Below are 54,590 nucleotides of genomic sequence, written 5' to 3'. Positions count from 1 at the left end.
TTCGGGTTTCTTGCTCATTGCCGCGCCTCCTTATGTGTGGCGGGTTTATCCTGATGCCGGAACGGGATGTTGGCCGTGTCGCCGTAGGTCTTGCTCGATCCTGGGCGGAACACCCAGATGATCACACCGACAAAGAAGGCAAACAGGGCCAACAGCATCCAGCTGTCCGCGAACTGCCGCAGAAGGGTATACTCTTCCATATTCCCCTCCTCAGCGGCTCGCGTCCGGCGTGAAGGTCGAGAAATCGACCAACGTACCCAGCATTTGCAGATAAGCGATCAGGGCATCGGCCTCGGAAACACCCGGCTGACCGTCGAAGTTGCGCACATTGACCTTGTCGCCATAACGCTCCAGCAGCCCGTCATAGTCGCTGTCGGGATCGGCCTGGGCGGCAAAATCGGCTTGTGCGGCCTCGATCATCTCATCGGTATACGGCACACCGACAATCGCGTTGGTGGCCATGATGTCACCGATGTACTTGCCATCGATCATGGTGCGTTCCAGATAGCCATACTTGGGCATCACCGATTCCGGCACCACCGATTGCGGGTCCCGCATGTGATCCACATGCCAGTCATCCGAATAGCGGCCGCCCACGCGGGCCAGGTCCGGCCCGGTCCGCTTGGAGCCCCACTGGAACGGATGATCGTACATCGACTCCGCCGCCAGCGAGTAGTGGCCATAGCGTTCGACCTCGTCCCGCATCGGGCGGATCATCTGGCTGTGGCAGACATAGCAGCCTTCGCGGATGTAGATTTCACGCCCCGCCATTTCGAGAGGGGTGTAGGGACGCATGCCCTCCACCTTCTCGATGGTGTTTTCCAACCAGAAAAGCGGTGCGATCTGCACGATGCCGCCGATGGTCACGACCAGGAAGCTGAAGATCAGCAGGAGGGTCGCGTTGGTCTCGAGGATCTTATGTTTGTCGAGAATTGCCATTGCTCCAGCCCTCCTTATTCAGCCGGGACCGCGACGGACAGGCTGGCCTCTTTGGCCGGCGCCTTCCGAACGGTCATCCACAGGTTGTAGCACATGATCACGGCACCAGCGAGGAACATGACCCCGCCCAGACCGCGCACCACGTACATCGGGAACTTGGCGGCAACGGTGTCGGCGAACGAGTTCACCAGGAAGCCGTTGGCATCCACTTCACGCCACATCAGGCCTTCCATGATCCCGGTCACCCACATCGAGGCCGCGTAAAGCACGATACCGATGGTGGCGAGCCAGAAGTGCACGTTGACCAGTTTCAGCGAGTAGAGGCGATCCCGCTTCCACAACACCGGCACCAGGAAGTAAAGCGCGCCGAAGGTGATCATGCCGTTCCAGCCCAACGCACCCGAGTGTACGTGGCCGATGGTCCAGTCGGTGTAGTGCGACAGCGAGTTCACCGCGCGGATCGACATCATCGGGCCTTCGAAGGTCGACATGCCGTAGAAGCCGACCGAGATCACCATCATGCGGATGATCGGGTCGGTGCGCAGCTTGTCCCAGGCGCCCGAGAGCGTCATCAGACCGTTGATCATGCCACCCCAGGACGGCATCCACAGCACGACCGAGAACACCATGCCCAGCGTCGAGGCCCAGTCAGGCAATGCGGTATAGTGCAGGTGGTGCGGACCGGCCCAGATATAGATGAAGATCAGCGCCCAGAAGTGGATGATCGACAGCTTGTAGCTGAACACCGGACGTTCGGCCTGTTTCGGGATGAAATAGTACATCATGCCCAGGAAGCCCGCGGTCAGGAAGAAGCCCACGGCGTTGTGACCGTACCACCACTGCACCATGGCGTCCTGCACACCCGGCCAGACGATGACCGATTTCGAGCCCCAGATGCTGACCGGGATGGTCATGTTGTTGACCACATGCAGCATGGCGACAGTAACGATGAAGCTCAGATAGAACCAGTTGGCCACATAGATATGGGGTTCCTTGCGCTTGATGATCGTGCCCAGGAACACGGCCAGATAGGCCACCCAGACCACAGTCAGCCACAGGTCAACATACCATTCCGGCTCGGCGTATTCCTTCGACTGGGTACCGCCCAACAGATAGCCAGTAGCCGCCAGAACGATGAACAGCTGATAGCCCCAGAACACGAACCACGCCAGGTTACCGCCCCAGAGCCGCGCAGCGCTGGTGCGCTGGACCACGTAGAACGAGGTGGCCAGCAGCGCGTTGCCACCAAAGGCGAAAATCACCGCCGAGGTGTGCAGCGGACGCAGGCGACCGAAATTGGCATAACCCTGGGCCCATTCAAAATTCAGGCCCGGAAAGGCGAGCTGAAAGGCAATAAACGTCCCGGCCAGAAAGCCGACGACGCCCCAGAATGCGGTTGCGATGACACCGTAACGAACCACGCCATCCATGTACTCGCCCGAGCGGTCGGTCAGGATGTCGGGCTCGCCGGTGTTACGAAGAGTCCAGATGAAAAGCCCACCGGAGACAAGCAGCACGATCACTGCATGCACCATGTAAGCCACGTCGCGCGCATAATTGATCCCCATCGCGGCGAACAGCGCGATGAGACCAAGCACGATGAGCTTGATATAATTCGACATTTTGCGTCCCTTTGCCTTGCCCCGCGCGATTCTTATGTCACGCCAGACGGATTAGACTGGGCGCTTAATTGAAGAATTGCGCCCATATCTGCTTTGATCTGCATCAAGACATACTCCCGAAATGTGTGAGAGGCATTAGTCAATTGTAACGCCCCGATGATCGGGGCTTGATGTTCACACGAGGGTGAGATGACCTATAAATCCTTGCTGACGGTCCTGACGGATCCCAAACAGTCGACAACGACCCTGGATCAGCTGGTTGCTCTGGCGGACGCCCAGGATGCCCATGCCGAGGCACTCTGCCTTGGCGTCGACCGTAGCCAGACCGGTTATTACTACGCTGGGGCAAACGCCTTGATCCTGCAAGAAACCCTGAACCGGGCGAACGCGGAGGCCGAGGAAGTGCTGGCTTTGGCCAAGGATCACCTGTCCAAATCGGGCGTGCGCTGGTCGGCGGAAAGCGGTGTGGCCCAGATTGCCGATCTGGGTCGGCATGTCGCGCATCGCGCCCGGTTCTCGGATCTTGTCGTGCTACCGCGACCCTATGGTGAAAACCGCGGCGCAGAGGCAGAGCCGATCATCGAAGCCGCCATGTTCGAAGGTCATGCCCCGGTTCTGGTGGTTCCCGACAACCGGACTGCGATCAAGCAACCGCGCACGGTCCTGATCGGCTGGAACGAAAGCGTCGAAGCCATGCGGGCGATCCGTCTTGCGATGCCGTTCCTGAAGGCGGCCGAACTGGTCCGCATCGTGGTGATCGACCCGCCGCAACACGGCCCGGACCGGTCGGATCCCGGCGGATTGCTCAGCCAGATGCTGTCCCGTCATGGTGTAAAGGTCGAAATCGACGTTCTGAGCAAAACGATGACCCGTGTGTCGGACATCCTCAACCGGCATGCCGCGGATACCGATGCCGACATGATCGTGATGGGGGCCTACGGTCACTCCCGTTTCCGCGAAGCGATCCTTGGCGGCGCGACGCGCAACATGCTGGAGATGGCAAGCGTTCCCATCTTCATGGCGCATTGAACAGGCAAGGGGCTACTCCGGTAGCCCCACCGCCGTAAGCCAGCGTGTGTTCTGCGCGGTATGCAGTGCCGCGCGGAAATATTTGTGGTGGTCCTGAAACCGGGACACCGAGAATTCCGGGGACAGGTCCAGAAGCCTGCTCGCCATTGTCCGCGCCTCGTTCATCCTGTCCAGTTCGCAGAGCGCGCAGATCGAATGGACATAGAGCACAACGACATTGGGATTGAGCCGCAACCCCTCTTGTGCAGCCTGTAGCGCCTCGTCGAACCGCCCCGCGTCGCGGTGAACGGCGGCAATGGCGACCAGCGCACGGAACCACAAGGGATCTTTGGGGTTCAGTTGCCGCGCCCGACCCGCAAGGTCCAGCACCTTGTCGCTGTCACCCTGCAATGCTTCCAGCATCGCCAGCGACGTCCAGGCCCAGGCAAAACTTGGACAGCCTTCGCAAGCCTGCCGGACCAGCCCCATGCCCCGTTCTATCTCCAGGCCCAAAAAGGCCAGCGTGTAGCCGGCATAGGCTGCCACCTCCAGATCTCCCGGAGCAAGATCAAGCGCTGCATTGGCCAACTCTCCGCCTCTGGTTCGGTCGGTCTCTTGGGCATAACCGACACGCCACGCCACGTTCAGTGTGTGGCACCACGCCCTGATCGCCATCGCCTTTGCGTACCCCGGAGACGCATCGATGGCGGCGTCGAGCAAATCGGCAGCCTTGGCCACCTGCGCCCGGTTCAGCGCTGCCAGCCCTTGCAGATAGTAATCATAGGCGCTGGCATTGCCTGGCGCGCTCTGGGCGGCGCGCTGCATCTCGGCCACCTGCACGGTGGGGGCCACGGCGGCAACCACGGCGGCGGTCACCTTGTCCTGCAAATCGAATATGTCCTCGTCGGTTCCATCGAACCGCTCTGACCACACCTGTGCACCGGATGCCGTGTCGGCAAGTTGGCCGCTGACCCGGATCCGGTTGCCCTGGATGCGCATGCTGCCCTCCAGAACATATCTGACACCCAGATCCCTGCCGATCTGCCGCACGTCCATCGGGGTGCCTTTGTAGGCAAAGGAAGAGTTCCGGGCGATCACGAAAAGCCACGGAACCCGCGCAAGGGCGGAAATGATATCCTCGGTCAATCCATCGGCGATGTACTCGGTCTGTGGATTTGCCGACCAGTTCGTCAGGGGAAGAACCGCCAGCGAGGGTTTGTCGGCAATCGTTTTTGGTCGCGCCATGGGCGCATCCGCCTGTCGCAACGGCATCCAATCGAACAGGCGGATGCTGCGCGTTATGTTTTTCAAGGCAGGCGAACCAGCATCCCGAAATGCTATGTCCAAACGGCCTTCCACTTCATCACGGACCCGTTCTGACACGGCAACACCGCCTGTCGGCGCATGGGCCTCGATCCTGGCTGCGATATTCACATCATCGCCAAAGATATCGCCATTTTCCGAAAGGATCTCGCCCGAGTGAACGCCGACCCGCAATAGCATGTGCTCGGAGGCATCCAGGGGCGCATTGCGTTCCATCATCCGATGCTGGATCGCAGCCGCACAGCTCACCGCATCCCGTGACGAGGCAAACTCAGCCAGCAACCCGTCCCCCATCGTCTTGACCACGCGCCCCCGATGCAGGCCGATCACCAGTTCGATGGCGTCCAGATGCCCACGCGCCGCGCGGACCGCGAGTTCTTCGTTGCGGCCGACATGGGAACTGTAGCCTGCAAAATCCGCGACCAGCACCGCCGCCAACCGTCTCTCCATTCGGACTCTTCCCTGATTCAAGGCAGACGCATCATGCCTTGCGGACCAATCCGATCAGGAACAACAGAATCACCGCGCCGACGGTGGCATGGATAACCGACGCAATAAATCCACCGCCGACCGCAAAGCCCAAGGCCGGAAAGATCATACCGGCCAGGAAGGCCCCAACAATCCCGACGATAACATTGCCGATCAAGCCAAACCCGCGCCCGGCCATGATCCGGCCGGACAGCCAACCGGCCAACGCACCCACAATAAGCATAACCAACAGGCTTTCGAACTGCATGATACGCGTCTCCCAATATCTGGTATCTTTGGGAAAGTAGATCACGGATCACCGAACCGGTCACGACCTGATGTAATGCATCCCCTGAAACTGAGCCCGCATCTCGCGTGTACGCCGCGCCACCGCCACGGGGTCGTTGCCGGTGAGACCTTGCGTGATCAGCCAGGCCAGTTCGGCGGCATGATCAGGTGTCACCCCGCGCCGCACCAATTCGGGCGTGCCGATCCTGAGCCCGTTCATGTCTCCCGCAACCGGCGCAATCGGCAGGCCGATGCCGCAGGCCAGGAACCCCGCTCTGCGCAGCAGCTTCGATGCCACCTGACCGCCGCCGAACCGCGCCGCCTCGACCGCGAACTGGTGCGAGGCGGTGGCCCCGCCCGCACCATGAAACACCGGCAGGCCCAGCGCCTCCAACTCGGCGGCCAGCGCCTGTGCCAGTTCGACCATGGCCTGACCATAGGCCGCGCCGTGATCGACCCAGTCCAGCAACGAGATCGCCAGCGCTGCCGATTTCGCCGCGTCGAAATTGGCGGTCATGCCGGGAAATGCGATGGCATCCAGCCGCTCGGCGATCTCGGCATCATTGGTCACGATCAGCCCACCCGCAGGGCCGCCCAGGCTCTTGTAGGTGCTCATCGTCATCAGATGCGCGCCCTCGTCCAGCGGGTTGGCCCAGACACCGCCGGCGATGATCCCGCATTGATGCGCCGCGTCGAACAGAACCTTGGCCCCGACCCGGTCGGCGATCTCGCGCACCGCGGCGACGGGATGCGGAAACAGGTTCAACGAACCGCCTATCGTGATCAGCTTGGGCTGGTGCCGCTCGGCCAGTTCCGCCAGCGTTGTCAGGTCCAGACTGTAACCATCCGCATCCACCGGCGCCTCGATGGTTTTCAGGCCATAAAGCCCCGCACAACCTGCCTTGTGATGGGTCACATGGCCACCGATGCTGGCCGGTGGCGCGATGATCGTGTCACCGGGCCGGGTCAGCGCCATGAAGCCATAGAGATTGGCCAGCGCGCCCGAGCCCACCCGGATCTCGGCATAGCGCGCGTTGAACACCCGTGCTGCCAGCTCAGCGGCGATGACCTCGATCTCTTCGATCGCCTCCAGCCCCATCTCGTATTTGTCGCCCGGATAGCCCAGCGAGGGGCGGCTGCCCAATCCCCGCGCCAGCGCCGCCTCGGCACGCGGGTTCATCACATTGGTCGCGGGATTCAGGTTGAAACACTCCGCGTCATGGATCGCGCGGTTCTGCTCGATCAACACCTCCAGACGAGCGTCGATGGCATTGCTGTCGGCCCGGGCCGTAGCCTCGGCGATCTGCTGAACGCGGGCTTCGCAATGGGCGGGCACCCAGGGGCGGGTGGCGAGCTGTGGCATGGGAACCTCCATATCTTTGCCCTCAGGATCATCAAACCAGCTCTTGCGCGCAAATCAGTTTCCCGGAAAACTAGGGTCAGAAAATCTGAGTCTGCCCCATGCCCGTCGCCCCGCCCCGCCCGCGCCCCTTGCCACTGAACGCCCTGCGCGCGTTCGAGGCTGCCGCGCGACTGAGCGGTTTCGCCGTCGCCGCCGAGGAACTGGGCGTCAGCCCCGGCGCCGTCTCCGCTCAGATCAAGCAGCTTGAGGACATGCTCGGCGCGCCGCTGTTCGAGCGCGGTGCCCGGGGCGTCACCCTCACCGCGCTTGCGGTCGATGTACTGCCCGATCTCACCGTCGCCTTCGACCGGCTGGCCACCGTCAGCCATAGCCTGCGCACCGGCGCCAAACCACAGGTGGTGCATGTGGCGGCCCTGCCCTCAGTCGCCCAGCTCTGGCTGTCGCCCCGCCTGCCCGGTCTGCGCGCGGCGGCACCCGAGATCGAGATTTCGGTCACCGCGATGGAACAACCGCCTGATCTGAAACGCGCGCCTTTCGACCTGTGCCTGTTCTTCGGCGACGGGCCGGGCGAGGTACTGGCCGCCGACATCATCACCCCCGTCTGCGCGCCCGCCCTGGCGCGGCGGTTAAAGCGGCCCGAGGATCTGCGCCACCTGCCCTGTCTGATCGACACCACCTGGCATGCCGACTGGTCGCTCTGGATGGCGACCGCGCTGCCCGGCCAGACCTTTGTGCCGCGCGGCCCCGAATTCTCGCTCTATGCACTGGCGGTCGAGGAAACGGTGAATGGCGCCGGGGTGCTGATGGGACACGAGGCGCTGATCGCGCCCTATCTCGCACGCGGCCAACTGGTGGCACCCTTTGCCACCCGGGTTACCCTGTCGCACGCCTTGCGGCTCTGGGCCCCGCGACCGCTGCTGCCCGGCTCCGCCGCTCAGCGCGTGGCCGATTGGCTGCGGGGTCAGAGTTGAACCCCGGCCCGCCCTCTTCATTTCGCCATAAATACTCCGGAGCGCGAGGCAGAGCCTCGCAAATACCCGGTCTCAGACCAGGAACCCGCCATCGGTATCGTCGCCCGCTTCCTCCATCAACCGGCCCATATCCGGGATGGTGACGTGGCGCTTGCCTTCCAGATGAATCACCCCGTCCTTTTTCAGGGCCGAGATCTGGCGGCTCACCGTTTCCAGCGTCAGGCCCAGGTAATCGGCCATCGCCTCGCGGGTCAGCGGCAGGTCAAACACCATCGGCCCGCTCATGCCGCGCTTGGTCAGCGAGGCATCGCGTCGGGCAATGATCGACAAAAGGCTGGCGATCTTTTCGCGCGCGGTCTTGCGGCCCAGCACCAGCATCCATTCGCGCGCGGCATCCAGCTCGTCCAGTGTCATTTCCAGCAGACGGTGCGCGATATGCGGGGTGCGCGCCATCAACTCTTCGAACGGTTTCTTGCGGAAACAGCACATGACCAGATCCGTGGTCGCCACGACGTCATAGGGCGCGCCCTCACGCCCCGGGCGCCCGACGAAATCCGACGGCAGCAATAGACCCACCATCTGGGTCCGCCCATCCTCCATCGTCTGGGTCAGCGAGGCGATACCGGACACGACCGAGCCCACAAAACTCATCTGGTCGCCCGACCAGATCACGGTCTGCCCCGCCTCGAAGCTGCGGTAATACTTGATCTCTTCCAGCTCCTCCAACTCACGCGAGTCGCAGTGAGCGCAGACTGCGCGGTGCCTGATCGGACAATCGTCGCAATCGGAATGGCAAAGCTGGGGGTGGCTGCTCATGTGTTCCCGGTCCTACTTGATCTGAGTCAAGGTCCATATCGAAAGGCTCACATAAGCGTACTTGCATGAAAGCGAAACCTCAATTGGCCCGACTCGGACTTTTTGACGCGAAAGTACCGAGATATACGAGCTACCCGACCGCGCCCCACTTCAGCAATGACGTGGGCGCCAGTGATTTTGGCAACTGGATCGGGGCAATTCCGCCGTACAGCGAGATTTCCCTCTATGTGCATGTACCGTTTTGCCGCAGATTGTGCTGGTTCTGTGCTTGCCGGACCCAGGGCACCCAGACCGACAATCCGGTCATCGCCTATGTGGAAACGCTCAAGGCCGAGCTTGCCCTGTTGGCCAGTCGTCTGCCCGAAGGCGTTCGTCTTTCCCGGCTGCATTGGGGTGGTGGCACGCCGACCCTGCTGAATCCCGACCTGATGCGCGATCTGGCAAAGTCGATTTTCGACATCGTGCCCCTTGGCCCCAATGCCGAGTTCTCGGTGGAAATCGACCCCAACGAAATCGACGATGCCCGTCTGGATGCCCTTGCCGAGGCCGGCATGAACCGCGCCTCCATCGGCATTCAGGATTTCGACAGCGAGATCCAGAAGACAATCGGGCGTATTCAGGGGTATGACATCACCCGCAAGGCGGTAGACATGATCCGCGCCCGCGGAATCTACAGCCTGAACGCCGATATCCTTTACGGCCTGCCGCACCAGACCCGCGCCCGCATGACCGAAAGCGTGCAAAAGCTGTTGTCGCTCAACCCGGACCGGGTCGCGCTTTACGGTTATGCGCATGTTCCATGGATGGCCAAGCGCCAGCAACTGATCCCCTCGGATGCGCTGCCGACACCCGAGGAACGGCTCGACCTGTTCGACACCGCCCGGCGGCTGTTCCTGTGGGACAACTATGCCGAAATCGGAATCGACCATTTCGCCACGCGCGAAGACGGACTGACGCGGGCGCTGGATGCCGGCAAGCTGAAACGAAACTTCCAGGGTTACACCGACGATCAGGCCGACGTTCTGATCGGGGTCGGCGCCAGCGCGATTTCAAAGTTCCCGCAAGGTTTTGCCCAGAACGCCCCGGCGACATCGGCCCACACGGGCGCCATCCGCGCCGGAAAATTCTCGACCTCGCGGGGCCATTTGTTCAAGGGTCAGGACGTTCTTCGTGCGCGGCTTATCGAGGCGCTGATGTGTGATTTTCGCATCAATACGGCCGAGATTCTGCGCGATCACGACATCTCGGCCACCGAGTTGCAGCGCATGTACCATCAGGCCAACGAGAGCTTCGAAGGTCTGCTGCGCGTCACCGACGACGGTCTGTTTATTCCGCCGGAAGCCAGGCCGCTCACCCGGATGGTGGCCCGGTGTTTCGACGACTACGATCTCAGCAAGGCCGGACACAGTTCGGCCATCTGACCTCGGAGGAGGAGCCGAGGCAGCGGAAGGCGGGGTCCTGCACGATCCCGCCTTCATTTTCACCAAGGGACTTGACGTACAAAGCCCTGATTTCCCACACTCGAACCAAGGCGGGAAACCCTGGCGATGCGGGCCGCATCTGCACATAGGGATCCCGCCGTGAGGCAGGCGACACCCGAAACAGGCAAGCGGACGCATCGCCGTTCGTCACAACCTTTATTGCGCAGCACAGTATTGCAGCAAGAAAAGGGACAGCCCCAATGCGCGTTTTCACCGTTCTCGGACCCACCCAATCGGGCAAGTCCACGCTGGTCGAGGCCATCAGTCGCCTCGACAGCCGCCCCACGACATTCGATGTCTCCGGAACCGTGCACTTGCACGGTTTTTCTTACCTGGATGAGCCGTGGTGCGCGATTGAAGTGGACGGGGGCGGCGATGCGCTGGCCTTTGTCGGCCCGGCCATGGCAATTTCCGATGCGGCGGTGATCGTGGTGCCGCCCGATCCGGATGCCGCCGTGCTCTGCGCCCCCTATCTGCGGCTGGTGGAAGAGGCCGGTATCCCCGCGATCCTGTTCATCAACCGGATGGACAATCCCAATGGGCGGATCCGCGATATCGTGGCGGCGTTGCAGGGATATTGCAGCCATCATATCACCCTGCGACAGGTGCCCATCCGCGAGGGCGACCAGATCGTGGGCGCGGTGGACCTGATCTCGGAACGCGCGTGGCAATACCGCGAGGGCCAGCCCTCTGCCCTGATCGAAATGCCTGGCTCGACCGTCGAACGGGAACAGGAGGCGCGCGCCGAACTGCTCGAGGCGCTGTCGGATTACGATGATCACCTGCTCGAACAACTGATCGAGGACAAGCAGCCGCCCAGTGCCGAGATCTACGATCTGGCCGCCAAGGTCCTGCAAAATCACCAGCTAATCCCGGCCTACCTGGGCGCGGCCAGCCATGGCAATGGCCTGACCCGGGTGATGAAGGCGCTGCGTCACGAAGCACCGCAATTCGACATCGCCGCCGGTCGTGACGAGGCGGGCGAAAAGGCGCGCGCCATCGCGGGCTTTGCCGATGTCAAGAAACATATCGGCAAGATCGTGGTGCTGCGCGGCCTCGGAGACGGCGTCAAGGCACATGATGCGCTGGGGGGCGAAACCGTCGGCAGCCTGATGGAACTCGACGCGCGTACCCAGATCGGCGCGCTGGAGGCCGGGCAGATCGGCCTTGCCGTGAAATCCGATCACCTGTCGCCGGGCAACATCTATGACAGCGCCGCTGCGACCGAGTTGCCGCACTGGGCACGCAGTCACCCGCCCAGCCACCGGCAACTCATCACCCCCGCGCACGAGCGCGACGATGCCCGGCTGTCGTCGGCCCTGGCCCGGATGGACGAGATCGACCCGGGCCTGCACCTCAGCACCGACGAGGCGACCGGGCATTCCATTCTGGGCTGCCAGGGGCCACAGCACCTGCGCCGGGTTTCGGCCAAGCTGGCCGAGGATTTCGGGGTCGAGGTCATCGCCGAACCGGTCGAGACCGCCTATCGTGAAACCATCCAGAAACCGGTCGATCACCATCACCGGCACCGCAAGCAATCGGGCGGGGCGGGTCAGTTCGCCGATGTCCATATCTCGATCGAACCGCTGCCGCGCGGCAGCGGGTTCCAGTTCGACGAGGTGGTCAAGGGCGGCGCGGTGCCCAAGAACTATATCCCCTCCGTTGCGCAAGGGGCCGAAGACGCGCTGGCCCAAGGTCCCGAAGGGTTCAAGGTTGTCGACGTGAAGGTGACGCTGAAGGACGGCAAGCACCACGCGGTGGACAGTTCCGACTATGCCTTCCGTACGGCGGGCAAGGCGGCGGTCCGCGAGGCGCTGCCAATGGCGAAACCCGTGGTTCTGCAACCGATAATGCGCGCTGAAATCCACCTGCCGTCCACCTTTGTCGGTGACCTAGTGCCAACGATCAGTTCGCTTCAGGGCCAGGTCCTGGGCTTTGAAGCGCATCCCAGCGCCACCGGATGGGAGGTCTTCAACGCGCTGCTGCCAGCAGTGGCCGAGGACGAGCTGCATCGCTCGCTGGCCAGTTCAACCCGTGGCACCGGTTGGGTAAAACTGGGCTTCGACCACTACGAAGAGCTGCGCGGCCCAGTCCCGAAATCGGCAAAGGAACGCGCCGCCGCTGGATGACATGAAACGGCTCGAAGGCCCGGAAACCCTCCGGGCCTTTCGCTGTCAGCCCGCCGCCGCGATCAGGGTGCGGGTGTACTCGGTCTGGGCGTTCTCGAACAACGCCTCGGTCTCGCCGGTTTCGATCACGTCGCCCTGTCGCATGACGACAACCTTGTGAGACATCGCGCGCACGACTTTCAGGTCATGGCTGATGAACAGATAGGCCAGCCCGTACTTGCGCTGCAACGCGCGCAGCAGTTCGACGATCTGCACCTGCACCGTCATGTCCAGCGCGCTGGTCGGTTCGTCCAGCACCAAAAGCTTGGGCCGCAGCACCATGGCACGCGCGATGGCAATCCGCTGGCGCTGGCCGCCGGAAAACTCGTGCGGATAGCGGTCCATCGTCGCCGGGTCCAGCCCTACCTCCTGCATCACCTCGGTCACCAGGTCACGCGGCGCGCGCTGCGGGTCCACCTTGTGGATCGCCAACCCCTCGGAAATGATCTGGGCACAGGTCATGCGCGGGCTCAGGCTGCCGAACGGGTCCTGGAACACGATCTGCATATCCTTGCGCAGACGGCGCAGTTCGCGCGTGGACCAGCCGCGCACATCCTCACCGCGAAAGGTGATGCCGCCCTCGGACCCGATTAGCCGCATGATGGCCAGCGCCAGCGTGGTCTTGCCCGAGCCGCTTTCACCCACGATCCCCAGCGTCTCACCGGCCCGGACCGAGATCGAGGCATCGTTCACCGCCTTTACATGACCCACTGTCCGTTTCAGGAACCCGCGCTGGATCGGGAACCAGACACGCAGGTTTCGGGTCTGCACGATCTCTTCGGCGCGGTCCGAAACAGGGTCCGGCCTGCCCGACGGTTCGGCGGCCAAGAGCTTGCGGGTATAGGGGTGCCGGGGGTTCGCGAATATCTCGGCGGTCGGACCGGTTTCCACGATCTCGCCGGCTTTCATCACACAGACCCGGTCGGCAATCCGCCGCACGATACCCAGGTCATGGGTGATAAACAGCATCCCCATGTTCTCGGATTTCTGCAACTCCGCCAGCAGTTCCAAGATCTGCGCCTGAATGGTGACATCCAGCGCCGTGGTCGGCTCGTCCGCGATCAGGATGTCAGGCTTGTTGGCCAGCGCCATCGCGATCATCACCCGCTGCCGCTGCCCGCCGCTCAATTGATGCGGATAGGCATCCAGTCGGGTTTCGGGATCGCGGATCCCGACCTTGACCAGCAGCTCCAGAATACGCGCCCGCGCAGCCTCACCCGCCAGCCCCTGATGCAGCGCCAGCGATTCCGCCATCTGCTTCTGGATCGTGTGCAGCGGGTTGAGCGAGGTCATCGGCTCCTGGAAGATAAAGCTGATGTCGTTGCCGCGCACATCCATCAACCGCTGTTCGCTGGCGCCGATCATCTCCTTCCCGTCATACTTGACCGAGCCTTCGACAATCGCGCTGTCGCCCAACAGAGACACGGTCGAGAGCGCCGACACCGACTTGCCCGAGCCGCTTTCGCCCACCAGCGCTACTGTCTCGCCCCGGTTGACCGAGAAGGACACGCCGCGCACCGCCTGGCTGATCCGGCCATCCTGCCGGAACGAGACCTTCAGCCCTTTGACCTCCAGAAGCGCGCTCATGAGAAAGTCTTTCTGGGGTCGAAGGCATCGCGCACGCCTTCGAAGATGAAGACCAGAAGCGACAGCATGATGGCAAAGGTGAAAAACGCGGTAAACGCCAGCCAGGGCGCTTGCAGGTTCTGTTTCGCCTGCAAGGTCAACTCGCCCAGAGACGGGGCCGAGGACGGCAGGCCAAAGCCCAGAAAGTCGAGCGAGGCCAGCCCGCCGATGGACCCGGTAACCAGGAACGGCAGGATGGTGACCGTCGCCACCATCGCGTTGGGCAGCATGTGGCGGAACATTATGGTCCAGTCACTGACACCCAGGGCCCGCGCCGCGCGCACGTATTCCAGGTTTCGGGCGCGCAGGAATTCGGCCCGTACAACCCCCACCAGCGCGGTCCAGCCGAAAATGATCGAGATGATCACCAGCATCCAGAAACTGCGCTGGAATATCGAGAACATGATGATGATCACATATAGACCCGGCGTCGCCCCCCAGATCTCGATCACCCGCTGCATCACCAGGTCCAGCCTGCCGCCAAAGAACCCCTGCACTGCCCCCGCGATCACCCCGATGACGCTGGAGGCGGCGGTGACGATTAGCGCGAACAGAATCGACAGCCGGAACCCGTAGATCACCCGCGCCACCACGTCCCGCTTGGTGTCATCGGTGCCCAGCCAGTTCTGCCCATTGGGCGGCAACGGCGCGGCGCCGGGCCGATCCACCGTGGTACGATAGGAATAGGGAATCGGCGGCCAGATGGCCCAGCCTTCCTGGAAATCCTCGGCCTGATAGGTACCCGCCCCGATCGCTTCGATGATGCCTTCGGGATCGTCGAAACAGTCCTCCATCCCGCCGCTGGCAATCAGGCACTGCACCTCTGGATCGCGATAGATCGCCTCGGTCTGGAAATCGCCGCCAAAGGCGGTTTCGGGATAGAAGGAAAAGATCGGCATCCGCAACTCGCCGCGATAGCTGACAAGGATCGGCTTGTCATTCGCCAGGAACTCGGCAAAGAGCGAAATCCCGAACAGCACCGAAAACAGGATCAGCGACCAGAAGGCGCGGCGGTTCCGGCAAAAGTTGTTCCAGCGGCGCTGGTTCAGGGGCGACAGGCGCATGGCTCAACCCTCCCGCCGCTCAAAGTCGATCCGGGGATCGACCAGCACATAGGTCAGGTCCGACAGGATCCCGACCAAGAGGCCAATCAGGCCGAAGACAAAAAGCGTGCCGAACATCACCGGATAATCGCGCGCCACCGTTGCCTCGAACCCCAGCCGCCCCAGACCGTCGAGCGAAAAGATCGTCTCGATGATCAGCGACCCGCCCAGGAATACCGAAAGGAACACCGCCGGAAAGCCCGAGATCACGATCAGCATCGCGTTGCGGAACACGTGGCCATAAAGAACCCGGCTTTCGCTCAGGCCCTTGGCGCGGGCGGTGATCACGTATTGCTTCTTGATCTCGTCCAGAAAGCTGTTCTTGGTCAGCAGCGTCAACGTGGTAAAGGCGCCGATCGTATAGGCGGTCAGCGGCAATGCGATGTGCCAGAGATAGTCCAGAACCTTGCCGATCAGCGACAGATCGGCAAAATCGTCCGATGTGAGGCCGCGCAGCGGGAATATCTGCCAGTAACTGCCCCCGGCGAACAGCACCAGAAGCAGAATGGCAAACAGGAACCCCGGAATCGCATAGGCCGCGATGATCAGCCCGCTGGTCCAGGTGTCGAACCGCGACCCGTCGCGCACCGCCTTGCGGATGCCCAGCGGGATCGAGATGGCATAGGCGATGAGGGTAGACCACAGGCCCAGCGTGATCGAAACCGGCATCTTCTCCAGCACCAGATCGACAACGTCGATCTTGCGGAAATAGCTCTCGCCGAAATCGAGGTTCAGATAGTTCCAAAGCATCAGCAGGAACCGTTCATGCGCGGGCTTGTCGAGGCCGTATAGTTCCTCCAGCTCCTTGATGAACTCGGGCGGCAGGCCCCGCGCGCCGATATAACGATCGTTGACCGCGTTGGTCTGGGTGTTCAGCTGCGCATCGTTGCCCTGCCCGGCAAAGCTTTCGAACACATCACCGCCACCCTGCAGTTGCGCGATGGCCTGATCCACCGGACCGCCAGGCACGAACTGCACCAGCACGAAGTTCACCAGCATGATCCCGAGCAAGGTCGGGATCACCAAAAGCAGTCGTCTTAGGATATAGGCGCCCATAAAGCCCGCTTACCTCAACGCACCCGAGGATTTCAGCGCCGCCGCGCGATCACCTTCGACCCACCACAGGTCCTCGATGCCCAACGCATACGGCGGCAGGTTCTGAGGGTAGGAGTACATGTCCCAATAGGCCACCCAGTATTTGCCCAGGTACCAGGTCGGCACCATGATCCGCTTGGCCCGCAGCACACGGTCCAGCGCGCGCACATTGGCCTGCAACTCTTCGGTGGTCTTGGCCGCGACAATCCCGTCGATCAGCGGCTCGATGTCCGGCCCATGCACGCCAGAGGGGTTGAACAGGGAATAGGCCGCAGCCTCGCTGCCGAACTGCTGGTAGAGCCCGGTCGAGGGTTGCAGCGACATCGGGTAGCCACCCATGATCATGTCGAAATCGCGGTCGCGCCGCCGCAGCGTGAATTGCGCGTCATCGACGCGGTTGTAACGGGCGTCGATGCCCATGACCTTGAGGTTATCGACAAACGGCTGAATGATCCGGTCCAGCGTCGGCTCGTCGGACAGGAACTCGATCTTCAGCGTCTCACCCGCCGCATTGCGCCGGATGCCATCGCCGCCGACGGCCCACCCCGCCTCATCCAGCAGCTTCATCGCGCGGCGCAGGTTCTTGCGGTCGTTCTGTCGGTCAGGGCTTGAACTATGGGCGCTTACAGGCTCTTCGCTCAGCACGGCCGAATCCAGCGCATCGCCCAGCGCCTCAAGCACCTCGCGCTCGCGGCCCTCGGGCAGGCCGGTCGCTTCCAGCGGCGTGCCCTGCCAAAAGGAATGTCGCTGCTGGAACAGGCCATATTGCAGGCTGTCATTGGTCCATTCGAAGTTGAACGCCAACTGCACCGCCGCGCGCACGCGGATGTCCTGAAACTGAGGCCGGTCCATGTTCATCACAAAGCCGCTGGCACTGGGCACGTCGCCGTCAAACAGTTCTGCCTTGACCACATGGCCCTTTTCGATGGCCGGAAAGTCATAGGCGGTGGCCCAGCTTTTCGAGTTGTTCTCCTGCCGCAGCGTATAGTTCCCGGCCTTGAACCCTTCCATCGCGGCGATGGTGTCAGTGTAATACTCGACCCGGATGCGATCGTAATTGTTCCGCCCGACATTCACGTTCAGATGTGCACCCCAATAATCGGGATTGCGGCGATAGGTGATGCGCCGGTTGATGTCGAAGCTCTCCAGCACATAGGGCGCCGAGCCGATACCCTGCTCGAGCCGCGGCTCGTCCAGGCGGCGTTTCTCGGGATCGGCCATGAACCAGGCCTTGGAAAAGATCGGCGTGCCGCCGACCTGGGTGATTAACGCCCGACGCGGGATGTCGGGGGCGAAATAGAACTTCACCCGATGCTTGTCCAAAGCTTCGGCCTTGGGAATCCGTTTCTTGACCGCCTCGGCATAAGATTTCAGACCCTGCTCCAGCAGGATCTCGTGACTGAACACCACATCCTCAGCGGTGATCGGTGTGCCGTCGGAGAACTTCGCCTCGGGCCGGATGTTGAAGATCACCCAATCCTGGCTTTCGGGGTATTCCAGGCTTTCAGCCACCAGCCCATAATACGACGCCGGTTCGTCATAAGACGGGAACAGCAGCGATTCATACTGATCCGCCGACCGCGCCGCCGCGCGCCCCTTGCGGGTGAACGGGTTCAGGTTGTCGAATGTCCCGATCGCGGCATAGCTCAGCTCGCCACCCTTGGGCGCATCGGGATTGACATAGTCGAAATGCGCAAATCCCTCGGGGTATTTCAGATCGCCGAACTCCGAGAACCCATGGCTCTTGATGATTTTCTCTTCGGCCCGGGCCAGACCGGCCAGCGCCAACAGGACCACCCCTGCAACCAGCATCATCACGCCTGGCCGGATGTCCAATGCACGGGCACGGGTTGCGGCGCGGGGGGATTTCATCGGGCTCTTCCTCCGGGTTGGGCTGGCATGGCGGCCAATCTTGTTTCCGATAGCTAATGGTCCCGCAAGGGGACTTGCAAGTTTAGATTAGGTGAACCGTTCGTGAAGTCAGCCCCGCCAAACGAAAAAGGCCGCTGCACGGCGGCAGCGGCCCTTGTTCTGTCAGGGTAAAGCGCCCGGCTCAGCCGCCGGTGCTTTGCAGATAGGCGATCAGGTTGACCCGGTCGCTGACCTTGCCCAGGCCCGAGAAGCTCATCGAGGTGCCGGGAACGGCCGCCGACGGCTTGGTCAGGAATGCGTCCAGCGCCTCGGGGGTCCAGTCGCCGCCATGGCTCTGCATGGCGCCCGAGTAGCCGAAACCGGCAACCGAGGCGACCGCACGGCCAACCACACCGTTCAGGTGCGGACCGGTGGCATCCTCGCCGTTGACCTTGTGGCAAGCGGCGCATTTCTTGAAGACCTTTTCGCCTTTTTCGGCATCTGCCGAGGCCATCAGCTCTTCGAAGCTCACGGTTTCCGCTTCACCGGCCGACTCTTCGGCTTCGGCGGCTTCGATTGCATAGGCGGGCTCGTCCCCGTGGCCACCAACATGATAGACCGTTTCGGCGGCCCACTTGGCGAGAAGAAGCGCCAGGAAAGCGCCGAACAGGCCGGCAGCGGCCTTGGTAACTGTCATCGTGTCGAACATTGATCGCGAGTCCATTTCAGCTGTCTGGGCGGCTGTCTAAGGCTTCCCCTCGCAAGAGGCAAGGTATAGACACCGCGACCAAACGCCCAAAATGTAACTTGTTGCACGGAAACGACCCTATGACCCATCGCATCGCCTTCCAGGGAGAGCCCGGCGCCTACAGTCACGAGGCCTGCCGCAACGCCCGCCCCGAGATGGAGGCCCTGCCCTGCCGCACTTTCGAAGACGTGATCCAGGCGGTCCGTTCGGGCGAGGCCGAGCTTGCGATGCTGCCGGTCGAGAACACGACATACGGCCGAGTCGCCGATATCCACCGCCTGCTGCCGCACAGCGGCCTGCATATCATCGACGAGGCTTTTGTGCGGGTTCACATCAACCTCTTGGGGGTGCCGGGCGCGAAACTCCAAGATATCCGCGAGGCGCATTCGCATCTGGTGCTGCTGCCACAATGCGCGGGCTTTCTGAAAAAACACGCAATCACCGGCCGGGTCAGCCCCGATAATGCCCGCGCCGCCCGCGAAGTGGCCGAGCGCGGCGACAAGAGCCATGCCGCGCTGGCCAGCGAACTGGCCGGAGAAATCTATGGGCTGAACGTGCTCGCCCGCCATGTCGAGGATACCGACAACAATACCACCCGGTTCCTGGTTATGTCGCGCGAGGCCGACGAATCGCGGCGCGGCGATTTCGGCATGATCACCAGTTTCGTCTTCGAAGTGCGCAGCATCCCGGCCGCGCTCTACAAGGCACTCGGCGGATTCGCGACAAATGGCGTCAACATGACCAAACTGGAAAGCTACATGCTGGACGGTTCGTTCTCGGCCACCCAGTTCTATGCCGACATCGTGGGCCATCCCGAGGATCCCAACGTGGCACTGGCGATGGACGAGCTCAACCACTTCACGACGAATGTGGAAATCCTGGGCGTCTATCCGGCGGCACGCCCCCGGTCGTGACCGGCCCCGCGCCCGTCAGCGGGCGCAGCGGTCTTCGACATCCTTGGCGAATTCCGCAATCCGCAGCTTGAACCGGCGCGTCAGATTCTTTCGGGCCAGTTTCAGCGATTGCAGGAACAAGCGCGCCGACAGTGTCTTGGCGCTGAGCTGGATGTCAAAGCTCAACCGCGTCCGGCGCGGCGAAAGCGCCAGCAATTCGATATTCACAATCGAGGTGATCCCCTTGCTGTGGCCTTCGAACCGCATCAGTTGCGGCGGCTCGAACTGCTTCAGCACAACATGCATTTCACGCGGCCTGCCCCGCAGATTGAACCGCGCGTCCCAAGCCATGCCGACGCCGATAGCCGCAGTCTGGTCGACCCGTTGAACTTCGATTCCCCGGCGAATGGCAGAACGCTCGTAACTCTCGAATTCCGACAGGATGGCGAACACATTCGCGACCGGCGCCTCGATATCTTCTTTGCTGACGAACTGCATGACAACCCTGACTTGTTCTGCTCTTGCCCAAATGTCCCCTTAATCCAGCGTATCCGCAAGCCAGTTCTGCAACAGGAAATGCGCGATGGCGCCCTTGCGGGCCGGCAGGATGGTGGGATGATCGCCCGCAAAGACCTGCATCATCTCGCTCCGCCCGACCCAGATCGCATCCTCAAGCTCGACCGGATCCACCTTGATTTCGCGCGCCAGCGCCTCGCCCTCGCACCCGAACATCAGGGAGGCGGGAAACGGCCAGGGCTGACTGGCGAGATAACCGACCCGCCCGACCGGTATGCCTGCCTCTTCCAGAACCTCGCGGCGGACCGCCGCCTCCAGCGTCTCGCCGGGTTCGACGAAACCGGCCAGCAGCGAGTACATCCCTTCGGGCCAACCCGGCGACCGCCCCATCAGGACGTCGTTGCCATGGGTGATCAGCATGATAACGACCGGGTCGGTGCGCGGGAAATGCTGTCCGCCGCAGGCCGGGCAACTGCGTTGCCAGCCGCTCTGAGCCATACCGCTGGCGGCGCCGCAGCGTGCACAGAACCTGTGTGTCGAATGCCAGCCGATAACCGCCTTGGCGGTGGCGGCCAGTTCGGCGTCCCGCGGACTCAGCCGCGTCATCACGCGGCGCAGCTCGGCAAACACCTGACCATCTGGCAAGTCTGGATGCTGCTGCTCGGACTTGTCGACAAAGGCACCGACGGTGCTGGTATCCAACCCCTCGGCGGTCCAGCCCGAAATGTCATGGGCGAACAGCGCCGCGCCCGCGTCGTCCAGCCCCAGAAAGATGGGAATGTCAGACTCCCCGCCCGGCCCGTCGATGACCAGCGGATGGTCTATGGGCACCCAGGCAAGACGGTCCAGTCCATCTGCGTGCAACAAAAGTTTGCCGCGCCAGACCAGCAGACACCGGGCCGAGGAATGGGCCGTCGCCTGCGCCATAGCCTCGGCGTCGCCACGCAGATGGGCGGCCCTGTTCAGCCCGCTGCCACCAAAAGTCACCTGTTCCGCCCGCTTCACACCGCGCTCCCCCTTTGCCCGCTCTGCTGACTGCTGCCATGGGTGGTGGTTCATTTCAATCGCGAACTCGCAATTTGACGCGATTGCGATACAAGCCTGACACAAAACCGCCCCAATCAAACCCTTGTATTATCGCAACTTTTCTGTGTCCAAAGAAAGCAATTCAACCTATGGGGGAAAGTCGTGTCGCGCGCCGCTGATGAAAATCCAATGACACGCAGCGCCCGGGACACGACGACAGGACCAGAAGGCCGCGACCAAGTGTTGCAGAAACTCCGGATACTGGCCACCTCGGACCTGCACATGCAACTGACCGGGTTCGACTATTACGCCGACCGCCCTGAGCCCGTCGGCGGGCTGACCCGGCTTGCCACCCTGATTCACGCGGCCCGTGCCGAACCCGGCCTGGTTCTGACCCTTCTGGTCGACAATGGCGACAGCCTTCAGGGCACACCCATGGCGGATCTCTGCGCCGGGCAACCCGCGCAACCGCATCCCCTCATGCAAGCGTTCGGCGATCTCGGCTATGACGCGATCGGGCTTGGAAACCACGATTTCAACTATGGGCTAGACGTCCTCGATCATGCCCTGCGACAGGCGCCTTGCCCGGTGATATGCAGCAATGCCCAACGGCTGGACGGCCCCGCGCTTTGGGTCAGGGACGTGGTGCTCAGGCGCCATCTGACGGTGTCCGGCACAGACATGCCGCTGGAGATCGGGATTATCTCGGTCTTGCCGCCACAATCGCTGCAATGGGACGCCCATCACCTACTTGGCCGGATCAAGATCGCGGATATCGTGGAAACCGCCCGCACCCGCGCCCGGCAACTCAGGGCAAAGGGATGCCACATTGTCCTGGCGCTGGCCCACTCCGGGCTGGGCGAAACCCATCCGGCACCGGAACAAGAGAACGCCGTTATCCCGCTGGCCGAAATCGACGCCATCGATGCCATCGTCGCAGGGCACACCCATCTTCACCTGCCCAGCCCGGCCCCGGACCCAAGGCCACAGGTGGATGCCGTGCGCGGCATGATCCACGGCAAACCCGTGGTCATGCCCGGGCAATACGGCACCCATCTGGGCCTGCTGGACCTCGATCTTGGCCTGGATGCGCGCGGGCGATGGCGCGTACTTCGGTCACGAGCCTCTCTCAGGGCGGCAGATGCCGCTGTCCCTGTCTCCAAGGCTCTTGCGAAACGGCTTTCGCATGTGCACGCCGCAACGCGCGCTGCGGCGAACATGCCGGCGGGTTCGTCTGATCAGCCGCTGCACAGCTACTTCTGCTTCATCGCGCCCGACCTGGGCCTGGCAAAGGTCGCAGCAGCCCAGGCCGCCACCCTGCGCCCTTTCCTGCATGGCAGTCCCCAGAGCACCCTGCCCCTGCTTTCGGCGGTCTCGCCGCTGAAGGCGGGCGGGCGGGCGGGCCCACAGCATTACACCGACGTGCCGGCGGGTCCCTTGCTGATGCGACACATCGCCGACCTGCACATGTTCCCAAACGAACTGCGGGCCATTGTCGCCACCGGCGCCATCCTGCGCGACTGGCTTGAAATGGCGGTGAGCCTCTTCCACCAGATCTCCGCCAAAGAACCGCCCAGGCCCTTGCTGAACCCCGTCATACCCGGCCACAACTTCGATGTTCTATACGGGCTCAGCTACGTCATCGATCTGTCCGCGCCACCCCGCTTTGATGCCCACGGCACGGTAATCAATCCCGGCGCCCTCAGGATCCGCAACCTCACCTGCAACGGAATACGGGTCACGGAGGATCAGCAGTTCATCGTGGCGCTGAACAACTACAGGGCCAATGGCGGTGGGCGGTTTCACATGCTGGACATGGCGCCCCAGATCAAACTACCGACTCTTCCCATTCAAACCATCCTACGGGACTACCTGTCGGGTAAACTGCCCGGCGATCCGATCGAGGAGGCGCCAGTACCATGGCGGTTCGCCCCCTTGCCCGGCGGACAGGCCATTTTGCGCACCGGCCCGAGGGCACGCGCGCACCTGGCCGAATTGCAGGCCAGTCGCATCACTGATCTGGGAGTCGACGATGCCGGATATCTGCGCCTGCTGCTGGATTTCTAGCATCTTGCCATTTTGAACCCCTGCGCCTATATCGACCTCCGAGAGGTTGGCGCGGGCGAGCGCCTCGCCAACCTGGTCAGGTCCGGAAGGAAGCAGCCACAACGAGTCCCGCTTGGGTCGATGTCCAGCCTCTCACCTTATCCCTTCTCACCCCATTGAAATCGCACGAAACCCATATTTTCATGGGCATATGTTACAAGCTCTGCTACAAAACAGCGCTTCGAGGCAGGCATGAAATACGTCCGGCACATTCGCGGGAAGTGGCGTGTCAGGATCAAGGTGCCCGACGAGCTGGTCCCGATTATTGGCAAGACCGCGCTATCGGAAAGTGATTTGCAACCCGATCCCCGATCACGGGAACCGCGCCCCCCCCGCATCTCTGTGCCGCGCCCGAGATGACGCCCCCGGCCGGTGCCCCGGCACCCGAGTTGATCCCGGTCTCCTCGTCCGCCTCGATCGCGCTTTGCGACCGGGTCTGGACCAAGCTTCTGAACTGAACAGGATCGCGGCGCCCCTTGCGCCGCGCCCCCGTCCCAATGATAGAAACGGGTGCAACAGCTGCACCTTCGGAGACAAATATGCGCGAAGTCACCCTTGCCGCGACCCAGATGGCCTGTTCCTGGGATGCGGATGAAAACATCGACAAGGCCGAAAAGCTGGTCATCGCCGCCGCCGAGAAGGGCGCGCAGATCATCCTGTTGCAGGAACTGTTCGAAACCCCGTATTTCTGCCTCGAAATCTCGGCCCGGTTCTTCGACCTTGCGCGCCCGATCACCGAAAACCGCGCGGTCGCGCATTTCCGGGCCTTGGCGAAAAAGCTCGGCGTGGTGCTGCCGATTTCCTATTTCGAGCGCGCGGGACTGGCGCATTACAACGCGCTCGCGCTGATCGACGCCGATGGCGGGATACTCGCGAACTACCGCAAGACCCATATTCCGCAGGCCGCGGGCTATGAGGAGAAATACTATTTCACCCCGGGCGATACCGGGTTCAAGGTGGTAGACACCAAATTCGCGCGGCTTGGCTGTGGCGTCTGCTGGGACCAATGGTTTCCCGAAACCGCGCGGTCGCTGGCTCTGATGGGGGCAGAGGTGCTGATGTTCCCGACCGCCATTGGGTCGGAACCGCATTACCCCGACCTCGACAGCGCCGCGCATTGGCAGCGCACCATGCAGGGCCACGCGGCGGCCAATATCATGCCGCTCGTCGCCTCGAACCGGGTCGGTTCCGAGAAGGACGGGGACACCGAGATGACCTTTTACGGCTCGTCCTTCATCGCCGATCATACCGGTGCAAAAGTGGCCGAGGCGAACCGCACCGACGAAACCGTCCTGACGGCAAGTTTCGATCTGGACGAGATTGCGAGCTATCGCCGCGCCTGGGGGGTGTTCCGCGACCGCAGGCCCGACATGTACGGGGCGCTCGCGACGATGGACGGGGTGAACCGGGTGGTGGGCTGAGGCGTTCAGCCCTGCGGGCAGGCGGCAACCGGCCCGCAACCGGCCCTCAGACCCAGAACGATCTGGTAAACATCTTCGGACAGAGACGACCAATCGTCATTGGTGCATAGACAGGGCATGTGATCGGAAAGATAGCTTTCCATCGGCCCCTGCCATGTCTGGTCGGTGCCGATCATCTGTTCGGTCGTATAGAGCAGGTATTCGACATAGGCGGTATAGGCGACTGTCTGCGAGCCATCGGGCAGGGCGCAATAATCCGCCGCCGCCAGTTCCGGTTTTTGCGCGGTCAGGTTCAGAAATTCGCGGTAGATTTCCCGCGCGGTCTGGTCGCGGCCGATGCGGTCGGCCGCGGATATCTGCCAGGGGATGACGACGATGGCGACTAGGGCCGCCGCCGCCGTGACCAGGGAGCCCACCGTCTCCATGGGCTCAGCATTGCGCCTTAGCCAGTTCCACATGGATCAGACCTTTGGTTGTTCGTGCGTTGCGCAGTGGATGCCGCCGCCGGCCTCGCCAACAGGGTCGGTATCCAGCATCACGATTTCGCGGCCCGGGTAACGATCCGAAAGAATCGCCTGCGCTTCTTCATCCGCCGCATCGTCGCCGAAATGCGAGGCAATGACCGCGCCGTTGCAGACGTAGTAGTTGACGTAGGAGGCGACAAAATCATTGCCGGAACCACGGATATCAATCGGTTCGGGCAGACGTACCAGTTCCAGCTTCCGGCCCGAGGCATCGGTCGCGGCCGCCAGGATATCGTAGGTCTCAAAGGCCGCGCGGCTCCAGGGGTCGGCGGGGTCGATTTCATCGCCCATCTGGATCAGCGCGACACCCGGTTCAGTGAACCGCGCCAGCGCATCAATGTGGAAATCGGTGATGTCGGCGCCCTTGATGCCCGGCGCCCAGATCAACTTTTTGGCGCCATAGGTGTCCAGCAGCATCCGCGTAATCTCGTCCTTGCCGCCCTTGTTGCGGTTCTTGTTCACCCAGCTGCTTTCATGGGCAATCAGCGTCGCGTGGCCGTCAAACTCGGCTCCGCCCGCCTCGCCGACAAGACCCGCGTCGTAAAGCGTCAGACCCATGATCTCGGCCACACGCCGGGCGACCTGGCTGTCGTTGCGATGCGGCTGCTTGCCGCCCCAACCGTTGAAGTTGAATTGGGTCATCGCCAGCCCGCCCTTGCCGTCAACGACAAAGGAAGGGCCGGAATCGCGCGCCCAGAGGTCTTCGGTCGGCACGTCCCAGATCTCGATCCCCTTGCCAAGCAGCTTGCGGGCGGTGGCCTCGTGCTCGGATGCCATCAGCATCACGACGGGCTCAAACTCGGCCACGGTATTGGCGATATCGGCGATCGTTTCCTGCACCCTGTCCAGGTAGCTGCCGCCACCATAAACAGCACGGCTGACCGGCCATTGCATGAAGGTGCGTTCATGCGGCGCGGTTTCCTCGGCATAGCGGAAACCGGCGGCGCGGGCGGTCTGCGCGACCGCCGCGCCGGGAAGCACGGATGCGGCAGCAAGCGCACTTGCCCTGCGGATCAGGCTGCGGCGAGTCACCATGGGTCTCTCCTTCGTCATTCAGTAGACGGAACGGAAGCCGTCCGGGGCAAATTCGGCCAGCGGGGCCACGCTGTCGGTGCTGCCATCGCGATAAAGATCATGCAGCGGGTCCAGCAGACAGGACTAGACCAGATAGAGGGCGAGCGGGGCGCTGTCGCTGTCGTGCAGGTCATCGAACAGCACCACCGGCGAGTGATCGGGAAAGAAGGCGCAGATAAAGGCCGATTCAAACCCCGACGTGCCGACATGGCCGACCGCCTCGGCCAACCGCTCCATCACGGCAAGCGGCTGCGGCGCGGTCAGCGGCGCCATGTCGGCCAGGGCGATGACCGTCGCGGCTGTGGTCATGCGGGCTCCTGCTGGGTGATGCAGTGGACGCCACCGCCGCCCACCGCGATGTCGGCAATATCGATCAGGCTGATCCGGCGATCAGGGAAGAGATCTTCGAAGATCTCGCGCACCCACCCGTCGCTTGCGGTGCCATAACGCGGCATCACCACGCCGCCGTTGCATACGTAGGAATTGACATAGGACCGGCAGAAGCGGTCGCCGATGGTGCAGCTTTCCTCGGCCTCGGGGATCATGACCATGCGGATCGGACGGCCTTTCGCATCGGTCTGGCCCGCCAGCGCGTCGATATTGGCCTGCTTGATCGCCCGCCATGGATCGTTCGGGTCGTCAGCGCCTTCGATCAGCACGACGCCGGGGGCCACGAAAACCGCGATACCGTCGACATGGCCGTCGGTCTCGGTCTCGTCCGCGTTGCCCGGCAGCCAGATCACCTTGTCGCCGCCCAGCATCGCCTTCAACTCTTCGGTGATCGCATCGCGGCTCCAGCCCGGGTTGCGGTTGGCATTGGGAAAGCAGGTTTCGGTGGTCAGGATCGTGCCGTCGCCATCGACGCTGACGCCGCCCCCCTCGGCGATCAGACCGCTGGCAAAGGCGCGCGCACCACAGAGTTCCGCGACGCGGGCGCCAAAGGCGGCGTCCTGGTCGAAAGGGTGATACTTGCCGCCCCAGGCGTTGAACCGGAACAGCGCGGCGGCTTTGTTACCCTTGGCATCAACCACGAAATTCGGGCCCGCATCCCGTGCCCAGGAATCGTCAAACGGGATGTCGATCAGGTCGATATCGCGGCCCAACAGCGCCTCGGCTCCGGCGCGATCCTGGGGCCGTACCGCCATGCTCAGCGGTTCGAACTCGCGGATTGCATGGGCCACGGCGGCATAGGCGCGCCGCGTCGCCTCCAGATCAGGCCAGACTTCAGCGCGACAGGGCCACATCATCCAGGTGCGGGCATGAGGTGCGAATTCGGCGGGCATGCGATAGCCTCGATCCCGAGGCGTGGCGACGGCGCTCTGCATGATCTCTCCAACAAAAATGTGTTGTCAGGCAGAATGACATGAAGAATATTTTGTGCAAAATGCGCAATTCTTATTATTATGGCAAATTTTCCTCATGAATAATCCGTATCGTGCGCTCCCGCCACTCTCGGCCCTTATCGGTTTCGAAGCCGCAGCCAGATGCCTGAGTTTTTCGCGCGCGGCAGAAGAGCTGAACGTGACCCAGTCCGCCGTCAGCCACCAGATCCGGATGCTCGAGGCGCATCTGGGCCAGCCGCTGTTCCTCCGCATCGGACGTCGGATCGAACTGACCGATGCCGGGCAGGATCTGCTGGCGACCGCGCAAGAGGCGCTGGAGACAGTACGCCACGGAGTCCGCCGCCTGCACGCCTATACCAAGCCGGGATCGGTCATCCTCATGATGACCCCGGCTCTGGCACAGGGTTGGTTCCTGCCGCGTCTGGCACGGCTGCGGGCCGAACTGCCGCATGTGGAACCCTGGCTGCACACCACGACCGAGGCCTGGGTGCCGGAAGAGGCCGAGATAGATATTGTGCTCTCGGATACGCCCTGGGCTGACGAACGCACCCTATCCCGGCCTCTGCTGCCGGATCGCCTCTGGCCCCTGGCCGCCCCCGGGGTTGCCGCCACCCTGCCGCAGACCGCCGACAGCCATCGCCTCGACCATGCGGCACTCTTGCATGACGAGGGCGAGGACGACTGGCAGAAGTGGTTCACGCAGGCAAAATCCGCGCGCCGGGAATTCGCCGCCGGACTGAATTTCTCAGACCCGGCGATGATGCTCCAGGCGGCCGCGGCGGGACTGGGCATCTGCCTTGGGTCAGAGATTACCGCCGGTTCATTTCTTGCAAACGGCACGCTTGTCCGCGCGGCCGCCACGCCGCTTGAAACCGAGCGGCGCTATTATCTCTCGGTCTGGACGCGCAACCTGTCGCGTCGCGCGGTGCAGGATCTCTGGATCTGGCTGCTTGCCCGGCCCGATCCGTGACATGCCGCTGCACTCTGGCGGCGGCCTCTTTGCAACGCTGCGCACCACAGAAAAAGCCCCGCGACGAGCGCGGGGCAGTTTGTCTTGCCAAGGGAAGCAAGCGGGAGATCTTACCAGTTCATCGGGCCTTTGGTGTCAAAGGCATGAACCAGGAAATCGATAAAGGCGCGGACCTTGGGCTGGGTGAACCGGCCCGGCGGATAGACGGCATAGATGCCCTGCACCTCGTCGGGCAGCGACGGCATCGCATCCTCGACCAGCCCCTTCTCCATCGCCTCGGTGAACAGGTAGCAGGGCAGATAGGCGATCCCCAGGCCCGAGATCGCGGCGTTCAGCAGCGACTGACCGTCGTTCACGCTCAGCCATCCGGCGGTGCGCACCTGCCGCTTTTCCCCCGAGGGCGCGGTCAGTTTCCACACGTTGCCCGAGGACTGGCTCGAATAATGCAACAGCTTGTGCTCGTTCAGATCGTCGATCTTCTGCGGGCGGCCATATTTCTCGAAATATTTCGGGCTGGCGATCATCCGCTTGGTGGTCTCGGTCAACTTGCGGGCGCGCAGCGTGCTGTCCTCCAGCTCGCCGATCCGTACCGCCATGTCGAACCCTTCAGAAATCAGTTCCACATACCGGTTGTTCAGCACCATGTTCACGGTGATGTCCGGGAATTCAGCCAGGAAATCCGACAAGACCGGTGACAGGTGATTGACCCCGAAATCGGTGGCCACCGAGATCCTCAGCAACCCCGAAGGCGCCGATTGCATCGACGTGACCAGCGCGTCAGCCTCGCCGGCATCATTCAGCACCCGGCGGGCGCGGTCGTAATAGGCCAGCCCGATCTCGGTCGGCGACACCCGCCGCGTCGTACGGTTCAGCAACCGGGCACCCAAGCGGGCCTCCAGGCTGGACACATGCTTGGACACGGCCGATTTCGAAATTCCCATCTTCTTGGCCGCATCGGTAAAACCGCCCTGGTCCACGACGTTGGCAAAAGCTTCCATTTCTGTCAGTCGGTCCATTCCTGGTTCCTCGGCTGATTGCTGTTTTTCAGGAACCGGTTATCGGCGGCAATCTGGGCGAGAACGGGGCAGAGCTGGGATAATATCAGGGTTTTGTCGCGGATCGTTTGCGACAGGGAAACACGGAAACAATCCGAGAATCCGTTTCAGCTTTCAGAAACTGATCCCTATCAGATAGATCCACAGGGGCAGTGTCACGGCGCTCAGCAGGGTGGATTGGGCGATCAGCGTGGCCACCAGCCTGCGGTCCGCGCCAAAGCCCGAGGCCAGCACATGCGCCGCCGATGCCGTCGGCAACGCCGCGAACAGGATCACCACCGCGGCCAGACCGGGCTCGACCTCCAACAAGCGGCACAACACCCATATCAGCGCCGGGGTCAGCAGCAGCCGTACCGCGCAGAGATAGCCGTTGAACAGATCCAGCCGGGTGAGGGCGCGCCAATCCATGGTCGCGCCGATCGACAGCAGGGCGATCGGAATGGCGGCTTGCGCCAGCATCTGCGCCGGGGCCAGGATCGGGTCCGGGATCTTGTAACCCGACAGACCCACCGCCACGCCTGCAACCGAGGCCAGCAGAAACGGGTTGAGCGCAATCTTCCGCACCGTCGCCCAGAGAGTCAGGTTGCCGCCCCGCGACAACGCCGAGACCGCCAGCAGATTGGCCACCGGAACCGCCATGCCGATGGCCACCGCCATCTGTCCGACATCGGCCAGGTGCAACGTTGGCACCGCGACAAAGGCCATCGCGGTATTGAACCTCCAGGCGGTTTGCCACGCCCCGGCAAAATCGAGAAACCGCTCCGGCCCGAACCGGCGCGCCGGATATCCCAGCATCAGCGCCAACCCCATAACCGCCCAGACGGCGGGGCCGATACGGATCACATCCTGCACGGCAATCGGCCGGTTGCTGGCGGCAAAGAACAGCAAGGCCGGAAACAGGACCTCGAAATTCAGCTTGTCCAGCCCCTGCCAGGCCGCCGGGGCCAGGCGGGCCCGGACCATGCCGCCCAGACCGACCATCAGAAAGCTGGGCACCAGCCCCATCAGGATTGTCGCGATCATGCCTGCCCCATGCCCCGGTTGATGCGCCGAACCTTGCGTCTGCGCGGGCAAATACACAAGTCCGTGTACTCGCAATGCATGTTCGATTTTCCGCCCTGTGTCGCATAGAGTGCAACCAGTGTTTCAGCAACGAGGAACAGGTTATGAAAAGCTTTCTGTCAGCACTTGGCATCGGCCTCTTGGCAAGCGCCGCCCTGGCGGGCGGCGATACGCCCGGAAACCCCGAGGCACGCGTTTATTTCGCCAATCTCGCCGATGGCGATACCGTCGCCTCTCCGGTCACGGTGATCTTCGGCCTCAGCGGCATGGGCGTCGCCCCGGCGGGGACAGAGGCCGAGAATACCGGCCATCACCACCTTCTGGTCGACCGCCCCCCGATGGGTCAGGGCGAAGACGGGGCCGAAGAACTGACCTACGCGCTTCCCGCCGATGAGCACCACCGCCACTTCGGCAAGGGGCAGACTGAGGTCACGCTCGACCTCGCGCCCGGCAAGCACACGCTGCAACTGGTGATGGGCGACTATACCCATGTGCCCCACAGCACCCCGATCATGTCCGAGGTAATCACGATCGAGGTGAAATAAGACCCAAGACTTCGGTAGCGGGCGAACCCTCGCCCGCGATCCTTGCCCTAAGACGGGGGTCCAGACGAAAGGACCCCCATGCTGACCTGCATCATCCGCTACCATATCGACCCGACCAAACGGGCCCAGTTCGAACGCTACGCCCGTACCTGGGGCCAGGCGATCCCGCGCTGCGGCGCCGACCTGATCGGCTACTACGCCCCGCACGAGGGCTCATCGACCCTTGCCTACGGCATCTACAACATTCCCAGCCTGGCCGAATACGAGGCATATCGCGCCCGCCTTGCCGCCGATCCGCTGGGGCGGCAGAACTACGACTTTGCCCAGTCCGAGAAGTTCATTTTGCGCGAGGACCGCACATGGCTCAAACTGGTCTCCACCGCGCATGGAGAACCGACATGATCGCCATCATCTTCGAAGTCGAACCCGCCCCAGGGCAACAGGGCGCCTATCTCGATCTCGCGGGCCGGATGCGCGCCCTGCTTGACGATATGCCGGGCTTCATCTCGGTCGAACGGTTCCAGAGCCTCACCAATCCCGGCAAGCTCTTGTCGCTGTCCTTCTGGGAGGATGAAGAGGCCGTCACCCGCTGGCGCCAGCTTGCCGCCCATCGCGGCTCCCAGACTCGCGGGCGCGAGGCGCTCTTCGCCGACTACCGCCTGCGCGTGGCGGGTGTGATCCGCGACTATGGCATGACCGACCGCGATCAGGCGCCCGACGACAGCCGCGCAAGCCACGGCTAGAACAAGCGGCGCAACAGACGTTTCAACCAACAGAGGGCGCGGTCCGATCCGTGTGGCGGTCAATCGCCCCCGGCACCGGCCCGCAGCTTGCCCAGGACAACGGGCGAATACTGCGCCGCGCCGCCAGGCCCGAACACATGTTTCTGGATGCGCTCGAACGATTCGAGATATTTGGTGTACGAGGTCAGGTCTACTCCGCTTGGCGCAGGCAGCATGTCGCCCAGCGCGCCGGTATAGCCCCGCACGCTGATCTCCATCTCGGCCCGCGACAGGCCCAGCTGCGCCTCGGCCGCGATATTGGCCACCGAAACCTGAGCCTCCGATTTGAAACTGGTGGCCTCGATCTTCAACAGAACCGCAACGCCGATCTCGACCTGCTGGCCATCGACCGTCCCCACCATGAAGGATTTCGCCTCCTGCAACACGCCCACCGACTTGCCGCTGGCCTGCGCACTGAACAGGCTGTTGAACCAGCTAACCTTGCCGCTGGCCTCGCGGGTAAAGGCCACCGCGCGTACATAATGCTGATCGAGCGCAACCGGATCGCCCGGTTGCAGCCCGTTCTCGCCGCCCAGGCCAAGCCCTAACCCTTCGGTCTGCGGACCGCTGGGATCGCTGGTACGGAACCGATAGCCCGAAAACAGCGGGTCACCGGCAGAGAGGGGTTCATAAAGCGCTTTTTCCGACATGAGCGTTCAATCCTTGCAACCAATAGCTGAACACTATCACAAGACCCACCCAAGGCCCAAGCGCTTTGCCCCTTCATTTCGCTGCAAATACTCCCGCCGGAGGCAGAGATTTTTCGACGAAAAATCTCTCCCCCCCGCCCGGATCAGAAGGACAGCGCCAGCCGGGTGCCCTGGTTGATCGCGCGCTTGGCGTCCAGTTCGGCGGCCACATCGGCGCCGCCGATCACATGGCAGGGCACACCCTTGGCCTCCAGCGCATCCGCCAGCGACCGGTCCGAGACCTGACCGGCACACAGAACCACGGTGTCGCAGGCGATGAGCGTCGGGTTCTCCCGCGCTTCACCAAAGCTCACATGCAAACCCTCGTCGTCGATCTTCTCGTAGTTCACGCCGCCCACGAAATTGACACCCTTCATCTTCAGCGTCGCGCGGTGGATCCAGCCCGTCGTCTTGCCCAGATCCTTGCCATGCGCCTTGGCCTTGCGCTGCAACAGCGTTACCTCACGCTCGGGCTTGGCGGGCTGCGGCCCCTCGGGCGCCAGGCCCGAGCGGTGCTCGCCCGGATCGGTCACGCCCCATTCCTTCATCCACAGCGGCAGGTCGGTGGCAGGGCTGTGGCCCTCTTCCAGCAGGAACTCGGAAACGTCGAACCCGATGCCCCCGGCACCGATCACCGCCACCCGCTTGCCCACCGGCTTCTTGTGGCGCAGCACGTCGATATAGCTCAGCACATTGGCGCGGTCCTGCCCCGGAATCGCCGGGTCACGCGGGCTAACACCGGTGGCGATCACCACCTCGTCAAATCCGCTCAGATCATCGGCGCCTACCGACTGGCCCAGTTTCAGGGTCACACCCAGATCGGCCAGCATCACCCGGTACCAGTCCACCAGACCCCAGAATTCTTCCTTGCCCGGCACCTGCTTGGCCATGTTGAGCTGCCCGCCGATCTCGTCCGACTTGTCGAACACCGTCACCGCATGGCCGCGCTGCGCGGCGGTGATGGCGGTCGACAGGCCCGCAGGACCGGCCCCCACGATGGCCACCTTCTTGGGCGCCGCCGCCTTCTCCACCACCAGTTCGGTTTCATGACAGGCGCGCGGGTTCACCAGGCACGAGGTCAGCTTGCCACCAAACGTATGGTCCAGACAGGCCTGGTTGCAGGCAATGCAGGGGGCAATGCGGTCGCCCTGTCCCGCCGCCGCCTTGTTGACGAAATCCGCATCCGCCAGCATCGGGCGGGCCATCGACACCATGTCGGCGCAACCACTGGCAAGCACCTCTTCGGCCACTTCGGGCGTGTTGATCCGGTTCGAGGTGATGACCGGGATCGACACTTGCCCCATCAGCTTTTTTGTGACCCAGGCAAAGGCCGCGCGCGGCACGCTGGTGGCAATCGTCGGAATCCGCGCCTCGTGCCAGCCGATACCGGTATTGATGATGGTGGCCCCGGCCTTTTCGATCTCTTTCGCCAGTTGCACCACCTCGTCGAAGGTCGAGCCATTGGGGACAAGGTCGATCATCGACAGGCGATAGATGATGATGAAATCACGGCCCACCGCCTCGCGGGTCCGGCGCACCACCTCGATCGGCAGGCGCATCCGGTTCTCATAAGATCCGCCCCAGCGGTCGGTGCGCTTGTTGGTATGGGTGACCAGGAACTGGTTCAGGAAATACCCCTCGGACCCCATGATCTCGACCCCGTCATAGCCCGCCTGCTGCGCCAGCACCGCGGCATTGACGATATCGGTGATCTGCTTCTCGATACCCTCCTCGTCCAGCTCGGTCGGCGGGAACGGAGAGATCGGCGATTTCACCGGCGAAGGCGCCACGCATTTCGGCCCATAGGCATAGCGCCCCGCATGCAGGATCTGCATCGCAATCTTGCCGCCCGCCTCGTGCACGCGGGCGGTAACGATGGAATGGTTTGCGACATCCTTGTCGCTGGTCATCATCGCCGCACCCGGCAGGACCGAGCCTTCCATGTTCGGCCCGATACCGCCCGTTACCATCAGCGCCACGCCCCCCCGCGCGCGGTCGGCATAGAACTCGGCCACCCGGTTCCAGTCGCGGGTCTCTTCCAGCCCGGTATGCATCGAGCCCATCAGCACGCGGTTCTTCAACGTGGTAAAGCCCAGATCAAGCGGGGCAAGCATATGTGGGTACGCAGTCATCGGAATTACTCTCCCTTGGATTTGACGGGCAAGATCACCCTAGCCCGCGCACCTGTCACGCGAAACCCGACGTCACCCCCTTTGCCGCCGTAACGTCGCTTGCTAGACAGGGCCAACCCAAAGGAAAGACATCTATGACACCCGAAGAGATTGCCGCGCTCCCCTATCGCCCCTGCGTGGGTGTGGTCCTGATGAATGGCGATGGGTTCGTCTTTGTCGGCCAGCGCATGGACCAGAACACCGACGCCTGGCAGATGCCCCAAGGCGGGGTGGACGAGGACGAGGACCCCTTCGAGGCCGCCCTGCGCGAGCTATGGGAAGAAACCGGCGTGACCGCCGATCTGGTCGAGAGGGTGGCAGAAACCGAGGGCTGGCTGCCCTACGACCTGCCGCATGACCTTGTGCCGCGCATCTGGAAGGGGCGCTATCGCGGGCAGGAGCAGAAATGGTACCTGTTCCGCTTCACCGGCCGCGACGACCAGATCGACATCAAGACCGACCACCCCGAATTCAGCCGCTGGAAATGGCAGGATCCCGACCGGCTGGTGGCCGAGATCGTGCCGTTCAAGCGTGACGTCTACGAGCGCGTCGTTGCGGCCTTTGCCCCGCATCTGGGCTGAGCAAAGCGCAGCCGCCGGGGCGCGCCCGCCGGGCGCTGCCCGATCCACACCGCGCCCAGCACGATGATCGCGCCCAGACCCTGCACCGGGCTCAGGGATTCGCCCAGCGCCAGCCAACCCAGGATCACCGCCGTCAACGGGCTGAGGATGCCGAGCAGCGATACCGCCGCCGGTTCGATCCGGGCCAGACCGCGAAACCACAGGATATAGGTCAGCGCACCACCGATCAGGCTGAGCCAGGCAAGTGCCGCCAGATTGATCAGGCTCAGCGCCGGCCAATCTGGCGCGGCCAGCCAGGCCACCGGCATCATCAACAGACCACCGGCGGTCAACTGCCAGGCGGTGAATGTGACCAGCGGCACATCGGGCCGCCATTTGCGGGTCAGCACCACGCCCACCGCCATCGACAGCGCGCCGCCCAGCCCGGCCAGCACGCCAACCCAATCCAGCCGCGCCTCGGGCCCCAGCAGCAGCGCCACGCCGACAATTCCGCCCAACGCCGACAGCACCGCGCCCAGCCGGATCTGCGTCCCCAGCGCCACCGCTGACAGGAACACGACGATCAGCGGCTGTACCGCGCCCACCGTCGCGGCCACCCCGCCCGGCAGGCGATAGGCGGCAACAAAGAGCAGCGACCAGAACACCGCGAAGTTGAGCGCCCCCAGGATCAGCAGCCGCCCGATCCAGCCGCGCGGCGGCAATTGGCGCACCAGCAGCATCAAAAGCAACCCGGCTGGCAGCGCCCTCAGAAGCGCCACGGCAAAAGGCGAATGCGCGGGCAGGAACTGGGTGGTGACAATATAGGAACTGCCCCAGATGGCCGGGGCGATTGCAGTCAGGGCGATATCCGTTGTGCGTGACATGGGAGCCTCATCAATTTATCTCGACGTCGAGATAACATCATTTATCTTGACGTCAAGATAAATCGGCGAAATAACCCGGTTCATGGATCATGTAGACCTTATCACCCGGCAATGGGCGGCCGAGCGCCCCGATCTCGACACGCGGGCCATGGCTGTGATCGGTCGGGTGGCGCGGCTGTCCATGGCCTTTACCCAGGGGATGCAGAGAACTTTTGCCCGATACGGGCTCAACCCGGCCAAGTTCGACGTTCTCGCCACGCTCCTGCGCTCGGGCCCGCCCTATGCGCTGTCCCCCGGCGCGCTGCTCGACACGACCATGGTCGCCTCGGGCACCATGACCAACCGGATCGACCGGCTGGAACAGGACGGGCTGGTCGAACGCCGCAAGAACCCCGAAGACAGCCGCAGCGTGATCATCGCGCTTACACCCAGGGGGCTGACCCTTATCAACGATATGATGGCCGCCCATGTGGCGACGCAGGCGCAGCTCTTGGAGGGGTTGACGACGGAGGAACAAGTGGCACTGACCGCCCTGCTGGCCAAGGCCCTGCACAGCGCCGAGACCGCAAACGCCCGCGCCGAAGCTTAGGCCAGATCGGCCAACTCGCTTCCGGCAAACCCGGCCGGAAGAAACCGGACCATCGCGTCGGTACCCTTGGCATCCAGGTCGTACAGATCGGGCCGCGCCGAAAGATATCCGCGCCAGTTGCGTTCCGGACGCTGGCTGATGCGCGTGCCAAACTGCTGATGCATCAGCGGTGCCAACCGGGTCAGCGCCATGCCCTGCCCGTTCTTGCTGTGCTTTGCGATCACCGACCTGATCTGCCGATCCAGCTTCGAGCACCGCTCAGGCTGCACACTGACCGCCGCCGCCGCAGATTTCGCCTCCAGTTCGACAAACAGGCTACAGGCTGACCGGAATCCATCCGGCGCCTTGGCTTCACCAATACCGATGGCCCTTTTGCCGATCTCGCGCAACCGCCGCGCCAGATGGGCGAAATCCCCATCCGAACTGGCAATGACGAAACAGTCAAAACTCCCGGTCAAGGCAAGCTCCATCGCATCGAGGGTCAGCAACAAATCCGCCGCGTTCTTGCCCCGCCCAGCGTGAACCAAACGCCAATCCGCCTGATCGGCCCAGGCGCTCGGGCGCTGCACATCCAGATAGACGCGGGCATAGTCGACACTGCCCTGCTGCCGGGCCGTGCCCAGCACCTCCTGCGCCCGCGCGGCCCCGATATTGTCGCCATCCGCGAACACCGCCACCCTTGCCTTCATACCGCCTACCCGACTCGTTACGCATCACTTCGGAATAGCCCCGCAATCCGGCAAGAATTTGACCGCTACCCGCCCACCCGGGAAACAGGCGCATCAAAAAAGGGGCGGCGTCCGTCCCCTGCTTCTTTCTGGTCAAAAGTACTCCGGGGTGAATTGCCCGCAGGGCAAGAGGGGCAGCGCCCCTCTCCAGCCCGAACTCAGAGCAGCCCGTTTTCCTTCAGCAACTCGACCATGTTCGTCTCGGGGCGCGGGCCGATATGGCTGATCACCTCGCGCGCGCAGACATTGCCGATCCGGGCACAGGTCTCGTAGTCGCGGCCCGTCGCCATGCCAAACAGAAAGCCTGCGGCGAACTGATCGCCCGCACCGGTGGCATCCACCGGCACCACCTTTTCAACAGGCACGTCGATGCGGACCGTGCCGTCCATCACCGTCACCCCGTCGCCCGAACGGGTGCAGACCACCAGCGGACAGATGCCCGAGGTCAGCATCAGCGCATCGTCCAGATGGTCGGTCTCGAACAGCGACTGGATCTCGGCCTCGTTGCCGATCACGAAATCCAGGTCGTGCTGGATCAGCGACAGGAAATCTGCCCGGTGCCGGTCGACGCAGAACGGATCGGAAATCGCAATCCCCGCCTTGCCGCCCGCCGCGCGGGTCGCCCGCGCCGCTTCGCGGAACGCGGATTTGCCGGCGTCATGGTCGAACAGGTAGCCTTCGAGGAACATCAGTTTCGCATTTCCGGTCACATCCTGCGGCACGTCCGCCGAACTCAGCGTGGTCGAGATGCCCAGATAGGTGTTCATCGACCGCTCGCCATCGGGCGAGACAAAGATCATCGAGCGCGAGGTCGCCAGATCGCCCGCCACCGGCGGGTTGACGAAGTCGATACCGCCCTCATTCATCGCATCGGCATAGAAATGGCCCAGTGCGTCGTCGCGCACCCGCCCGATAAACGCCGTATCCAACCCCAGCGCGCCCGCGCCCGCGATCGTGTTGGCCACCGAACCGCCCGGCGTCTGCACCCGCGCCTTCATCGAGGCATAGAGCACCTCGCCGCGCTCCTGCTCGATCAGTTGCATGATGCCCTTCTCGATCCCCATCAGGTCGAGAAAGCTGTCATCGGCTTGCGAGATCACATCGACAACGGCATTGCCGATGCCAACGACATCGTAGGTCTTCATAGGGTCTTGTCCTCGAATTGGCACAGATCGCGGATGAGGCAGGTGCCGCACATCGGCTTTCTGGCTTTGCAATGGTAACGGCCGTGCAGGATCAGCCAGTGATGCGCATGCTGCTGGAAGTCGGCCGGGATATTGTCTTCGATGGCGCGCTCGACCGCGTCCACATCCTTGCCCGGGCAGATGCCGGTGCGATTGCCGACACGAAAGATATGGGTGTCCACCGCCTGCGCCGGGATGCGCCACCACATGTTCAGCACCACATTGGCGGTCTTGCGACCGACACCGGGCAGCGATTGCAGCGCGGCGCGCGAATTGGGCACCTCGCCGCCATATTGCTCGACAAGGATGTGGCTCAGCTTGATCACGTTCTTGGCCTTCTGCCGGAACAGGCCAATGGTCTTGATATGCTCGGTCACACCCTCTTCGCCCAGCGCCAGCATCTTTTCCGGGGTGTCGGCGATCTTGAACAGCTCGCGCGTCGCCTTGTTCACCCCCGCATCCGTGGCCTGCGCGCTCAGCGCGACCGCCACCACCAAGGTATAGGCGTTCACATGCTCCAGCTCGCCCTTGGGTTCGGGATCGGCGGCCTGAAACCGGGTAAAGATCTCGCGGATCGTGTGATAATCGAGTTGCTTTGCCATCCGGGCCTTAATGCCCTGACAGACAATCCCCCGCAATTGAAAAGGCAGCGCCTATGCCGCTGTCGCGCTCATTTCCGCCCCGGCTGCCGTCAGGTTCTGCTGTACCTTCGACCATCCGGCCTCATCGGCCGCCAACACCGTCGCCGGGTCGATCCGCACCGCATAGCCCCGATTCAGCGCGCCAAACGCGGTATTCTTTACACAGTGACAGCCATCCAAGCCCATGAGGATCAGCGTGCCGATCCGGTTTTCCTCTAGGTATCGCTCCAACGCGGGTTCGGAAAACGCATCTCCCATGGATTTCTCGAACTCGATATCAGGCACCCGGCTCAGGCGCGGGTCCAGCCCGATACCCGGCGACCCCGCGTTGCCGCGCCCCTGATTGAACCAGCCGTTCAACAGCCGGGCCAACCCGGCCTTGTACACCTGCCGAACCGCGATCACCGGCATTCCGGCCCGTCGTGCCACGTCCGCCGACGTTCTAATGTTCTCTATCGCGGTTTCCAGTTGTGCGGCCTCCCACACCGGCAGGGAGGTGAAATCGCTCTGCATGTCGATCACCACCAGCGCGATTCCGGTGCGCGCGGCCCGGTCGATCTGCGGACCTTTGGTTGGAGTACCGATCTTGCGGATCTCCAGCAGGACATAGAGAACCACAACCAACAGCCCAGCCGCGATAATCCAGAGAACGGACATGTCAGACCTCCTTGGCCAAATTCGCAAAGAACCCGTTCAGGGCAAGCTGCACCTTGTGATAGGCGGCAAGCTCGGCGGGTGAGAAAGCCTCGGAGAACAGCGCCAGCTTCTCCATCTCATCCGCCCGGATCGCAGTTATGATGGCCTCCCCCTTCGGGGTCAGCCAATAGCGGTGCGACCGAGCGTGTTCGGGATTGGCCCGCCGTTCGATCAGCCCGGCGCGTTGCACCTCTTGCAGGATGCGAGAGACATATTGCCGCTTCATCTGCAACGCGGCGCCCAGTTGTGGCGCCGTCGCGCCGGGAGTCAGCGACAGACCTTCAAGGATGGCCCGCTGTCCCACGGTGACTCCGGCGCGTAGACTGCCCCGCTCCACCGCCGCCGTGATGTGGCGCAAGAGCGGCCGCGTGGCCTGTACCGCCTGATAAAGCTGATCGGGTTCATGTGTCATGCCCGCAGTACTGGACCGGACGGCACGATTCGTCAACTCAGTTGACAAACATTTGCACAGGTTCCGGGTCGCGACAACGGCGCCCGCGCGCTACTCTCCAATTCAGACAAAGAGGTGCGACATGAACGTTCAGACCACGGAAGAGGGCTATCACTATGGCGTCATCCGCCGCGCAATCGAACTGATCGACGCGGGCGGCGAGAGCATGTCGCTGGATGATCTGGCGACGCAGATGAACATGAGCCCCGCGCATTTCCAGCGCATCTTTTCGCGCTGGGTCGGGGTCTCGCCCAAGAAGTACCAGCAATACCTGACGCTGGGTCATGCAAAGGCGCTGCTGGAGGACCGGTTCACTCTGCTTGAGGCCGCCCAGAATGTGGGCCTGTCTGGTACCGGTCGCCTGCATGATCTCTTCGTCCGGTGGGAGGCGATGAGCCCCGGCGATTATGCCCGCAAGGGCGCGGATCTGACCATCTACTGGGGCTGGTTCGAAAGCCCCTTTGGCCCCGCACTGGTGATGGGGACCGAGCGCGGCATCTGCGGCATCGGCTTTGCCGCGGAGGCCGGCGCCGAGGCCACGATGCAGGATCTACTGTCGCGCTGGCCACAGGCCACCTTCGTCGAGGACCCGATGCGCCTGCGCCCCTGGGTGCTCAGCGCCTTTGGCGCCGCCAGCGACCGTCTGGAACCGGTGCCGCTCTACCTGATCGGCGCGCCCTTGCAGATCAAGGTCTGGGAGGCATTGCTGCGCATCCCCTCGGGCCAGGTCACCACCTATGGCGAACTGGCCCAATCCATCGGCCAGCCGCGCGCGGTGCGCGCGGTGGGCACGGCGGTGGGGCGCAACCCGGTCAGCTGGCTGATCCCCTGCCACCGCGCCCTGCGCAAATCGGGTGGCCTGGGCGGCTATCACTGGGGCCTGCCGGTGAAACGCGCCATGTTGGCCTGGGAAGCGGCCCGCAGCGAGGCCTAGCGCCAGCGCGCCGCCATCCAGCGCAACAGATGCAACCGCCTTGGCGGCGCTTCGCGGCGGGCGGCAAGCTCTCTCTCGATCTCCCAGTTGCGCAGGGTGTGAGGTTCACTCCAAAGCTCCAGTTTGCGGGCCATCAGCACTTGGTGGTCGCGGCTTGGCATGATCAGTCTCCTATGGCTGCCGATATGCACGCCATCAGACCGCAACCCTGCTGACACCCCGTTGTCAGGGGGCTGTGCTAAGGTGTCAGCAGTGTTTCAGAGGATCCCATGCGCCGCTCCACCCGACTGTTCGAAATCATCCAGATCGTGCGCGCCGCCACCGCGCCCATCACCGCCGAGGATCTGGCCGCGCGGCTCGAAGTCTCGGCCCGCACCGTCTATCGCGACATCGCCGCACTTCAGGCCATGCGCACCCCGATCGAGGGTGCGGCGGGCCTGGGTTACGTCATGCGCGGCGGCTATGACCTGCCACCGCTCAACTTCGATCAGGAAGAGGTCGAGGCGCTGCGCGTCGGCCTCTCGATGCTGGCGCGCACCGGCGACAGCGCCCTGCAACAGGCCGCCCAACGGGTCTGCGCCAAGATCGACGCGCTGCACGATCCGGCCGACTGGCTGCGGGTGGCGCCCTGGGGCGCGCCCGCCGACGACCCCAGGCAAGGTTGCACCCCCATCGCACTGTTGCGCAGCGCGGTGCGCGAGGCGCGCAAGCTCAGGATCGAGTATCGCAGCGGCGACGGCAGCCGCACGCTGCGCGTGCTGCGCCCGGTCGGGCTGATCTATCACCTCGACTGCACCATGCTGGCGGGTTGGTGCGAATTGCGGCAAGGCTTTCGCCATTTCCGCACCGACCGGATCTGGGCCTGCGACCTGCTGCCCGACAGCTTTGCCCCGCAAGCGGCAGCCCTGCACCAGCTCTGGCAGGATCAAAGCCGCTGGGACGAGGCCGCCACACAGAATTGACCGCCGGATGGGCGGGGAATCGCCGATTTCACCGCTTTGTCGCTTGTTCGGACCAACACTGGCGGTGATATACTGGAACAAAGCAACAAGTGCCGCGTTAAGTGAGCGCAGGAGCAGAAGGTGAATCCATGACTTCGAACAAACATTTCCTTGCGGCCGGGCTGGTGGCCGTTCTGACACTGGGCGCCTGTACCGACCCGGCTTCGCTCAGCACCAATGCCGACCCGAACAAGAACACCAAGACCGGTGCCATCGCGGGCGCCATCCTAGGCGCCGGTGTCGGCGCCATCGCCAACGATTCCAACCCCGCTCTGGGCGCGCTCGCAGGTGCCGCCATCGGCGCCGCCGGCGGCGGGCTGATCGGCAAACAACTCGACCAACAGGCGGCCGAACTGCGCCAGGAACTGGCCAATGACGGTATCTCGATCATCAACACCGGCGATCGGCTGATCGTGACCGTCCCGAACGACATCACCTTCGACACAGACAGCTATACCGTACGCCCGGCGCTGCAATCCGACCTGCGCAAGGTCGCGGCCCATCTCGTGCGCTATCCCAAGTCGAACGTGCAGGTGATCGGCCATACCGACAGCGACGGCGATGCCGCCTACAACCAGGGCCTGTCCGAACGCCGCGCCAACGCGGTGGCCGACATCCTGCAATCGGGCGGGGTGACCTATGACCGGATCTCGACCATCGGCATGGGTGAAAACAATCCGATCGCCTCAAACCTGACGGCCGAAGGCAAGGCCCGGAACCGCCGGGTCGAGATCGTCATCGTGCCCAAGAACCGCTGAACCAGCGGCACTCTCACCGTCGCAGCGCGACACCAAATCCTCGCAGAGGATTTGTCTACAGACTTTTTTCAAAAGTCTGAGTCGCGCTGCGTGGCATCGACACGCCCCCTCCCATTGTCGCGCATTTTCACACAGGGATTGCGCGACGGCAGGGGTTTGGCGCCCGGGCATCGCGGGCTAGGTTGAACCCAACACGTTGAGGAGACCGACATGACCGATCTTACCTTGTTGGGTATCAGCGGCTCGCTGCGTCGCGAGGCCACCAACCGCAAACTGATGCACGAGGCCGCGCGGCTTTTCGCGCCCGCCCGATTCATCGTGGCCGACCTCAATCTGCCGCTTTATGACGGCGACAACGAACAGGCAGAGGGCATCCCCGCATCGGTCCAGGCGCTCGCCGACCAGATCGCCGCCGCAGATGCCGTGGTGATCTCGACGCCGGAATACAACAAGGGGCCGTCCGGCGTGCTCAAGAACGCGCTCGACTGGATCAGCCGCACCAAGGGCAGCCCCTGGGCCGACAAGCCGGTGGCGGTGATGTCGGCGGCGGGTGGCCGGGCCGGTGGCGAGCGCGCGCAGGCCACGCTGCGCGGCTTCCTCGTGCCGTTCCAGCCCCGACTACTGTCCGGCCCGGGGGTGCATCTGGCCGACAGTTCCAACCAGTTCGACGACCAGGGTCACCTGATCAGCGATCAATATACCGCCACCCTGCAACGGCTGATGGACAAGCTGCGCATCGAAGCGCAACGCTAAACCGCAAATGTGTCGCAAACCGGCAAGCGCGGCGGGCAAAGCCGCGCCAGCCTGACCCTGTCAGGTAACAGGAGACCGGAATGCACACCAGCGCGCTTCATCCGAAATTCGGTCGCATCGTTCATGATGTCGACCTGCGTGAGGTAACCTCCGACCATCTCTACCTCGAAATCCGGGCGCTGTTCGAAACCCATTCGGCGCTGCTGTTTCCCGCGCAGACGATCACGGATGCCGACCACACCCGGCTTGGGGAATTGTTCGGCCCGTTGGAAAACCGCGATGCGATGGCCGCCGGGCGCGATGTGGAATTCCAGGTTTCGGAGCTCAGCAACCAGACCAGGAACGGGCTGCGGGCACAGGACGACCTGCATATGCTGAACCTGCAATCCAACATGCTCTGGCATACCGACAGCACCTTCCTGCCCACCCCGGCGCTGATCAACATCCTGACCGCGCTGGTGGTGCCGCCCTCGGGCGGCGAGACCGAGATCGCCTCGACCCGCGTCGCCTGGGCCGAGATGCCGCCGCATCTGCGCGACCGGCTCCAACATGCGGTGATCTGGCACCGGCTGTCGCACAGCCGCGCGAAGCTTTCGGCCGAACTCGCCCGCCTGCCGACAATGACCCGCTGGCCCGACCGGCCCTGGCGCGCGATCTGGCCCAACCCGGTCACCGGCGAGGAGGCGCTCTTCATCGCCTCGCATGCCTTTGCCATCGAGGGGCTCGGCCATGCCGAAAGTCAGGAGATCCTGGAAGAGGCGATCGCCTTCTGCACCCGGCCCGAATACGTCTATACCCACCGCTGGCAGGTGGGTGACGTGCTGATCTGGGACGAACGCGCCACCCTGCACCGGGGCCGCCCCTGGGATTACGACCACGAGCGCACCCTGCGCTCGATCTGCTGTTCGGTGACCGAGGCCGATGGGCTGTCAGCCGTCCGGGTGCTGCACGCCTGAAGCGGCGGGGGCCTGCGCCTTGATCCACCGATCGAACCGCCACATGCCCCAGGCGATCGGGATCAGAGCCAGACCGCCGATGACATAGGCCAGCGGTTCGTCGCCAAAGCTTTCGAACATCTGGGTATAGGCGTGGATCACCCCGAACACGAGCGAGGCGTTGAACAGCCCCCGGTTGCCCCGATGCGCCGACCAGAACAGCAGCGCCACCAGCGCCGCTGCCCACAGCACCGAATAGACGCCCTCGGAAATGAACGGGGCCGTTTCGCGATAGGCGTCGCGCGCCTTGGAATAGGCGTCCCAGGCGCCTTCGCTCCAGACCTCGGGTTCTGCCGGACCCCAGATCGTCTCGCCCACCACATCGCCCCAGAGCGAGCCAACCAGCGCACAAAGATTGGCCACGACAAAGCCCAGCATCGCCAGGATGCGCGCGTGCCGCGCGCTGCGCTCGCCATATCGCCCCGCCACCCAGAGACAGGCCGCCAGCAGCACCGCCATTTGCAGGATCGAAAGCGTCGATTCCGGCGAGTAGAACACATAGGCCGCATGGAAGTAAAAGGTGCCGGTATCCAGCATCTGGGCAAAGGGCACGATGGCCAACGCAGTGATCAGCCGCACGTCCAGCAGCCACCCCCCCGCCGCCAGCAAACCCGCCGTATAGAGATAAAACAGGCTCACGGGCAGGCCCGACACCCCGTTGTAGGCAATCAGGTATCCCAGCCCGCCGACATGCATCGCCAGCCCCATCAGGGCCACCGCCCCGGTGACAAACGGCGCTCGCGCCAGATCACGGACAAAGGCGAACATCGCCCCGGCCATGATCACCCCACCAAGAACACTCAGCATCTGGCCCGCGATCCGCGGATGGTTCGACACCAGCTCGACCGTGCCGCCGCCGCACAGCATACCGGCCCCGATCAGCGCCGCCGCATTGCCGAACATCCGCAAGTCCCCGCCGCCACGCGCCAGAATGCCAAACCCGCCCGCCAGCAACAAAAGCCCCACCACCGCCACCGCCAGCGGATCCTGCAACCACAGGACCAGCCCGCCCGTCGCCGACAGGATACCCAGGCACAGGACCGTGTTGATGCCCAGTGTCACCATCGCCTGCCGCGACCGCGCCTCGATCTCGCGCGCGGCCTCGGGCGCGATCACCCCGTCGTCAACCAGCTTGTCCGTATCTGCAACCGCGAACATGGCCATCCTCCTCCGCGATCCGGTTGCACGTCAGCCTATCATCGAACGCGGCCAAAGACAGCCGATTGCGCATCCGCGCCCGGATAGGCTTGTGCCGCAGGACCGCCGCCCGTATCTAGGCTCAAACCTCAATTGCGGGAGACACCCAATGTTCAAAGGACTCGGCGGTCTTGGCGACATGGCCAAGATGATGAAATCGGCGCAGGAATTGCAGACCAAGATGGCTCAGATGCAGGAAGATCTGAACACTGTCCTGGTGACCGGCGAATCCGGCGCCGGCCTGGTCAAGGCCACCGCCACCGCCAAGGGCGAGCTCAAGGGGCTGAACATCGACCCCTCGATCTTCAACGGCGACGACAAGGAAGTGGTCGAGGATCTGATCCTCGCCGCCATCAAGGACGCCCAGGCCAAAGCGGCCGAAAAGGCGCAAGAGGAAATGGCCCGCCTGACCGAAAGCATGGGCCTGCCCAAGGACATCAAGCTGCCGTTCTGACGACGGCAGCCGTTTCCTTTGCCGTGAAGCCGGTGCATCATCGTGGCAAAGCAGGCAGCGAGCAGGACCCAGAACCATGGCCGGATCGACCAAGGATATCGACGCGCTGATCGAGTTGATGGCGCGTCTGCCGGGGCTGGGGCCACGCTCGGCCCGGCGCGCGGTGCTGCACCTGATCCGCAAGCGCGCGCTGCTCCTGACCCCGCTGGCCGAGCTGATGACACGGGTCGCCGCCACCGCGCGCGAATGCCTCAATTGCGGCAATATCGGCACCTCGGATGTCTGCGACATCTGCACCGACGAGCGCCGCGCCACCGGCGAGCTCTGCGTGGTCGAGGATGTGGCCGATCTCTGGGCGATGGAACGCTCGGGCGTGTTCAAGGGCCGCTATCACGTGCTGGGCGGCACCCTGTCGGCGTTGGACGGCGTCGGTCCCGAGGAACTGCGCATTCCCCGCCTGGCCGACCGCATCACCACCGAGGCGATCACCGAGGTGATCCTGGCCCTCAACGCCACCATCGACGGCCAGACCACCGCCCATTACATCGCCGATCAGTTGGGCGGCCGCGTCCGGCTGACCTCGCTGGCACAGGGTGTGCCCATTGGCGGCGAGCTCGACTATCTCGACGACGGCACCATCTCGGCCGCGATGCGCGCCCGCAAGGATCTCTAGCCCGGCTTCCCAAAGGCCGGTACTCTGCCCCAAAGGGCGGGTCACCACGAGGGCCGGGACATGACAACAGCGGATTTGCACATTTTCGTGCCGACGGCGATCCGGGGCATCATGGCGCGCCTTGGCCCCCGTCTCGACGCGGCAGCGGGCCGACCGGTGACACAGATCATCGACCTCAACCCCCGGATACCCCAACGCATCGCCGCTGGCGAAGCCTTCGACATCGGGCTGACCAATCCCGAATACGTCCCCGCCCTGATCGCCAGCCGCCATGTCGACGCTACCACGCACCGGCCCTTTGGCCGGGTGCCGCTTGCGGTCGGCTGCCGGTCGGGCGCCAAGGCAGAGCCTCTCCGGGACGCGCTCGAGATCGCCGATCTTTTCCGGCGGGCGGACAGCATCGCCTATACCGGCGCGGGCACCAGCGGCCGCATCTTCTTGGATGCGGTCGCGCGGCTGGGGCTGTCGGACACCCTACGCCCGAAAAGCCGCCCGATGGGCGGCGGCGAACCGGTCGCTTCGGTCGCGGCAGGGGACACCGAACTGGCCGTGGCACCACTGTCGACGATTCTGTCGACCCCCGGCATCGCCCCCGCTGCGGTCTTTCCCCGCGACTTCGGCACCGACATCGACATGTCGATCTTCCTCAGCGCCTCACCCGGCCGCGGTGCCACCGCCGTTCTCGACCTGCTCACCTCCAGCGCACTGGATGACGAACTCGCAGCGGCGGGCGCCATGCGCTTCGGCTTTGCCTGACCGCGCCAGTCGACCCTTGGCCTGCCGGGTTACTCCCCGGCGCCGAACCGATGGTCATATCATGAGATACGCGCCCAATCCTGCCCTAGGAAATCGGTAACGCCCGGCGGGGTTTTCCTTTTGTCCCACCCGCTTTGCGGCTAGGTAAGGATAAAGCCTCATTCACCGCCCGGAGATGTCCCGATGATGCGCATTCTTGCCCTTGCCCTCGCCGCCACAACCGCCACCGCCGCTTGGTCGCAAGAGCTGATCGACAAGGGGTTCGTGCATGGCTGGAACCTGATGGTGGACCCCGCCCTTGGCAACGGCTGCCTGATCCAGACCGTCTATCAGGATCTCTCGATTGTCCGCCTCGGCTATGACGCCTCGGGCAATCGCGGCTATTTCACCGTCTACAACAAGGCCTAGGGCGAGATCGAAGACGGCAAAAGCTACCCCGTCACCTTCGACCTGGACGGGGAGAAGTTCGAAGCCACCGCGATTGGCGCGAAACAGGGCAAGGTGCGCGGCGCGACCGTGTTCTTCACCGACCGCGAATTCGTGCACGCCATCGCCCAGCGCAAGGTGATGACCGTCTATGGTGTAAGCGGTCAGCAGGTCATGGCAATCGACCTCAAGGGAACCGCCAAGGCGCTGGAATACGCCCGCACCTGCCAAAAGGAACAGGGCTGACCCGCTCTCAGCGAATCGCGTACAGCAGCGCGTCTTCAGTGCGGCAGTCGCGCACCACGTCGCGGCCGCACGGAACCGGTTTCAGGCTGTTTGACAGGCAGATGCGCACCTCGGCGATGTAGCGTCCGCTGCAGGTCACCGTCAGCATGTCGCGTTCCAGGTTCGGATTGGCCTTCAGGAACGCCTCTTCCACCACCCGCGCGGGCAGTTGCACCGTGCGGTCCAGCCGCCGGAACACCTCGGGCCGGACCACGCTGTCATAGGCCTCACGCGACAGGTCGAAATAGTTCTGCGCGCTCAGCCCCGTACAGGTGCCGTGTTTCTTCCACTGATGCCAGGCAAGGCCCGAACTGCCCTGAATATCGGCCATTTCCGCCGTCATCTGGCGCGAGGGCGGCGCCTCGGCCGTGCGGCAATAAGAAGGCCAGCCATACTGATACTGCGGCCAAAGGCCATGCAGGATCCAGCCATGGTCATGACGCGGGCTGCACTGGTCCTCGCCGCGCGCATCGCCCGTGGTCTCGCACCAGTTCGGCGACCAGCTGAGCGACAGCACGTAATAGTCGAACTGGCCCGCTTTCTCGCCATCGGCGAATGCCGAAACCGCGCTTAGAACCCAGAGAATCAGCCAGCGCATTCGCTCTTTCCTTATCTGCCCAGCCCGACTATATACAGCCGGAGTTCCCCGACAACGGAAACCGCCCCAAGACCCCGGGGCAGCCGAATTCCGGCGACGGGAGAGATGTATTCGCAAGGAGACAAGCCATGGCAAAACCTTTGATGGCCAAGGCGACCGCCGTCTGGCTGGTTGACAACACGACGATCAGTTTCAAGCAGATCGCCGACTTCGTCGGCATGCACGAACTGGAGATCCAGGGCATCGCCGATGGCGATGTGGCCGCAGGCGTCAAGGGCTTCGACCCGATCGCCAACAACCAGCTGACCCAGGAAGAGATCGACAAGGCGCAGAACAACCCGCTGCACAAGCTCAAGCTCAAGTTCAACCCCGCTGCCTCGGGCGAGGAAAAGCGTCGCGGCCCGCGCTACACCCCGCTGTCGAAACGCCAGGACCGCCCGAACGCGATCCTGTGGCTGGTCAAGTTCCACCCGGAACTGTCGGACGGCCAGATCGCCAAACTTGTGGGCACCACCAAGCCGACGATCCAGTCGATCCGCGAGCGCACCCACTGGAACATCTCCAACATGCAGCCCATCGACCCGGTGGCGCTGGGCCTCTGCCGCCAGTCCGAACTGGACTCGGTGGTGCAAAAGGCCGCCGCCAAGAAAGCCGCCGAAGGCGGCGTGATGAGCGACGACGAACGCCGCAAGCTGGTTTCGACCGAACAGTCGCTGGGCATGGACACCGGCCCCCGCATCCCGACCGCCATCGAAGGGCTGGAGAATTTCTCGCTCTCCGAGCCGATCGACACCAGCGATGACGACGATGACGATCACGGCCCCATCGTGGATGCCGACAGCTTCTTCAACCTGCCCAAGGGCGGCGATCACGACGACGAAGACGAAGACGATCCGCGCCGCTGACCCGACACGCCCCGGCCAACTGGCCGGGGTTCTTACTTGCAAGATCCCATGCTAGACATCCTGTCCAAACTGATCGGACCGCACCGCGCGGTCTCGGTCTATGCCTTCTTCCAGACCCGTGGCGCCTTCCTGGCGGCGGCGGCTCTCATCGTGGCAATCCTGCTCACGCTGTTCTTCTTCGGCCGCGGCGAGGAAGACCACGAGCACGAGGCCTTCCTGACCCTCGACGTGCTCTCGGCGGTGGCTGTCAACGGTGACCTCAACAAGGGCGCCGTGGTCTCGGTCCGGCTGCCCAATGGGCATGCCATCTCGATCTCCACCACCGACGGGCCGATTGCCAACGCGATCACCACCACAGCCTGTGTCGAAAAACGGGTCTACGTGACCAGCCGCGAGGCGCGGTACCGGCTGAAACTGCCCCAGCATTGCGCGGGGCAGTAACCGGGCTCAGATCATCTGGAACAGAACACCGGCGATCACCGCGCCGGTGATCCCCAGCCCCAGATACAGCGCAAAGACCCTTGGCTTGACCAGCGACCAGACCGCCGCCATCGCCGGTACCGAACTGACCGCGCCCGCCACCATGAACGCCATCGCAGCACCCGCCGTCATCCCCTGCTCGGTCAGCCCCGCCAACAGCGGCGGCGCCACGTAAGAGTTCAGATAGGCCGGCATGCCCACCAGCGCCGCAATGACGATCGGCAACAGCCCCTCGCCACCGACCAGCCCGGCGATCACCTCTGCCGGGACGTATTCGACCAACAGCGCCTCGATCACATAAGCCAGCGCCAGCCATTTCAGCAGGAACAGCGCGTTGCTCAGAAACTCCTCGCGAAACACCGCGATACGGTCCGCCTCGGTCCAGAACCGCCACACCGGCGCAACCGGTTTCGGCGCCCCGCAGCCGCAGCAGCCCGCGCGCTTGTAAAACCGCAGCGGATCGGCCAGCGCACCGCCCCGCGACAGCGCCCGCACCACGAACCCGCCAAACAAGCCCAGCCCCACCGCCGCCACCGCCTTGCCGATGGCAAAGGGCCAGCCCAGCGCCCCCGCCGTGATCAACAGCGTCGGCGGATCAATCAGCGGCGAGCTCAGCCAGAAGGCCATGACCGCCGACAAGGGCGCGCCCAGCGCCAGCAGCCCGGCGATGAACGGGATCACCTCGCAGGAACAGAACGGCGCCAGCCCGCCAAACAGCGCCGCCAGCACGATCATCCGCGTCTCGCGCCCCTCAAAGGCGCGCGCCACCAGCACCTCGGCCCCTGTCGCCTTGAGATAGGCCAGGAGCAGTACCGCAAACAGGATGTATTGCGCGGTATGCCCCAGCGCCCGCACCGCAAACACCGACACGGTACTCAGGTTCTGCGGATCCAGCACCGCAACCGCCACCAGCAACGCCGCGCTCAGCGCCCAGGGGGTCTTCAACGCAGCCCGGACGCGGCGCAGCGGCTGGGTCGTGGGATGGGCCATCTCAGCCATGTTCCGTCTCCTTCTCCGATACAACTCCCTGATCGACACAGCATTCGGCCAGGATGAAACGTGCCAGCGCATCCAGACGTTCGTACGAGGCGCGGTTTATGGTCGTCCGCCCTATACGCTCCTGCTCGATCACGCCGCCTGCGGTCAGCGCCTTCAGGTGATGCGCCAGGGTCGAGGCCGGAATCCCCGTCCGCGCCTGAATATCTCCCACCGAGAGGCCCGGTCGCCCGGCCCGGATCAGCACGCGCAGCACCTTCAGCCGCGCCTCCGACCCCATGGCGTTAAATCCCTCGGCCGCCGTTTTCCACATCGTCGCCACCTCATTAAACTACAAAACTAGTTATATAGAATCGTTGAGCCGCGCAAGTCCTTTCTTCCGGTCCGGCATAAGGCCAGTTGGATGTCAATCCTGACGCCAACAGGGGAAAATGCTTGCCATGTCGCGATAAGTCCAAATTGTACCTGGCATAAGTCCAATATAGGCTGATGCCATGGCCATACCCGTCGAAACCTTCTTTCTCAAGCAGGGCGCACAGGGCACCTTGCAGGCGCAGATCCAGCAGATGATCGCCGAGGGCATCCTGTCGGGCCGCTTCCACATGGGAGAAAAACTGCCCTCGTCGCGGCGGCTGGCCACCCATCTGGGCGTCAGCCGGATCACGGTGACGCTGGCCTATACCGAGCTTCTGGCAAACGATTATCTCACCTCCCGCGGGCGCTCGGGCTATTTCGTGTCCGAAAACGCCCCGATCCCGCCCAGCTATGCACCGCCGCAACGCGATCAGGAAACCGTCGACTGGAACCGGGCCATCGCGCGCAAGTTCACCGGCGGCGACACGCTCCAGAAACCGGCGGACTGGCGCAGCTACCGCTATCCGTTCATCTATGGTCAGGCCGATCCGACCCTGTTCGATCACGCCAACTGGCGGCTCTGCGCCGTGCGCGCGCTGGGGCAAAAGGATTTCGCCTCGCTCACCGCCGATTACGTGGACCAGGACGATCCGCTGCTGATCGAGTTCATCGCCCGCCACACCCTGCCCCGGCGCGGCATCTCGGCCCGGCCCGAAGAGATCCTGATCACGCTCGGCGCCCAGAATGCGCTCTGGCTGGCGGCGCGGGTGTTGCTGAACCGGCGACGCAAGGCCGCAATCGAGGATCCGTGTTACTATGCCCTGCGCGAATTGCTGATCCAGTCGCGATGCAATCTGGTTCCGATCCGGGTCGATCTCGACGGCCTCCCGCCCGAGGAGATCCCCGAAGATACCGACGTGATCTTTACCACACCCAGCCATCAGAGCCCGACCACCGCCACCATGCCGGTGTCGCGTCGGCACCGGCTGCTGGAACGCGCCCGCGAAATCGACGCGATGATCGTCGAGGACGATTACGAGTTTGAACTGGCCTTTCTGGGGTCACCCTCGCCCGCGCTGAAATCTTTCGACAGCGACGGGCGGGTCATCTATGTCGGCAGTTTCTCGAAATCGCTCTTTCCGGGTCTGCGGCTGGGCTACATGGTGGGATCTGAGCCGTTCATCCGCGAGGCGCGCGCGCTGCGCTCACTGGTGCTGCGCCATCCGCCGGGCCATATCCAGCGCACCGCCGCCTATTTCCTGTCGCTTGGCCATTACGACACCCAGATCCGGCGCATGTCATCGGTGCTGCTGCAACGGCGGCGCGAAATCGAGCGCGCCATCGCCGAGCATGGGCTGACCATCGCCGGGCGCGGCGTCTATGGCGGCTCGTCGCTCTGGATGCAGGCGCCCGTCGGGGTGAACTGCGGCGCGCTGGCCATGTCGCTGCGCGGCGAAAGCGTGCATATCGAACCGGGCACCACCTTCTTTTCCGGCTCCGACCGGCCGACGAACTATTACCGGCTCGGCTATTCCTCGATCCAGACGGACCGCATCGCACCGGGCATCGAACGCATCGCCCGGGCCATAGAGCGCCACGCCGGACCAAACTGGCATTAAGCTGACGGCCCTTCTGGCCCTAACGCCCACGTTCCCCTTGCGCCTAAACCTGACTCCAATCCGCCGATGCCCGGAAGGACACTGGCCCCTGTCAATCGCATGGAGTGCGTTCTTATGAAAATGACGACCGAGGAAGCTTTCGTCAAAACCCTTCAGATGCATGGGATCGAGCATGCGTTCGGGATCATCGGGTCGGCCATGATGCCGATCTCCGATATCTTCCCCGCCGCTGGCATCACCTTCTGGGATTGCGCGCACGAGGGTTCGGGCGGCTTCATGGCCGACGGCTACACCCGCGCGACCGGCAAGATGTCGATGATGATCGCCCAGAACGGGCCGGGCATCACCAACTTCGTCACCGCCGTAAAAACCGCCTACTGGAACCACACGCCGCTGCTGCTGGTCACCCCGCAGGCCGCCAACAAGACCATCGGTCAGGGCGGTTTCCAGGAGATGGAACAGATGCGCATGTTCGCCGACTGCGTTGCCTATCAGGAAGAGGTCCGCGACCCCACCCGCGTGGCCGAGGTCCTGAACCGCGTGATCATGAACGCCAAGCGCGCCAGCGCCCCGGCCCAGATCAACATCCCGCGTGACATGTGGACTCAGGTCATCGACATCGCCCT

Annotated in this window: 61 protein-coding genes and 1 other RNA gene (2 of these 62 cut by a window edge); 28 read left to right on the top strand and 34 right to left on the bottom strand. The window is 63.5% G+C overall.

The features are described from left to right. The 4 genes in view from ccoP to ccoN are tightly spaced (at most 14 nt apart) and all read right to left on the bottom strand, a layout consistent with a single transcriptional unit that may run on beyond the window. On the bottom strand, positions 1-18 hold the 5' end (the start) of the coding sequence (gene ccoP, locus OE747_RS15380; protein ID WP_263829453.1) for a cytochrome-c oxidase, cbb3-type subunit III. The gene continues 852 nt to the left of window position 1, outside the view; the window shows 18 of its 870 coding nt (coding positions 1-18); the start codon lies at positions 16-18; the stop codon falls past the left edge of the window. After that, a complete protein-coding gene (locus OE747_RS15375) occupies positions 15-200 on the bottom strand; it encodes a cbb3-type cytochrome c oxidase subunit 3 (RefSeq protein ID WP_263829452.1) in 186 nt (61 codons plus the stop codon). Before OE747_RS15375 ends, ccoP begins: the two co-directional genes overlap by 4 nt. A 10-nt stretch (positions 201-210) precedes the next feature. Next, positions 211-939, bottom strand: a complete 729-nt coding sequence (gene ccoO / locus OE747_RS15370) for a cytochrome-c oxidase, cbb3-type subunit II (RefSeq protein ID WP_263829451.1) — start codon at positions 937-939, stop codon at positions 211-213. Positions 940-953: 14 nt separating this feature from the next. After that, positions 954-2,561: a cytochrome-c oxidase, cbb3-type subunit I gene (ccoN, locus tag OE747_RS15365; RefSeq protein WP_263829450.1), complete on the bottom strand. Its 1,608-nt coding sequence runs from the start codon at positions 2,559-2,561 to the stop codon at positions 954-956. Between the two features lie 189 nt (positions 2,562-2,750). On the opposite strand from ccoN, the gene OE747_RS15360 reads away from it, so the two are divergent. Continuing rightward, a complete protein-coding gene (locus OE747_RS15360) occupies positions 2,751-3,590 on the top strand; it encodes a universal stress protein (protein ID WP_263829449.1) in 840 nt (279 codons plus the stop codon). A 12-nt stretch (positions 3,591-3,602) separates the two neighbouring features. Here the strand turns inward: OE747_RS15360 and OE747_RS15355 are convergent, their stop codons facing one another. The 3 genes from OE747_RS15355 to OE747_RS15345 are packed head-to-tail and all read right to left on the bottom strand — an operon-like array spanning position 3,603 to position 7,011. After that, a complete protein-coding gene (locus tag OE747_RS15355; RefSeq protein WP_263829448.1) occupies positions 3,603-5,342 on the bottom strand; it encodes an adenylate/guanylate cyclase domain-containing protein in 1,740 nt (579 codons plus the stop codon). Positions 5,343-5,373: 31 nt separating this feature from the next. Then, positions 5,374-5,628 (bottom strand): GlsB/YeaQ/YmgE family stress response membrane protein, encoded by a 255-nt coding sequence (locus OE747_RS15350; protein WP_263829447.1) that lies wholly within the window; start codon positions 5,626-5,628, stop codon positions 5,374-5,376. A gap of 60 nt (positions 5,629-5,688) precedes the next feature. Next, the gene (locus OE747_RS15345) at positions 5,689-7,011 is read right to left on the bottom strand and encodes a serine hydroxymethyltransferase (RefSeq protein WP_263829446.1); all 1,323 of its coding nucleotides are present in this window, start codon (positions 7,009-7,011) and stop codon (positions 5,689-5,691) included. Positions 7,012-7,109: 98 nt separating this feature from the next. Here OE747_RS15345 and OE747_RS15340 point away from each other — a divergent pair, with 98 nt between their 5' ends. Continuing rightward, complete coding sequence (locus tag OE747_RS15340) at positions 7,110-7,982, top strand: LysR family transcriptional regulator (protein ID WP_263829445.1); 873 nt, start codon at positions 7,110-7,112, stop codon at positions 7,980-7,982. 72 nt (positions 7,983-8,054) lie between these two features. On the opposite strand, the gene fnrL is transcribed toward OE747_RS15340, so the two are convergent. Then, a complete protein-coding gene (gene fnrL, locus OE747_RS15335; RefSeq protein ID WP_263829444.1) occupies positions 8,055-8,798 on the bottom strand; it encodes a transcriptional regulator FnrL in 744 nt (247 codons plus the stop codon). A 65-nt stretch (positions 8,799-8,863) separates the two neighbouring features. Between fnrL and hemN the strand changes: the two genes are divergently transcribed. Further along, positions 8,864-10,219 (top strand): oxygen-independent coproporphyrinogen III oxidase, encoded by a 1,356-nt coding sequence (gene hemN / locus OE747_RS15330; RefSeq protein WP_263829443.1) that lies wholly within the window; start codon positions 8,864-8,866, stop codon positions 10,217-10,219. Between the two features lie 260 nt (positions 10,220-10,479). Further along, the gene (locus OE747_RS15325; protein WP_263829442.1) at positions 10,480-12,408 is read left to right on the top strand and encodes an elongation factor G; all 1,929 of its coding nucleotides are present in this window, start codon (positions 10,480-10,482) and stop codon (positions 12,406-12,408) included. Between the two features lie 45 nt (positions 12,409-12,453). Here the strand turns inward: OE747_RS15325 and OE747_RS15320 are convergent, their stop codons facing one another. The 5 genes from OE747_RS15320 to OE747_RS15300 all read right to left on the bottom strand — a co-directional run bounded on the left by OE747_RS15320 (position 12,454) and on the right by OE747_RS15300 (position 18,831). Further along, complete coding sequence (locus OE747_RS15320; protein WP_263829441.1) at positions 12,454-14,034, bottom strand: ABC transporter ATP-binding protein; 1,581 nt, start codon at positions 14,032-14,034, stop codon at positions 12,454-12,456. After that, entirely contained in the window at positions 14,031-15,137 is a 1,107-nt protein-coding gene (locus OE747_RS15315; RefSeq protein WP_263829440.1) for an ABC transporter permease, read from the bottom strand. Before OE747_RS15315 ends, OE747_RS15320 begins: the two co-directional genes overlap by 4 nt. Positions 15,138-15,140: 3 nt before the next feature. Then, positions 15,141-16,232, bottom strand: a complete 1,092-nt coding sequence (locus tag OE747_RS15310) for a microcin C ABC transporter permease YejB (RefSeq protein ID WP_263829439.1) — start codon at positions 16,230-16,232, stop codon at positions 15,141-15,143. Positions 16,233-16,241: 9 nt separating this feature from the next. Next, positions 16,242-18,143, bottom strand: a complete 1,902-nt coding sequence (locus OE747_RS15305) for an extracellular solute-binding protein (RefSeq protein WP_263829438.1) — start codon at positions 18,141-18,143, stop codon at positions 16,242-16,244. Positions 18,144-18,324: 181 nt separating this feature from the next. Beyond that, positions 18,325-18,831 (bottom strand): c-type cytochrome, encoded by a 507-nt coding sequence (locus tag OE747_RS15300; protein ID WP_263829475.1) that lies wholly within the window; start codon positions 18,829-18,831, stop codon positions 18,325-18,327. Between the two features lie 119 nt (positions 18,832-18,950). Here OE747_RS15300 and OE747_RS15295 point away from each other — a divergent pair, with 119 nt between their 5' ends. Then, the gene (locus tag OE747_RS15295; protein WP_164131663.1) at positions 18,951-19,784 is read left to right on the top strand and encodes a prephenate dehydratase; all 834 of its coding nucleotides are present in this window, start codon (positions 18,951-18,953) and stop codon (positions 19,782-19,784) included. 15 nt (positions 19,785-19,799) lie between these two features. On the opposite strand, the gene OE747_RS15290 is transcribed toward OE747_RS15295, so the two are convergent. After that, a complete protein-coding gene (locus OE747_RS15290) occupies positions 19,800-20,261 on the bottom strand; it encodes an SRPBCC family protein (RefSeq protein WP_263829437.1) in 462 nt (153 codons plus the stop codon). 39 nt (positions 20,262-20,300) lie between these two features. After that, the gene (gene nudC / locus OE747_RS15285) at positions 20,301-21,284 is read right to left on the bottom strand and encodes an NAD(+) diphosphatase (protein ID WP_263829474.1); all 984 of its coding nucleotides are present in this window, start codon (positions 21,282-21,284) and stop codon (positions 20,301-20,303) included. A gap of 210 nt (positions 21,285-21,494) precedes the next feature. On the opposite strand from nudC, the gene OE747_RS15280 reads away from it, so the two are divergent. From OE747_RS15280 to aguB, 3 genes are all read left to right on the top strand, one after another. Further along, the gene (locus OE747_RS15280; RefSeq protein WP_263829436.1) at positions 21,495-23,372 is read left to right on the top strand and encodes a bifunctional 2',3'-cyclic-nucleotide 2'-phosphodiesterase/3'-nucleotidase; all 1,878 of its coding nucleotides are present in this window, start codon (positions 21,495-21,497) and stop codon (positions 23,370-23,372) included. 39 nt (positions 23,373-23,411) lie between these two features. Beyond that, positions 23,412-23,510: signal recognition particle sRNA small type (ffs, locus tag OE747_RS15275), an RNA gene on the top strand. Between the two features lie 440 nt (positions 23,511-23,950). Beyond that, positions 23,951-24,832, top strand: coding sequence for an N-carbamoylputrescine amidase (aguB, locus tag OE747_RS15270; RefSeq protein ID WP_263829435.1), 882 nt, complete (start codon positions 23,951-23,953; stop codon positions 24,830-24,832). A 5-nt stretch (positions 24,833-24,837) separates the two neighbouring features. Here the strand turns inward: aguB and OE747_RS15265 are convergent, their stop codons facing one another. The 4 genes from OE747_RS15265 to OE747_RS15250 all read right to left on the bottom strand — a co-directional run bounded on the left by OE747_RS15265 (position 24,838) and on the right by OE747_RS15250 (position 27,755). Further along, positions 24,838-25,257 (bottom strand): hypothetical protein, encoded by a 420-nt coding sequence (locus tag OE747_RS15265; protein WP_263829434.1) that lies wholly within the window; start codon positions 25,255-25,257, stop codon positions 24,838-24,840. A gap of 36 nt (positions 25,258-25,293) precedes the next feature. Next, the gene (locus OE747_RS15260) at positions 25,294-26,391 is read right to left on the bottom strand and encodes an agmatine deiminase family protein (RefSeq protein ID WP_263829433.1); all 1,098 of its coding nucleotides are present in this window, start codon (positions 26,389-26,391) and stop codon (positions 25,294-25,296) included. Between the two features lie 123 nt (positions 26,392-26,514). After that, positions 26,515-26,739: a hypothetical protein gene (locus OE747_RS15255; protein WP_263829432.1), complete on the bottom strand. Its 225-nt coding sequence runs from the start codon at positions 26,737-26,739 to the stop codon at positions 26,515-26,517. Beyond that, entirely contained in the window at positions 26,736-27,755 is a 1,020-nt protein-coding gene (locus OE747_RS15250; RefSeq protein ID WP_263829431.1) for an agmatine deiminase family protein, read from the bottom strand. The genes OE747_RS15255 and OE747_RS15250 overlap by 4 nt, the downstream gene beginning before the upstream one ends. Positions 27,756-27,849: 94 nt before the next feature. Between OE747_RS15250 and OE747_RS15245 the strand changes: the two genes are divergently transcribed. Then, positions 27,850-28,743 (top strand): LysR substrate-binding domain-containing protein, encoded by an 894-nt coding sequence (locus OE747_RS15245; RefSeq protein WP_263829430.1) that lies wholly within the window; start codon positions 27,850-27,852, stop codon positions 28,741-28,743. A gap of 110 nt (positions 28,744-28,853) precedes the next feature. On the opposite strand, the gene OE747_RS15240 is transcribed toward OE747_RS15245, so the two are convergent. Together OE747_RS15240 and OE747_RS15235 are read right to left on the bottom strand one after the other, a co-directional pair. Then, a complete protein-coding gene (locus tag OE747_RS15240; protein WP_263387560.1) occupies positions 28,854-29,759 on the bottom strand; it encodes a LysR family transcriptional regulator in 906 nt (301 codons plus the stop codon). A gap of 153 nt (positions 29,760-29,912) precedes the next feature. Then, complete coding sequence (locus OE747_RS15235) at positions 29,913-30,821, bottom strand: AEC family transporter (RefSeq protein ID WP_263829429.1); 909 nt, start codon at positions 30,819-30,821, stop codon at positions 29,913-29,915. Positions 30,822-30,964: 143 nt separating this feature from the next. Here OE747_RS15235 and OE747_RS15230 point away from each other — a divergent pair, with 143 nt between their 5' ends. From OE747_RS15230 to OE747_RS15220, 3 genes are all read left to right on the top strand, one after another. Further along, positions 30,965-31,405 carry a DUF4399 domain-containing protein gene (locus OE747_RS15230; protein WP_263829428.1) on the top strand — a complete coding sequence of 147 codons (441 nt, stop codon included), beginning with the start codon at positions 30,965-30,967 and terminating at the stop codon, positions 31,403-31,405. Between the two features lie 78 nt (positions 31,406-31,483). Next, a complete protein-coding gene (locus OE747_RS15225) occupies positions 31,484-31,807 on the top strand; it encodes an NIPSNAP family protein (protein WP_263829427.1) in 324 nt (107 codons plus the stop codon). Continuing rightward, positions 31,804-32,148 carry an antibiotic biosynthesis monooxygenase family protein gene (locus OE747_RS15220; protein WP_263829426.1) on the top strand — a complete coding sequence of 115 codons (345 nt, stop codon included), beginning with the start codon at positions 31,804-31,806 and terminating at the stop codon, positions 32,146-32,148. The genes OE747_RS15225 and OE747_RS15220 overlap by 4 nt, the downstream gene beginning before the upstream one ends. Positions 32,149-32,207: 59 nt before the next feature. On the opposite strand, the gene OE747_RS15215 is transcribed toward OE747_RS15220, so the two are convergent. Both OE747_RS15215 and OE747_RS15210 read right to left on the bottom strand, forming a co-directional pair. Then, positions 32,208-32,837: a hypothetical protein gene (locus OE747_RS15215; RefSeq protein ID WP_263829425.1), complete on the bottom strand. Its 630-nt coding sequence runs from the start codon at positions 32,835-32,837 to the stop codon at positions 32,208-32,210. A 143-nt stretch (positions 32,838-32,980) separates the two neighbouring features. After that, the gene (locus tag OE747_RS15210) at positions 32,981-35,008 is read right to left on the bottom strand and encodes an NADPH-dependent 2,4-dienoyl-CoA reductase (protein ID WP_263829424.1); all 2,028 of its coding nucleotides are present in this window, start codon (positions 35,006-35,008) and stop codon (positions 32,981-32,983) included. A 134-nt stretch (positions 35,009-35,142) separates the two neighbouring features. Here OE747_RS15210 and OE747_RS15205 point away from each other — a divergent pair, with 134 nt between their 5' ends. Further along, on the top strand, positions 35,143-35,628 hold the full coding sequence (locus tag OE747_RS15205; RefSeq protein ID WP_263829423.1) for an RNA pyrophosphohydrolase: 486 nt from the start codon (positions 35,143-35,145) through the stop codon (positions 35,626-35,628). Here OE747_RS15205 and OE747_RS15200 read toward each other — a convergent pair. Next, positions 35,586-36,491 (bottom strand): DMT family transporter, encoded by a 906-nt coding sequence (locus OE747_RS15200; protein WP_263829422.1) that lies wholly within the window; start codon positions 36,489-36,491, stop codon positions 35,586-35,588. The genes OE747_RS15205 and OE747_RS15200 overlap by 43 nt on opposite strands. A gap of 82 nt (positions 36,492-36,573) precedes the next feature. On the opposite strand from OE747_RS15200, the gene OE747_RS15195 reads away from it, so the two are divergent. Beyond that, positions 36,574-37,080, top strand: coding sequence for a MarR family winged helix-turn-helix transcriptional regulator (locus OE747_RS15195; protein ID WP_263829421.1), 507 nt, complete (start codon positions 36,574-36,576; stop codon positions 37,078-37,080). Here OE747_RS15195 and OE747_RS15190 read toward each other — a convergent pair. From OE747_RS15190 to OE747_RS15170, 5 genes are all read right to left on the bottom strand, one after another. Then, complete coding sequence (locus OE747_RS15190) at positions 37,077-37,769, bottom strand: NYN domain-containing protein (protein ID WP_263829420.1); 693 nt, start codon at positions 37,767-37,769, stop codon at positions 37,077-37,079. The two genes, OE747_RS15195 and OE747_RS15190, sit on opposite strands and share 4 nt — an antisense overlap. Before the next feature lie 197 nt (positions 37,770-37,966). Further along, entirely contained in the window at positions 37,967-38,953 is a 987-nt protein-coding gene (locus tag OE747_RS15185) for an adenosine kinase (protein WP_263829419.1), read from the bottom strand. Then, a complete protein-coding gene (nth, locus tag OE747_RS15180) occupies positions 38,950-39,594 on the bottom strand; it encodes an endonuclease III (RefSeq protein ID WP_263829418.1) in 645 nt (214 codons plus the stop codon). Before nth ends, OE747_RS15185 begins: the two co-directional genes overlap by 4 nt. A gap of 51 nt (positions 39,595-39,645) precedes the next feature. After that, positions 39,646-40,290, bottom strand: a complete 645-nt coding sequence (locus OE747_RS15175) for a cysteine hydrolase (RefSeq protein WP_263829417.1) — start codon at positions 40,288-40,290, stop codon at positions 39,646-39,648. A 1-nt stretch (position 40,291) separates the two neighbouring features. Next, complete coding sequence (locus OE747_RS15170; protein WP_263829416.1) at positions 40,292-40,741, bottom strand: MarR family winged helix-turn-helix transcriptional regulator; 450 nt, start codon at positions 40,739-40,741, stop codon at positions 40,292-40,294. 121 nt (positions 40,742-40,862) lie between these two features. Between OE747_RS15170 and OE747_RS15165 the strand changes: the two genes are divergently transcribed. Next, positions 40,863-41,714, top strand: coding sequence for a bifunctional helix-turn-helix domain-containing protein/methylated-DNA--[protein]-cysteine S-methyltransferase (locus OE747_RS15165; RefSeq protein ID WP_263829415.1), 852 nt, complete (start codon positions 40,863-40,865; stop codon positions 41,712-41,714). Here the strand turns inward: OE747_RS15165 and OE747_RS15160 are convergent. Beyond that, positions 41,711-41,875 (bottom strand): hypothetical protein, encoded by a 165-nt coding sequence (locus OE747_RS15160; RefSeq protein WP_263829414.1) that lies wholly within the window; start codon positions 41,873-41,875, stop codon positions 41,711-41,713. The genes OE747_RS15165 and OE747_RS15160 overlap by 4 nt on opposite strands. Before the next feature lie 108 nt (positions 41,876-41,983). Between OE747_RS15160 and OE747_RS15155 the strand changes: the two genes are divergently transcribed. The 4 genes from OE747_RS15155 to OE747_RS15140 all read left to right on the top strand — a co-directional run bounded on the left by OE747_RS15155 (position 41,984) and on the right by OE747_RS15140 (position 45,182). Beyond that, entirely contained in the window at positions 41,984-42,676 is a 693-nt protein-coding gene (locus OE747_RS15155; RefSeq protein ID WP_263829413.1) for a helix-turn-helix transcriptional regulator, read from the top strand. 128 nt (positions 42,677-42,804) lie between these two features. Further along, positions 42,805-43,473 (top strand): OmpA family protein, encoded by a 669-nt coding sequence (locus tag OE747_RS15150; protein WP_263829412.1) that lies wholly within the window; start codon positions 42,805-42,807, stop codon positions 43,471-43,473. 210 nt (positions 43,474-43,683) lie between these two features. Then, entirely contained in the window at positions 43,684-44,226 is a 543-nt protein-coding gene (locus tag OE747_RS15145) for an NADPH-dependent FMN reductase (RefSeq protein ID WP_263829411.1), read from the top strand. Between the two features lie 80 nt (positions 44,227-44,306). After that, complete coding sequence (locus OE747_RS15140; protein ID WP_263829410.1) at positions 44,307-45,182, top strand: TauD/TfdA dioxygenase family protein; 876 nt, start codon at positions 44,307-44,309, stop codon at positions 45,180-45,182. Here OE747_RS15140 and OE747_RS15135 read toward each other — a convergent pair. Then, entirely contained in the window at positions 45,156-46,379 is a 1,224-nt protein-coding gene (locus OE747_RS15135) for a hypothetical protein (protein WP_263829409.1), read from the bottom strand. The two genes, OE747_RS15140 and OE747_RS15135, sit on opposite strands and share 27 nt — an antisense overlap. 148 nt (positions 46,380-46,527) lie before the next feature. On the opposite strand from OE747_RS15135, the gene OE747_RS15130 reads away from it, so the two are divergent. The 5 genes from OE747_RS15130 (at position 46,528) to OE747_RS15110 (ending at position 48,973) form a co-directional block, all read left to right on the top strand. Beyond that, a complete protein-coding gene (locus tag OE747_RS15130; protein WP_164131638.1) occupies positions 46,528-46,872 on the top strand; it encodes a YbaB/EbfC family nucleoid-associated protein in 345 nt (114 codons plus the stop codon). Between the two features lie 76 nt (positions 46,873-46,948). Further along, positions 46,949-47,545, top strand: a complete 597-nt coding sequence (gene recR / locus OE747_RS15125) for a recombination mediator RecR (RefSeq protein WP_263829408.1) — start codon at positions 46,949-46,951, stop codon at positions 47,543-47,545. Positions 47,546-47,605: 60 nt separating this feature from the next. Then, positions 47,606-48,301, top strand: a complete 696-nt coding sequence (locus OE747_RS15120; protein ID WP_263829407.1) for a substrate-binding domain-containing protein — start codon at positions 47,606-47,608, stop codon at positions 48,299-48,301. Between the two features lie 183 nt (positions 48,302-48,484). Next, positions 48,485-48,709: a hypothetical protein gene (locus OE747_RS15115; RefSeq protein ID WP_263829406.1), complete on the top strand. Its 225-nt coding sequence runs from the start codon at positions 48,485-48,487 to the stop codon at positions 48,707-48,709. 93 nt (positions 48,710-48,802) lie between these two features. Beyond that, the gene (locus OE747_RS15110) at positions 48,803-48,973 is read left to right on the top strand and encodes a hypothetical protein (protein WP_263829405.1); all 171 of its coding nucleotides are present in this window, start codon (positions 48,803-48,805) and stop codon (positions 48,971-48,973) included. A 7-nt stretch (positions 48,974-48,980) separates the two neighbouring features. Here OE747_RS15110 and OE747_RS15105 read toward each other — a convergent pair whose 3' ends face one another. Continuing rightward, positions 48,981-49,610: a ribonuclease T2 gene (locus OE747_RS15105; protein ID WP_263829404.1), complete on the bottom strand. Its 630-nt coding sequence runs from the start codon at positions 49,608-49,610 to the stop codon at positions 48,981-48,983. A 128-nt stretch (positions 49,611-49,738) separates the two neighbouring features. Between OE747_RS15105 and OE747_RS15100 the strand changes: the two genes are divergently transcribed. Together OE747_RS15100 and OE747_RS15095 are read left to right on the top strand one after the other, a co-directional pair. Continuing rightward, positions 49,739-50,515: a DUF1013 domain-containing protein gene (locus OE747_RS15100; RefSeq protein ID WP_263829403.1), complete on the top strand. Its 777-nt coding sequence runs from the start codon at positions 49,739-49,741 to the stop codon at positions 50,513-50,515. Between the two features lie 48 nt (positions 50,516-50,563). Next, positions 50,564-50,956 (top strand): hypothetical protein, encoded by a 393-nt coding sequence (locus OE747_RS15095; RefSeq protein WP_263829402.1) that lies wholly within the window; start codon positions 50,564-50,566, stop codon positions 50,954-50,956. Positions 50,957-50,962: 6 nt separating this feature from the next. Here OE747_RS15095 and OE747_RS15090 read toward each other — a convergent pair whose 3' ends face one another. Continuing rightward, positions 50,963-51,985: a permease gene (locus OE747_RS15090; RefSeq protein ID WP_404818325.1), complete on the bottom strand. Its 1,023-nt coding sequence runs from the start codon at positions 51,983-51,985 to the stop codon at positions 50,963-50,965. 1 nt (position 51,986) lies between these two features. Beyond that, positions 51,987-52,304: an ArsR/SmtB family transcription factor gene (locus OE747_RS15085; RefSeq protein WP_263829400.1), complete on the bottom strand. Its 318-nt coding sequence runs from the start codon at positions 52,302-52,304 to the stop codon at positions 51,987-51,989. A 181-nt stretch (positions 52,305-52,485) separates the two neighbouring features. Here OE747_RS15085 and pdxR point away from each other — a divergent pair, with 181 nt between their 5' ends. Next, positions 52,486-53,964 carry a MocR-like pyridoxine biosynthesis transcription factor PdxR gene (gene pdxR / locus OE747_RS15080; protein WP_263829399.1) on the top strand — a complete coding sequence of 493 codons (1,479 nt, stop codon included), beginning with the start codon at positions 52,486-52,488 and terminating at the stop codon, positions 53,962-53,964. Positions 53,965-54,078: 114 nt separating this feature from the next. Then, on the top strand, positions 54,079-54,590 hold the beginning of the coding sequence (xsc, locus tag OE747_RS15075; protein WP_263829398.1) for a sulfoacetaldehyde acetyltransferase. It continues 1,264 nt past the right edge of the window; the window shows 512 of its 1,776 coding nt (coding positions 1-512); its start codon is at positions 54,079-54,081; the stop codon falls past the right edge of the window.

Source organism: Ruegeria aquimaris (assembly GCF_025751555.1).
GTDB classification, from domain to species: domain Bacteria; phylum Pseudomonadota; class Alphaproteobacteria; order Rhodobacterales; family Rhodobacteraceae; genus Ruegeria_B; species Ruegeria_B aquimaris.
Note: the sequence above shows the minus strand (reverse complement) of the source record. Positions and strands in the feature narration are given on the sequence as shown.

Bases quoted from the DNA above. Each gene is read 5' to 3' on its own strand.
- OE747_RS15375 (WP_263829452.1), bottom strand. From the start codon at position 200: ATGGAAGAGTATACCCTTCTGCGGCAGTTCGCGGACAGCTGGATGCTG.
- ccoO (WP_263829451.1), bottom strand. From the start codon at position 939: ATGGCAATTCTCGACAAACATAAGATCCTCGAGACCAACGCGACCCTC.
- ccoN (WP_263829450.1), bottom strand. From the start codon at position 2,561: ATGTCGAATTATATCAAGCTCATCGTGCTTGGTCTCATCGCGCTGTTC.
- OE747_RS15360 (WP_263829449.1), top strand. From the start codon at position 2,751: ATGACCTATAAATCCTTGCTGACGGTCCTGACGGATCCCAAACAGTCG.
- OE747_RS15355 (WP_263829448.1), bottom strand. From the start codon at position 5,342: ATGGAGAGACGGTTGGCGGCGGTGCTGGTCGCGGATTTTGCAGGCTAC.
- OE747_RS15350 (WP_263829447.1), bottom strand. From the start codon at position 5,628: ATGCAGTTCGAAAGCCTGTTGGTTATGCTTATTGTGGGTGCGTTGGCC.
- OE747_RS15345 (WP_263829446.1), bottom strand. From the start codon at position 7,011: ATGCCACAGCTCGCCACCCGCCCCTGGGTGCCCGCCCATTGCGAAGCC.
- OE747_RS15340 (WP_263829445.1), top strand. From the start codon at position 7,110: ATGCCCGTCGCCCCGCCCCGCCCGCGCCCCTTGCCACTGAACGCCCTG.
- fnrL (WP_263829444.1), bottom strand. From the start codon at position 8,798: ATGAGCAGCCACCCCCAGCTTTGCCATTCCGATTGCGACGATTGTCCG.
- hemN (WP_263829443.1), top strand. From the start codon at position 8,864: ATGAAAGCGAAACCTCAATTGGCCCGACTCGGACTTTTTGACGCGAAA.
- OE747_RS15325 (WP_263829442.1), top strand. From the start codon at position 10,480: ATGCGCGTTTTCACCGTTCTCGGACCCACCCAATCGGGCAAGTCCACG.
- OE747_RS15320 (WP_263829441.1), bottom strand. From the start codon at position 14,034: ATGAGCGCGCTTCTGGAGGTCAAAGGGCTGAAGGTCTCGTTCCGGCAG.
- OE747_RS15315 (WP_263829440.1), bottom strand. From the start codon at position 15,137: ATGCGCCTGTCGCCCCTGAACCAGCGCCGCTGGAACAACTTTTGCCGG.
- OE747_RS15310 (WP_263829439.1), bottom strand. From the start codon at position 16,232: ATGGGCGCCTATATCCTAAGACGACTGCTTTTGGTGATCCCGACCTTG.
- OE747_RS15305 (WP_263829438.1), bottom strand. From the start codon at position 18,143: ATGAAATCCCCCCGCGCCGCAACCCGTGCCCGTGCATTGGACATCCGG.
- OE747_RS15300 (WP_263829475.1), bottom strand. From the start codon at position 18,831: ATGTTCGACACGATGACAGTTACCAAGGCCGCTGCCGGCCTGTTCGGC.
- OE747_RS15295 (WP_164131663.1), top strand. From the start codon at position 18,951: ATGACCCATCGCATCGCCTTCCAGGGAGAGCCCGGCGCCTACAGTCAC.
- OE747_RS15290 (WP_263829437.1), bottom strand. From the start codon at position 20,261: ATGCAGTTCGTCAGCAAAGAAGATATCGAGGCGCCGGTCGCGAATGTG.
- OE747_RS15280 (WP_263829436.1), top strand. From the start codon at position 21,495: ATGACACGCAGCGCCCGGGACACGACGACAGGACCAGAAGGCCGCGAC.
- aguB (WP_263829435.1), top strand. From the start codon at position 23,951: ATGCGCGAAGTCACCCTTGCCGCGACCCAGATGGCCTGTTCCTGGGAT.
- OE747_RS15265 (WP_263829434.1), bottom strand. From the start codon at position 25,257: ATGGAGACGGTGGGCTCCCTGGTCACGGCGGCGGCGGCCCTAGTCGCC.
- OE747_RS15260 (WP_263829433.1), bottom strand. From the start codon at position 26,391: ATGGTGACTCGCCGCAGCCTGATCCGCAGGGCAAGTGCGCTTGCTGCC.
- OE747_RS15255 (WP_263829432.1), bottom strand. From the start codon at position 26,739: ATGACCACAGCCGCGACGGTCATCGCCCTGGCCGACATGGCGCCGCTG.
- OE747_RS15250 (WP_263829431.1), bottom strand. From the start codon at position 27,755: ATGCAGAGCGCCGTCGCCACGCCTCGGGATCGAGGCTATCGCATGCCC.
- OE747_RS15245 (WP_263829430.1), top strand. From the start codon at position 27,850: ATGAATAATCCGTATCGTGCGCTCCCGCCACTCTCGGCCCTTATCGGT.
- OE747_RS15240 (WP_263387560.1), bottom strand. From the start codon at position 29,759: ATGGACCGACTGACAGAAATGGAAGCTTTTGCCAACGTCGTGGACCAG.
- OE747_RS15235 (WP_263829429.1), bottom strand. From the start codon at position 30,821: ATGATCGCGACAATCCTGATGGGGCTGGTGCCCAGCTTTCTGATGGTC.
- OE747_RS15230 (WP_263829428.1), top strand. From the start codon at position 30,965: ATGAAAAGCTTTCTGTCAGCACTTGGCATCGGCCTCTTGGCAAGCGCC.
- OE747_RS15225 (WP_263829427.1), top strand. From the start codon at position 31,484: ATGCTGACCTGCATCATCCGCTACCATATCGACCCGACCAAACGGGCC.
- OE747_RS15220 (WP_263829426.1), top strand. From the start codon at position 31,804: ATGATCGCCATCATCTTCGAAGTCGAACCCGCCCCAGGGCAACAGGGC.
- OE747_RS15215 (WP_263829425.1), bottom strand. From the start codon at position 32,837: ATGTCGGAAAAAGCGCTTTATGAACCCCTCTCTGCCGGTGACCCGCTG.
- OE747_RS15210 (WP_263829424.1), bottom strand. From the start codon at position 35,008: ATGACTGCGTACCCACATATGCTTGCCCCGCTTGATCTGGGCTTTACC.
- OE747_RS15205 (WP_263829423.1), top strand. From the start codon at position 35,143: ATGACACCCGAAGAGATTGCCGCGCTCCCCTATCGCCCCTGCGTGGGT.
- OE747_RS15200 (WP_263829422.1), bottom strand. From the start codon at position 36,491: ATGTCACGCACAACGGATATCGCCCTGACTGCAATCGCCCCGGCCATC.
- OE747_RS15195 (WP_263829421.1), top strand. From the start codon at position 36,574: ATGGATCATGTAGACCTTATCACCCGGCAATGGGCGGCCGAGCGCCCC.
- OE747_RS15190 (WP_263829420.1), bottom strand. From the start codon at position 37,769: ATGAAGGCAAGGGTGGCGGTGTTCGCGGATGGCGACAATATCGGGGCC.
- OE747_RS15185 (WP_263829419.1), bottom strand. From the start codon at position 38,953: ATGAAGACCTACGATGTCGTTGGCATCGGCAATGCCGTTGTCGATGTG.
- nth (WP_263829418.1), bottom strand. From the start codon at position 39,594: ATGGCAAAGCAACTCGATTATCACACGATCCGCGAGATCTTTACCCGG.
- OE747_RS15175 (WP_263829417.1), bottom strand. From the start codon at position 40,290: ATGTCCGTTCTCTGGATTATCGCGGCTGGGCTGTTGGTTGTGGTTCTC.
- OE747_RS15170 (WP_263829416.1), bottom strand. From the start codon at position 40,741: ATGACACATGAACCCGATCAGCTTTATCAGGCGGTACAGGCCACGCGG.
- OE747_RS15165 (WP_263829415.1), top strand. From the start codon at position 40,863: ATGAACGTTCAGACCACGGAAGAGGGCTATCACTATGGCGTCATCCGC.
- OE747_RS15160 (WP_263829414.1), bottom strand. From the start codon at position 41,875: ATGCCAAGCCGCGACCACCAAGTGCTGATGGCCCGCAAACTGGAGCTT.
- OE747_RS15155 (WP_263829413.1), top strand. From the start codon at position 41,984: ATGCGCCGCTCCACCCGACTGTTCGAAATCATCCAGATCGTGCGCGCC.
- OE747_RS15150 (WP_263829412.1), top strand. From the start codon at position 42,805: ATGACTTCGAACAAACATTTCCTTGCGGCCGGGCTGGTGGCCGTTCTG.
- OE747_RS15145 (WP_263829411.1), top strand. From the start codon at position 43,684: ATGACCGATCTTACCTTGTTGGGTATCAGCGGCTCGCTGCGTCGCGAG.
- OE747_RS15140 (WP_263829410.1), top strand. From the start codon at position 44,307: ATGCACACCAGCGCGCTTCATCCGAAATTCGGTCGCATCGTTCATGAT.
- OE747_RS15135 (WP_263829409.1), bottom strand. From the start codon at position 46,379: ATGTTCGCGGTTGCAGATACGGACAAGCTGGTTGACGACGGGGTGATC.
- OE747_RS15130 (WP_164131638.1), top strand. From the start codon at position 46,528: ATGTTCAAAGGACTCGGCGGTCTTGGCGACATGGCCAAGATGATGAAA.
- recR (WP_263829408.1), top strand. From the start codon at position 46,949: ATGGCCGGATCGACCAAGGATATCGACGCGCTGATCGAGTTGATGGCG.
- OE747_RS15120 (WP_263829407.1), top strand. From the start codon at position 47,606: ATGACAACAGCGGATTTGCACATTTTCGTGCCGACGGCGATCCGGGGC.
- OE747_RS15115 (WP_263829406.1), top strand. From the start codon at position 48,485: ATGATGCGCATTCTTGCCCTTGCCCTCGCCGCCACAACCGCCACCGCC.
- OE747_RS15105 (WP_263829404.1), bottom strand. From the start codon at position 49,610: ATGCGCTGGCTGATTCTCTGGGTTCTAAGCGCGGTTTCGGCATTCGCC.
- OE747_RS15100 (WP_263829403.1), top strand. From the start codon at position 49,739: ATGGCAAAACCTTTGATGGCCAAGGCGACCGCCGTCTGGCTGGTTGAC.
- OE747_RS15095 (WP_263829402.1), top strand. From the start codon at position 50,564: ATGCTAGACATCCTGTCCAAACTGATCGGACCGCACCGCGCGGTCTCG.
- OE747_RS15090 (WP_404818325.1), bottom strand. From the start codon at position 51,985: ATGGCCCATCCCACGACCCAGCCGCTGCGCCGCGTCCGGGCTGCGTTG.
- OE747_RS15085 (WP_263829400.1), bottom strand. From the start codon at position 52,304: ATGTGGAAAACGGCGGCCGAGGGATTTAACGCCATGGGGTCGGAGGCG.
- pdxR (WP_263829399.1), top strand. From the start codon at position 52,486: ATGGCCATACCCGTCGAAACCTTCTTTCTCAAGCAGGGCGCACAGGGC.